This is a genomic window from Streptomyces sp. NPDC051064 (assembly GCF_044455985.1).
Taxonomy (GTDB): Bacteria; Actinomycetota; Actinomycetes; order Streptomycetales; family Streptomycetaceae; genus Streptomyces.
This window is the reverse complement of sequence record NZ_JBITFK010000002.1, coordinates 479,173-534,607: the sequence shown is the minus strand read 5'-3', so window position 1 is coordinate 534,607 and position 55,435 is coordinate 479,173. Positions and strand designations below refer to the sequence as shown.

Annotated in this window: 53 protein-coding genes and 1 pseudogene (1 of these 54 cut by a window edge); 22 read left to right on the top strand and 32 right to left on the bottom strand. The window is 71.0% G+C overall.

Annotation, left to right across the window (positions count from 1 at the left end):
* Positions 1–350, top strand: partial view of a helix-turn-helix domain-containing protein gene (locus ACIBCU_RS09295; protein WP_399230329.1) — the 3' portion only. The gene continues 502 nt to the left of window position 1, outside the view; the window shows 350 of its 852 coding nt (coding positions 503–852); the start codon falls outside the window, past its left edge; its stop codon occupies positions 348–350.
* A gap of 9 nt (positions 351–359) precedes the next feature.
* Positions 360–551 (top strand): hypothetical protein, encoded by a 192-nt coding sequence (locus ACIBCU_RS09290; protein WP_399230328.1) that lies wholly within the window; start codon positions 360–362, stop codon positions 549–551.
* Here the strand turns inward: ACIBCU_RS09290 and ACIBCU_RS09285 are convergent.
* From ACIBCU_RS09285 to ACIBCU_RS09215, 15 genes and pseudogenes are all read right to left on the bottom strand, one after another.
* Complete coding sequence (locus ACIBCU_RS09285) at positions 539–1,828, bottom strand: hypothetical protein (protein WP_399230326.1); 1,290 nt, start codon at positions 1,826–1,828, stop codon at positions 539–541. The two genes, ACIBCU_RS09290 and ACIBCU_RS09285, sit on opposite strands and share 13 nt — an antisense overlap.
* A 43-nt stretch (positions 1,829–1,871) precedes the next feature.
* The gene (locus ACIBCU_RS09280) at positions 1,872–2,522 is read right to left on the bottom strand and encodes an OmpA family protein (RefSeq protein ID WP_399230882.1); all 651 of its coding nucleotides are present in this window, start codon (positions 2,520–2,522) and stop codon (positions 1,872–1,874) included.
* An 8-nt stretch (positions 2,523–2,530) separates the two neighbouring features.
* Positions 2,531–3,145, bottom strand: coding sequence for a hypothetical protein (locus tag ACIBCU_RS09275; protein WP_399230324.1), 615 nt, complete (start codon positions 3,143–3,145; stop codon positions 2,531–2,533).
* Positions 3,145–3,756, bottom strand: a pseudogene (locus ACIBCU_RS09270) (pilus assembly protein TadG-related protein); the annotation flags it as partial. The gene ACIBCU_RS09275 and the pseudogene ACIBCU_RS09270, both read right to left, overlap by 1 nt.
* Positions 3,757–3,791: 35 nt before the next feature.
* Positions 3,792–4,022, bottom strand: a complete 231-nt coding sequence (locus ACIBCU_RS09265; RefSeq protein WP_362938144.1) for a hypothetical protein — start codon at positions 4,020–4,022, stop codon at positions 3,792–3,794.
* Positions 4,023–4,246: 224 nt separating this feature from the next.
* Complete coding sequence (locus ACIBCU_RS09260; protein ID WP_399230322.1) at positions 4,247–5,389, bottom strand: response regulator; 1,143 nt, start codon at positions 5,387–5,389, stop codon at positions 4,247–4,249.
* A 62-nt stretch (positions 5,390–5,451) separates the two neighbouring features.
* A complete protein-coding gene (locus ACIBCU_RS09255; protein WP_362940020.1) occupies positions 5,452–6,786 on the bottom strand; it encodes a histidine kinase in 1,335 nt (444 codons plus the stop codon).
* Between the two features lie 11 nt (positions 6,787–6,797).
* Positions 6,798–7,685: a DUF5936 domain-containing protein gene (locus tag ACIBCU_RS09250; RefSeq protein WP_399230319.1), complete on the bottom strand. Its 888-nt coding sequence runs from the start codon at positions 7,683–7,685 to the stop codon at positions 6,798–6,800.
* A gap of 13 nt (positions 7,686–7,698) precedes the next feature.
* Positions 7,699–8,634, bottom strand: a complete 936-nt coding sequence (locus tag ACIBCU_RS09245; protein WP_362940026.1) for a type II secretion system F family protein — start codon at positions 8,632–8,634, stop codon at positions 7,699–7,701.
* Positions 8,635–8,644: 10 nt separating this feature from the next.
* On the bottom strand, positions 8,645–9,982 hold the full coding sequence (locus tag ACIBCU_RS09240) for a CpaF family protein (protein WP_362940029.1): 1,338 nt from the start codon (positions 9,980–9,982) through the stop codon (positions 8,645–8,647).
* Positions 9,983–10,012: 30 nt separating this feature from the next.
* A complete protein-coding gene (locus tag ACIBCU_RS09235) occupies positions 10,013–10,414 on the bottom strand; it encodes a TadE/TadG family type IV pilus assembly protein (RefSeq protein WP_362940032.1) in 402 nt (133 codons plus the stop codon).
* 6 nt (positions 10,415–10,420) lie between these two features.
* Positions 10,421–10,831, bottom strand: coding sequence for a TadE/TadG family type IV pilus assembly protein (locus ACIBCU_RS09230; protein WP_399230314.1), 411 nt, complete (start codon positions 10,829–10,831; stop codon positions 10,421–10,423).
* Entirely contained in the window at positions 10,828–12,102 is a 1,275-nt protein-coding gene (locus ACIBCU_RS09225; RefSeq protein ID WP_362940038.1) for an AAA family ATPase, read from the bottom strand. The genes ACIBCU_RS09230 and ACIBCU_RS09225 overlap by 4 nt, the downstream gene beginning before the upstream one ends.
* Positions 12,103–12,109: 7 nt before the next feature.
* Entirely contained in the window at positions 12,110–12,814 is a 705-nt protein-coding gene (cpaB, locus tag ACIBCU_RS09220) for a Flp pilus assembly protein CpaB (RefSeq protein WP_399230312.1), read from the bottom strand.
* Between the two features lie 84 nt (positions 12,815–12,898).
* Positions 12,899–13,747 carry a hypothetical protein gene (locus ACIBCU_RS09215; protein WP_399230310.1) on the bottom strand — a complete coding sequence of 283 codons (849 nt, stop codon included), beginning with the start codon at positions 13,745–13,747 and terminating at the stop codon, positions 12,899–12,901.
* Between the two features lie 577 nt (positions 13,748–14,324).
* On the opposite strand from ACIBCU_RS09215, the gene ACIBCU_RS09210 reads away from it, so the two are divergent.
* Positions 14,325–16,058 carry a chitinase gene (locus tag ACIBCU_RS09210; protein WP_399230308.1) on the top strand — a complete coding sequence of 578 codons (1,734 nt, stop codon included), beginning with the start codon at positions 14,325–14,327 and terminating at the stop codon, positions 16,056–16,058.
* Between the two features lie 65 nt (positions 16,059–16,123).
* On the opposite strand, the gene ACIBCU_RS09205 is transcribed toward ACIBCU_RS09210, so the two are convergent.
* Entirely contained in the window at positions 16,124–17,428 is a 1,305-nt protein-coding gene (locus ACIBCU_RS09205) for an Nramp family divalent metal transporter (protein WP_362940050.1), read from the bottom strand.
* A 112-nt stretch (positions 17,429–17,540) separates the two neighbouring features.
* Positions 17,541–18,149: a TetR/AcrR family transcriptional regulator gene (locus ACIBCU_RS09200; RefSeq protein WP_362940053.1), complete on the bottom strand. Its 609-nt coding sequence runs from the start codon at positions 18,147–18,149 to the stop codon at positions 17,541–17,543.
* A gap of 105 nt (positions 18,150–18,254) precedes the next feature.
* On the opposite strand from ACIBCU_RS09200, the gene ACIBCU_RS09195 reads away from it, so the two are divergent.
* Positions 18,255–19,451 carry an MFS transporter gene (locus tag ACIBCU_RS09195; RefSeq protein WP_399230305.1) on the top strand — a complete coding sequence of 399 codons (1,197 nt, stop codon included), beginning with the start codon at positions 18,255–18,257 and terminating at the stop codon, positions 19,449–19,451.
* A 62-nt stretch (positions 19,452–19,513) separates the two neighbouring features.
* On the opposite strand, the gene ACIBCU_RS09190 is transcribed toward ACIBCU_RS09195, so the two are convergent.
* From ACIBCU_RS09190 to ACIBCU_RS09175, 4 genes are all read right to left on the bottom strand, one after another.
* Positions 19,514–20,986, bottom strand: a complete 1,473-nt coding sequence (locus tag ACIBCU_RS09190) for a GntP family permease (protein WP_104788634.1) — start codon at positions 20,984–20,986, stop codon at positions 19,514–19,516.
* A gap of 155 nt (positions 20,987–21,141) precedes the next feature.
* Complete coding sequence (locus tag ACIBCU_RS09185; RefSeq protein ID WP_104788630.1) at positions 21,142–21,552, bottom strand: RidA family protein; 411 nt, start codon at positions 21,550–21,552, stop codon at positions 21,142–21,144.
* 6 nt (positions 21,553–21,558) lie between these two features.
* Entirely contained in the window at positions 21,559–22,317 is a 759-nt protein-coding gene (locus ACIBCU_RS09180; RefSeq protein ID WP_399230302.1) for an IclR family transcriptional regulator, read from the bottom strand.
* Positions 22,314–23,366: a sugar kinase gene (locus ACIBCU_RS09175; RefSeq protein WP_362940063.1), complete on the bottom strand. Its 1,053-nt coding sequence runs from the start codon at positions 23,364–23,366 to the stop codon at positions 22,314–22,316. Before ACIBCU_RS09175 ends, ACIBCU_RS09180 begins: the two co-directional genes overlap by 4 nt.
* A 140-nt stretch (positions 23,367–23,506) precedes the next feature.
* Here ACIBCU_RS09175 and ACIBCU_RS09170 point away from each other — a divergent pair, with 140 nt between their 5' ends.
* Both ACIBCU_RS09170 and ACIBCU_RS09165 read left to right on the top strand, forming a co-directional pair.
* Positions 23,507–24,808 carry an alanine racemase gene (locus ACIBCU_RS09170; RefSeq protein ID WP_362940066.1) on the top strand — a complete coding sequence of 434 codons (1,302 nt, stop codon included), beginning with the start codon at positions 23,507–23,509 and terminating at the stop codon, positions 24,806–24,808.
* A 40-nt stretch (positions 24,809–24,848) separates the two neighbouring features.
* Positions 24,849–26,474 (top strand): amidohydrolase family protein, encoded by a 1,626-nt coding sequence (locus ACIBCU_RS09165; protein ID WP_399230299.1) that lies wholly within the window; start codon positions 24,849–24,851, stop codon positions 26,472–26,474.
* Positions 26,475–26,537: 63 nt separating this feature from the next.
* Here ACIBCU_RS09165 and ACIBCU_RS09160 read toward each other — a convergent pair whose 3' ends face one another.
* Positions 26,538–27,506 (bottom strand): helix-turn-helix domain-containing protein, encoded by a 969-nt coding sequence (locus ACIBCU_RS09160; RefSeq protein ID WP_399230297.1) that lies wholly within the window; start codon positions 27,504–27,506, stop codon positions 26,538–26,540.
* A 404-nt stretch (positions 27,507–27,910) separates the two neighbouring features.
* On the opposite strand from ACIBCU_RS09160, the gene ACIBCU_RS09155 reads away from it, so the two are divergent.
* The 5 genes from ACIBCU_RS09155 to ACIBCU_RS09135 all read left to right on the top strand — a co-directional run bounded on the left by ACIBCU_RS09155 (position 27,911) and on the right by ACIBCU_RS09135 (position 32,318).
* Complete coding sequence (locus ACIBCU_RS09155; RefSeq protein WP_399230296.1) at positions 27,911–28,840, top strand: hypothetical protein; 930 nt, start codon at positions 27,911–27,913, stop codon at positions 28,838–28,840.
* 71 nt (positions 28,841–28,911) lie between these two features.
* The gene (locus ACIBCU_RS09150; RefSeq protein ID WP_399230294.1) at positions 28,912–29,355 is read left to right on the top strand and encodes a hypothetical protein; all 444 of its coding nucleotides are present in this window, start codon (positions 28,912–28,914) and stop codon (positions 29,353–29,355) included.
* Between the two features lie 256 nt (positions 29,356–29,611).
* Positions 29,612–30,424, top strand: coding sequence for an arylamine N-acetyltransferase (locus ACIBCU_RS09145; protein ID WP_362940081.1), 813 nt, complete (start codon positions 29,612–29,614; stop codon positions 30,422–30,424).
* A gap of 201 nt (positions 30,425–30,625) precedes the next feature.
* The gene (locus tag ACIBCU_RS09140) at positions 30,626–31,837 is read left to right on the top strand and encodes a pyridoxal phosphate-dependent aminotransferase (protein ID WP_362940084.1); all 1,212 of its coding nucleotides are present in this window, start codon (positions 30,626–30,628) and stop codon (positions 31,835–31,837) included.
* Between the two features lie 82 nt (positions 31,838–31,919).
* Positions 31,920–32,318 (top strand): hypothetical protein, encoded by a 399-nt coding sequence (locus ACIBCU_RS09135; protein ID WP_393764779.1) that lies wholly within the window; start codon positions 31,920–31,922, stop codon positions 32,316–32,318.
* A gap of 184 nt (positions 32,319–32,502) precedes the next feature.
* Here ACIBCU_RS09135 and ACIBCU_RS09130 read toward each other — a convergent pair whose 3' ends face one another.
* A complete protein-coding gene (locus ACIBCU_RS09130) occupies positions 32,503–34,329 on the bottom strand; it encodes a phosphoenolpyruvate carboxykinase (GTP) (RefSeq protein ID WP_399230291.1) in 1,827 nt (608 codons plus the stop codon).
* Between the two features lie 207 nt (positions 34,330–34,536).
* Here ACIBCU_RS09130 and ACIBCU_RS09125 point away from each other — a divergent pair, with 207 nt between their 5' ends.
* A complete protein-coding gene (locus tag ACIBCU_RS09125; RefSeq protein WP_362940093.1) occupies positions 34,537–35,220 on the top strand; it encodes a hemolysin III family protein in 684 nt (227 codons plus the stop codon).
* 59 nt (positions 35,221–35,279) lie between these two features.
* Here the strand turns inward: ACIBCU_RS09125 and ACIBCU_RS09120 are convergent, their stop codons facing one another.
* Positions 35,280–37,304 (bottom strand): thioredoxin domain-containing protein, encoded by a 2,025-nt coding sequence (locus tag ACIBCU_RS09120; RefSeq protein ID WP_399230289.1) that lies wholly within the window; start codon positions 37,302–37,304, stop codon positions 35,280–35,282.
* Between the two features lie 293 nt (positions 37,305–37,597).
* Here ACIBCU_RS09120 and ACIBCU_RS09115 point away from each other — a divergent pair, with 293 nt between their 5' ends.
* A complete protein-coding gene (locus tag ACIBCU_RS09115) occupies positions 37,598–40,816 on the top strand; it encodes a tetratricopeptide repeat protein (protein ID WP_399230287.1) in 3,219 nt (1,072 codons plus the stop codon).
* 63 nt (positions 40,817–40,879) lie between these two features.
* On the opposite strand, the gene ACIBCU_RS09110 is transcribed toward ACIBCU_RS09115, so the two are convergent.
* Positions 40,880–41,152: a hypothetical protein gene (locus ACIBCU_RS09110; protein WP_399230285.1), complete on the bottom strand. Its 273-nt coding sequence runs from the start codon at positions 41,150–41,152 to the stop codon at positions 40,880–40,882.
* A 1-nt stretch (position 41,153) separates the two neighbouring features.
* Positions 41,154–42,035, bottom strand: a complete 882-nt coding sequence (mca, locus tag ACIBCU_RS09105) for a mycothiol conjugate amidase Mca (RefSeq protein ID WP_362940105.1) — start codon at positions 42,033–42,035, stop codon at positions 41,154–41,156.
* A 97-nt stretch (positions 42,036–42,132) separates the two neighbouring features.
* On the opposite strand from mca, the gene ACIBCU_RS09100 reads away from it, so the two are divergent.
* Both ACIBCU_RS09100 and greA read left to right on the top strand, forming a co-directional pair.
* The gene (locus ACIBCU_RS09100; RefSeq protein WP_362940108.1) at positions 42,133–42,534 is read left to right on the top strand and encodes a DUF4307 domain-containing protein; all 402 of its coding nucleotides are present in this window, start codon (positions 42,133–42,135) and stop codon (positions 42,532–42,534) included.
* A 192-nt stretch (positions 42,535–42,726) separates the two neighbouring features.
* Entirely contained in the window at positions 42,727–43,224 is a 498-nt protein-coding gene (gene greA, locus ACIBCU_RS09095; RefSeq protein WP_033297886.1) for a transcription elongation factor GreA, read from the top strand.
* A 78-nt stretch (positions 43,225–43,302) separates the two neighbouring features.
* Here the strand turns inward: greA and ACIBCU_RS09090 are convergent, their stop codons facing one another.
* Positions 43,303–44,181: an alpha/beta hydrolase gene (locus tag ACIBCU_RS09090; RefSeq protein ID WP_362940712.1), complete on the bottom strand. Its 879-nt coding sequence runs from the start codon at positions 44,179–44,181 to the stop codon at positions 43,303–43,305.
* A 111-nt stretch (positions 44,182–44,292) separates the two neighbouring features.
* On the opposite strand from ACIBCU_RS09090, the gene ACIBCU_RS09085 reads away from it, so the two are divergent.
* The gene (locus ACIBCU_RS09085; protein WP_399230282.1) at positions 44,293–46,224 is read left to right on the top strand and encodes a BTAD domain-containing putative transcriptional regulator; all 1,932 of its coding nucleotides are present in this window, start codon (positions 44,293–44,295) and stop codon (positions 46,222–46,224) included.
* A 10-nt stretch (positions 46,225–46,234) separates the two neighbouring features.
* Here the strand turns inward: ACIBCU_RS09085 and ACIBCU_RS09080 are convergent, their stop codons facing one another.
* From ACIBCU_RS09080 to ilvA, 3 genes are all read right to left on the bottom strand, one after another.
* Positions 46,235–47,086, bottom strand: a complete 852-nt coding sequence (locus tag ACIBCU_RS09080; RefSeq protein WP_362940706.1) for an ABC transporter permease — start codon at positions 47,084–47,086, stop codon at positions 46,235–46,237.
* Entirely contained in the window at positions 47,083–48,087 is a 1,005-nt protein-coding gene (locus ACIBCU_RS09075; protein WP_362940703.1) for an ATP-binding cassette domain-containing protein, read from the bottom strand. The genes ACIBCU_RS09080 and ACIBCU_RS09075 overlap by 4 nt, the downstream gene beginning before the upstream one ends.
* Before the next feature lie 149 nt (positions 48,088–48,236).
* Positions 48,237–49,466, bottom strand: coding sequence for a threonine ammonia-lyase (gene ilvA, locus ACIBCU_RS09070; protein ID WP_362940700.1), 1,230 nt, complete (start codon positions 49,464–49,466; stop codon positions 48,237–48,239).
* Between the two features lie 158 nt (positions 49,467–49,624).
* On the opposite strand from ilvA, the gene ACIBCU_RS09065 reads away from it, so the two are divergent.
* Both ACIBCU_RS09065 and ACIBCU_RS09060 read left to right on the top strand, forming a co-directional pair.
* Positions 49,625–50,155 carry a MarR family transcriptional regulator gene (locus ACIBCU_RS09065; RefSeq protein WP_362940697.1) on the top strand — a complete coding sequence of 177 codons (531 nt, stop codon included), beginning with the start codon at positions 49,625–49,627 and terminating at the stop codon, positions 50,153–50,155.
* 80 nt (positions 50,156–50,235) lie between these two features.
* On the top strand, positions 50,236–50,427 hold the full coding sequence (locus tag ACIBCU_RS09060) for a DUF1059 domain-containing protein (RefSeq protein WP_362940694.1): 192 nt from the start codon (positions 50,236–50,238) through the stop codon (positions 50,425–50,427).
* Positions 50,428–50,483: 56 nt separating this feature from the next.
* On the opposite strand, the gene ACIBCU_RS09055 is transcribed toward ACIBCU_RS09060, so the two are convergent.
* The gene (locus ACIBCU_RS09055; RefSeq protein ID WP_362940691.1) at positions 50,484–51,629 is read right to left on the bottom strand and encodes a cystathionine gamma-synthase; all 1,146 of its coding nucleotides are present in this window, start codon (positions 51,627–51,629) and stop codon (positions 50,484–50,486) included.
* A gap of 79 nt (positions 51,630–51,708) precedes the next feature.
* Between ACIBCU_RS09055 and ACIBCU_RS09050 the strand changes: the two genes are divergently transcribed.
* The 4 genes from ACIBCU_RS09050 (at position 51,709) to ACIBCU_RS09035 (ending at position 54,710) form a co-directional block, all read left to right on the top strand.
* Complete coding sequence (locus ACIBCU_RS09050; protein WP_362940688.1) at positions 51,709–52,812, top strand: hypothetical protein; 1,104 nt, start codon at positions 51,709–51,711, stop codon at positions 52,810–52,812.
* A 40-nt stretch (positions 52,813–52,852) separates the two neighbouring features.
* Positions 52,853–53,011, top strand: coding sequence for a hypothetical protein (locus ACIBCU_RS09045; RefSeq protein WP_362940685.1), 159 nt, complete (start codon positions 52,853–52,855; stop codon positions 53,009–53,011).
* A 69-nt stretch (positions 53,012–53,080) separates the two neighbouring features.
* Entirely contained in the window at positions 53,081–53,785 is a 705-nt protein-coding gene (gene msrA / locus ACIBCU_RS09040) for a peptide-methionine (S)-S-oxide reductase MsrA (RefSeq protein WP_399230276.1), read from the top strand.
* Between the two features lie 139 nt (positions 53,786–53,924).
* Complete coding sequence (locus tag ACIBCU_RS09035; RefSeq protein ID WP_399230274.1) at positions 53,925–54,710, top strand: hypothetical protein; 786 nt, start codon at positions 53,925–53,927, stop codon at positions 54,708–54,710.
* Between the two features lie 20 nt (positions 54,711–54,730).
* On the opposite strand, the gene ACIBCU_RS09030 is transcribed toward ACIBCU_RS09035, so the two are convergent.
* Positions 54,731–55,093 carry a helix-turn-helix domain-containing protein gene (locus ACIBCU_RS09030; protein ID WP_399230272.1) on the bottom strand — a complete coding sequence of 121 codons (363 nt, stop codon included), beginning with the start codon at positions 55,091–55,093 and terminating at the stop codon, positions 54,731–54,733.
* Between the last annotated feature and the right edge of the window lie 342 nt (positions 55,094–55,435).

Below are 55,435 nucleotides of genomic sequence, written 5' to 3'. Positions count from 1 at the left end.
ACGTCGGGGTTGTGCACGAGGCTGCCCTCCGTATGCAGTTCGGCGGCCGGAACGTCGCACGTAAACAGTTGGACCACCTCGTCACCATGTCCGAGCGCGTCCACATCACGCTGCGCGTCATTCCGTTCGAGGCCGGCGCCTTTCCCGGGGCAGGGCAGACGGTGAACTACTCCGAGGGCCCGGTACCGCAATTGGACACCGTGCAGGTGGACAGCACGCATGGGCCCGAGTTCCTGCACGGGGAATCGCAACTGGCCAAGTACCGTTCGCACCTTGACTGGATGGAGCGGATCGCTCTGTCCCCTGCGGATTCACGAGATCTCATTCACACCGTCGCACGCAACCTCTGAGGGGCCACTATGCCGGACATCACCTGGGAAGACCCATTCTGCGGTGAGGGAGCCAGCTGCTACAGGCTCGGAACGGACGCCCAAGGCAACAGCTACATATCCCTGGCCGGAGCCGAGGATCGTTACCTCACCGACAGCCGCGAGGCCCTCCAGCAGATGATCCGGGACATCAAGGCCGGCAAGGCCGATCACCTGCTGTAGACGACGCCCGCGCCCCCGTCGGCCGGGCGCCTGCGGCGGCTCAGGAGCTGCCAGGCGCCCAGGCCCAGGACCAGCACGGTCCCGGCGCCGATCCCGGCGAACCCGATCGCTCGCATCGTGAGGTCCTCACCGCTGCCGGGGCCCGTGTCGCCGATCCCGAAGCCGGCCGCTTCCGGATCGCCGTCGTACGCCGGGCCCGGCTGCGCCGCTCCCTTGAGGCCGACGTTCAACGTCATGGGGACACTGCTCGGGACCTTCGGGTCGAGCGTCACCTGGACGTAGTACCAGCCCTGGAACCTCATCGCCGATTCCGCGGTCGACTCTCCCTCGAACCGGTTCGCGTAGGCGGCCGGGGCCGTACCGAGATCGACTCCGACGGGGGCGCCCCGGTAACCGATGCTCTTGTCGGAGACCGGGCCACGTGCCGTGTTGTACAGCGCGAGGCGCAGCCCGTTGACGGAGAACGAGCCGTCCGTGGTGCCATTGGCCAGCTGGGCCCGCAGGAAGAGCTGCTGGCCCCAGGCGACCGGCACCTTGTAGAAGCGACTGTCTCCCGGCTGGAGGTCGTCCCGCCAGATGCCGTCGTCGACGGCCGCCGCGTCGTTGAACCCCGTGCCGCCGCTCACCTTCTGCGGGGTGCCGTCGGCCGGGGACGGCGCTTCCGAGCTCCAGGAGGTGGGCGCCTGGGGCTCGGCCGCACCGGGCTTGAGCCCCGGTTCCGCCATGTAGGTCAGCTCGATCGGCCACTCGGCTCCGCCGCCGGTCTTCGTACCCACCCGTGTCACGGTGTAGAGGTAGTCCCCGGCCTGTTGGCAGGCACCGGTGTCGTCCTTGATGCGACGCGACGCGTAGCTCGCGATCGGCCGTGTGGTGTCGCCCCCGAAGTACGCGGCCGGGCTCGAACCGCACGGTGTGCCGCCGGCCGAGAGCAGTTGGACCTGGATCCCGTCGAGGATGCCGCTCGTGGTGCCGCGAGGCGGGGCGAGAACCGTGGAGACGAATGCGTTGGACGTGTCGTCCAGCCGGACCCGGTAGTACTTCTTCTGGCCCGGCCCGATGGTGTCCGAGTAAATCTTCGCCCGCTCCAGCCGGGGGCCGTCCGCGCTCGACTCCGTACCGGTGACAGGCACGGAGCCTTGCGCAGGCCGGTAGGAGGCGGCACCGCCTCCCGGGGCATCGTCCGCGCGCGGGCCCGCCGCCGCGGTGCCCGTCAGCAGCAGCACGCAGAGTGCTGCCGCCGCCCCGGCGGCAGCACCGCCCACGGGCCTCGACTTCATTTCGCTCCTGCCGTTCGGCGCTGGGAACCTGTGCGTGCCGTGCCTACGAGGCGCCGGCGCGCTGGAAGGTGACCTCCACGCGCCGATTCTTCTTACGGCCCTCTTCGGTCTCGTTGTCGGCGATAGGGTAATCCTCCCCGTAGCCACGGATCTCGAAGGTGACGTTCGGCAGCCCGGGGGCGAGAACTCCTGACACCGCGTCGGCACGCTGTTTGGAGAGGACGTCACCGTGCGCGGCGGAGCCGAGGTTGTCGGTGAATCCGAAGACGCGGACCTTGGTCGCCTTCTGGTTCTTGATCTCCTGGGCGATCGCAGTGATGCGGGCGTTGGCCTCACCACTCAGCTTCGCGCTGTCCTTGCCGAAGAGGACCTCGGCCTGGAGGGCGAAGGTGATGTCCACGTTGGTGTCCTCGCGGCGTTCCTCACCGCCCAGGTCCTCGACGACGGACTTGATGTCCAGCACGCGGACATCACCGAGGGTCGCGCCGTCCCCGAGCATCAGTCCGGGCGAGTTCGCGTCGACCTCTACGGGTGGCGAGGCGGAGGGGACGGCCGTGGGGTTGTCGTCAGCCGTCGCAGAGGCGGCTCCCCACAGGGTCGAGGTACCGAGGACCACGGTGGCGGCGGCGCAGAGAGCGACGCGGCGGCGCAGGGCGCCTCGTGAGGCGTGTGGTGTGGGGGCGGGTGGCTGCATGGTGGCCATCACCCGGAGATCTTGATCGTCGCGGTGGGCATGGTCGGGATCTGGAAGTCGACCTCAGCCGTGCCCTGCGGCGGGGCGGGGAACTGCGCGAAGAACGGTGCCTCGCCATCCGGCTGGATTGCTTCGAACTTCGTGCACAGGCACCGGCCGTCGGTGTCACGCAGAATCAGGTAACGCTTCTTGCCTGCCTGGTCCACCAGAGTCGCGCCGGCCATGGATGCGCCGTTGTTCACGAGCTCCTGCTCAAGCCCTTGCCATCCGGGGGCGAACCAGATCTGATCCGATCCGTTCTTCACCTGCCCCTTGACCGTGATGAATCCGCCGGACTCACGCTCGGCCGAGCTGACAGTGACCTCTACGCCGTCCTTGCCCTTGATCGTGGCCAGCACCTGGTCCTCGTCCGCCGCTTCGGGCTCCGGGGCCTCACTCTTCTGGCTGTCGGAAGAAGCGGAGGATTCCTTGGGCTTGCCCTCCGACTTGTCTGATCCCTCGTCGCCGCCACATGCCGTCAGCACGACAGCCATGGCTACAGAGGCAGCCGCCACAGCGGCCCCCTTGAAGCGAATCCGGGTCATGGCTGCACGCATCGGCGTGGTCCTCTCGATGTCGTTCATCACTTGTCGGCCAGGTGGACGGAGAAGAGGTCTGCCAGGTCCGGCAGGAGCTCGATGTTCTTGGGGTCGATGTCGAAGTCCAAGTCTTCGTCATCGCAGACGGCTTTGTACGCCTTCTGCTCCTCGGACTCGTCCGTGTCGCCGTCGTCGTCATCCGCCGGGACGCTCGGGGCGGGACGCATGTCCTCTTCGATCCGGCAGCGCGGCTCGATGACCGCTCGCGCGGTAGCTGTGGCCTTCCTCGTCGTCGTACTGGCGATCACCGAGTCGCCGACGGACTTGTTCGTCTCGACCGTGACGATGTACGAGACCTCTGGCCAGTCCTCCGCGTAGCACCCGGCCCCGCTCAGGTGGGCATCGTTCTCGGCAGCCAGCCAGCCGGCTGCATCACAGGACCCCGAGAGAGCTCCGCGCCCGCTCAGCAGGTCGTCCCACTCGTCCAGGTCGAAGGCGCCGGGCCAGCTCAGTTGGTCGCGCGCGTCCGTCGCCGCCGCGAGCGCGGCGGCATCTGCGGCGGTCTGCGCCTCGTTCTTCTTCATCGACGCCTGACCGACGGCGAAGTACGCGAACGCAAGAAAGAGCAGGCCCGCCACCACCATGATGTAGATGGGGAAAGCCTGCCCTGCCTCGCGTGTCTGCCTGGCTACTACTTTCCGCCGGTGATCTTGGCGATCTGCGCGGTGATGGCGCCACCGATCGCCGTCCCGATGTTCGTCAGCATCAGCGCCGCGATGATCGCCACGACCACCACGATGATGCCCAGGTACTCCACCGAGCCCTGCCCCCGGTCCCGGTCTGCCCGGGCCTTCATGCGCTCCACCGAGGTGTTCGCCCAGACCTTGGCGTTGACGGAAGCCTTCAGCATCAGCTTGCTCATGGTGTTCCCCTCCGGGTCCGGCCGACCGGAGGCCGGCCGACGCGTATGTCTCTGCGGTGCCGCGTCCGGAACCGGCTTCCTCCTGGCCGGTGCCGTCGGCGACATGAGAAAGGTACGACGGAACCGCCGGCCCCACGGAGGGCCCCAGGGCCCAAACCCGGGCCCAAAGCGGCCGTTGGGCCCGTTGTCCTGCGCGTGTCCCCCTACCGGGGCTTCTCCCCCGTTCAGCCATGGCTGCCTGTCCCCCTCGCTCCAGGTCCCGAACCCGGCGCCGTGCCGAGCCAGCGGGCTATGGCCTCACTGCGGCTGCCGCTGTGCAGCTTGGTGAAGATCCTGTTGATGTGGTTCTTGACGGTCTTTTCGCTGATGAAGCACGTGGCGGCGATCTGCTGGTTGCTCATGCCCGAGGAGATGAGCTCCATGACCTCCGCCTCCCTCGAACTCAGGTCGTACTGCTGCCGGTTGGGCGCATGGGGCCGAATGCGTTCACTGTCTGTCGAAGACTGTGCCACAACGGGTTGCAGTTGCGAAAGGGCTTCCGGATTTCCCGCCGGCCGCGCCGCCGGCGGCGAAGTCGCCCGCCCGGCGTGGGGGCTGCCGCCCGGGGGCTGCGCCTCGGAGCCCGGGCCCGGGGCGCTGTGCGGCACGCCGGCCGTCAGTGCCGTTCCGAGCCCCTCCGGCAGCTGCCTCGGCTGATGGTCCGCCCCTTGGCGCATATGGGCGAGAAGCGCCTTGGCCGCGGTCGCGGTGAAGGGGGCGCGGCCGCTCTTCGTGTCGCGTACGGACTGCACGAGTTCATCGGCCGTGAACTCGCCGTGCACCAGATAGCCGCCCGCGCCGAGGCGCAGTGCCTCGTGCACGATGTCGCTCTCGCGGCTGTACGTCAGCATCATCACGGGTGCAACCTGCACCAGGTGCGGCAGGGCGGAGAGGCCGTCCACCCCGGGCATCCGTACGTCGAGCAGGATGACGTCCGGCCGGTGGCGTACAGCGGCCTCGTAGGCCGCGCGCCCGTCCGCGGCCTCGGCCACGACCTCGATGTCCGCCCGGCCGCTGAGCAGGACCCCGAGCCCCGCCCGTACGACGGGGTTGTCGTCCGCGACGACGACCCGGAGGGGCCCGGGTGCCGGCCCGTCGGGAGCGGCGGGGAACGCGGGCATCTGCCCGGGCGCGTGGGGCCCGCCGGCGGGTGTCGCGGAGGCTTCGGCCGCCGGGGGCCGCTGGGGAGTCGGCGGGAGCTGGGTGGCCGGGAATGCGGGGGAGCTGACTTCCGTGCTGAGCGGGGAGCCGTGCGAGGACGTGTGCTGGGAGGCGTGGTTCTGTGCCGCCCGGTCCTGGCCCGACGCACGCGAGACGTCGTCCGGCATTCTGCGACCTCCTCTCAGGAGTTGTGGGGACGAAGGTGCGGGGAGCGGTGGAGCGCGAGCGGTTACGGGTTCGGAGCGGGGGCCCGGGCTGCCGGGTCCGTCGCACCGGTCGGGATGAGGGCGGCCGTCGGGAGTTCCACGCGGACCTCCGTGCCCTTGGCCGCCCGTCCCTTGCCGATGCGGATGCGCGCGCCGATGGAGGCCGCGCGTTCGACCATGCCGACGAGCCCGAAGTGGCCGGCCCGCCTCAGGTCGTCGAGTGTGGTGCCCGGGGGCAGGCCCTGGCCGTCGTCGTACACGCTGACGCGCAGGACGTCGCCCTTGATGCCGGCCAGGACGACGAGGTACGTGGGGTGGGCGTGCCGGTTCGCGTTCTCCATCGCTTCGGAGGCGACGGTGAGCAGCTGCCGGGCGACGACGTGCGGGACGCGGGGTACGGGTGTGTCGCCGAGGGTGCGGAACACGGTGTTCATCCCGTGGCGCCGGGTGAAGTCCTCAGCCCTGGAGCGGAGTTCCGCGACGAGGTCGACACCGCCGTCGAGCCCGGATTCGCGGCGCAGGTCGGACAGGAGTTCGCGGGATTCGGCGGCGGCCCGGCGGGCGGATCTGGCCACCAGTTCCGCCTGGTGCCGGACGGTGAGCGGGTCCATCCGTTCGGAGGAGCGGGCGAGTCCGTCGGCAGCCAGAGCGAGGCCGTGCAGGGTCTTGGCGACGGAGTCGTGCATCTCCCGTGCCAGCCGGGCGCGTTCGTCCTCGACGGCCACGCTGACGGCGAGACGGGCCCGGGTCTCGGTCAGCGCCTGGCTGGCCGCGCCGACGCGGAGCATCAGATTGCGCAGGGCGACGCCGACGGCTCCCGCGAGGACGCAGAAGCCGGGGAGGAGGAGGACGTCGGCCACGCTCGACTGGGGGCGGTTGTCGACGCTGAAGGCGGCGGCCAGGATCAGGCTCTGCACGACGGCGAAGATGCCGGCGACGCGCCAGCCGTAGAGCAGCCCGGCGAGCAGCGGGGTGCAGACGACCGCGTAGCCGAGGGTCGACTCGGGGGTGGCGGTGAACAGGAGCAGCGCGCCGAAGACCGTGTCCACCCCGAGGAGCAGCGGGTGGCGCACGAGGAGCGGCCCGAAGCGTTCCCAGTCGCGGTAGAGGGCGTACGAGCCGACGAACGTCACCAGGACGGCCGATCCCACGAGCCAGCCGGCGAGCCCGGGGGCGCTGTTGTCGACCGCTTGGGGGGTGCCGATGGCGATCATGGCGAGCCGGAAGAGGAACACCTGGCGGGCCAGCGCCTGGAGGGCGTTGACCTGGATGGAGACCGTGGGTGCGGGGCCCACCGGGGTGGACAGGGTGTGGCGGGGGTCCGCGGACTCCGGTCCGGGCTGCAGGGAGATCGTCATCGGCCCGTCGCTCACTCCCCCGTCAGGGATCCGAAGTTGGTGCCGGATCCGAGGAGCATGGCGGCGCCCATGAGGATCACGGTCGCGGGGATCATGAACGTGGTCACCATCAGGGTGGCCCTGGGGACCGCCTTGGCCGCCTTCCGCCGGGCGTTCTGCGCGTCGGTGCGGCGCATGTCGTTGGCGATGGCGATGAGGGTGTCGACGATGGGCGCGCCGAGTTCCTCACCCTGCTGGAGCGCCGTGACGAACATGGCGACCTGTTCGGAGTCGTTGCGTCGGCGCAGCTCGTCGAAGGCCTGGCGGCGGCTGACGCCCATGTCCATCTGACGCAGGGTGATGCGCAGTTCGTCGGCCCACGGGCCCTTGTACTTGTCCGACACCCGGTCCAGTGCCTGCCGGAAGCCGAGCCCGGCGGAGACGACGACGGCGAGGACGTCCAGGAAGTCGGGGAGGGTGCGGTCGATGTCGTCCCGGCGTTTGCGGACGGCGGCCCAGATGCCGACCTCGCCCCAGAAGATCCCGAAGGCGACCATGAGGAGCGCCACGAAGAACTGGCCGCTGGTGAGCATGACGAAGGCGGCGGTGCCGCCGAGGATGCTGTAGACGGCCCGCCGGGCGGCGTAGCGGTCGATGGTGAGTCCGCCGGGGTTGCCCGCCATGTCGATCTTGCGGCGCTTGTCGTTGACCTTCTTGGGTCCCATCAGGCGGAGCACGAGGGGCGCCCAGCGCATTCCGAGACGGTCGATGCCGGAGCCCACCGCGGTGGTACGGGTCGAGCCCACCTCCAGGGCGAGCGCGAGGTCGCCGGGGAGGGTGGCCTCGGCGCGGTACATCCGTACGCCCTTGAAGACGCCGAACACACTGAGGCCGACGACGAGAGCGAGCAGCAGTTCCATATCGGTCCCCTCCTCAGATATCGATCTTGGAAATGCGGCGGATGGCGACGAAGCCGACGGTGTAGAGGCCGAGCGAGACGATGACGGCGACCTGGCCGGCGAACGATCCCGTCATACGGTCGAGTGCTCCCGGGAGCATCGTGTTGACGAGGAGCATCGCGCCGACGCCGATGGCGGGGACGGCGTACGCGGTGGCGTTGATCTGCGAGAGCTGGGTGCGGACCTCGCGCCGGGTCTCCTTGCGCTCCTCCAGGGTGACGGTGAGGTTGCGCAGCGAGGAGACGACCTGGCCGCCGGCCCGGTTGGAGAGGATGAGGGTGGCGACGAGGACGACCAGTTCGCGGGAGGGCAGGCGGGTGGCGAGCTCGTCCAGCGCGTCGTCGAGCGTGCGGCCCACACCCAGCTGGTCGGCGACGATGCGGAGTTCGTCGCCCGCGGGCGCTTCGAGTTCATCGGCGGCCATGGCGATGGAGGTGCGCAGGGAGAGCCCGGCCTGGGTGGCGTTGGCCAGCACCCTGGAGATCTCCGGCAGCTGGCTGATGAAGGCCTCGGTGCGCTTGGTGCGGTGCCAGTTCAGGAAGGTGTTGGCGGCCCAGATCCCGGCGAGGCCGGCGAGCGGGCCGAAGAACGAGGCCAGGGCGGAGGCCGCGATCAGCCACATGGCCACCACCCCGGCCACGACGTAGAGGAAGTACTCGCCCGGAGTGACGTCGAGGCCGGTGGCCGCGAGCTTCAGCTCGATCCTCTTGCCCAGTTTCGTACGGCGCAGCCGGCGGTCGAACCCCCGGAAGCGGCGCTGCGGGCCCATGTCGATCTGGCCGGTCGAGGAGAGCCGGTCGACGAGGGCTTCGCGCTGGGCCTTGCCCGAGGTGTAGGCGTGCAGGCCCAGGACGCCGAGTACGCAGCACAGCAGCGTGACGCCGAGGGTGAGCGGTGCGAGGTTGTCCATGGCGGGGTACCTATCTGGCCTCTCGGGTGGCGAGGTATTCGTCTGACGGGGCGACCCCGAAGGCCTGGGGGATCGGCTGTCCGGCCATGTAGAGCCGGTCGGCGATGCGACGCGGGAGCGGGAGGGCCTGGAAGTCACCGTGGATCAGGCCGTCGGTGTCCATCGGCCGGGCGTCGAACCGGGCGACGGTGACGATCTTGTACGGGTCACGGCCGTGCGAGTCGAGCACCGCGATCTCGGTGACCCTCCTGCTGCCGTCGGCGTGCCGGGTCAGCTGGACGATCACGTCCACGGCGCTGTTGATCTGGTCGTGCAGGGCCTCGAAAGGGATCTTGATCTCGGACATCGACGCGAGGGTCTGGAGCCGCATCAGCGCGTCCTCGGCGCTGTTGGCGTGGACGGTGGCCAGCGAACCGTCGTGGCCGGTCGACATCGCCTGGAGCATGTCGAGCGATTCGCCGCCTCGGACCTCACCGACGACGATCCGGTCGGGGCGCATACGCAGGGAGTTGCGGACCAGGTCGCGGATGGTGATCTGGCCCTTGCCCTCCACGTTCGCGGGACGCGACTCCAGCCGGATCACGTGCTTCTGCTGGAGCTGGAGTTCGGCGGAGTCCTCGATGGTGACGATCCGCTCGCCCTCGGGGATGAGCCCGGAGAGCGCGTTGAGCAGCGTGGTCTTCCCGGTGCCGGTGGCCCCGGAGACGATCACGTTGAACTTGGCCTGGACGAGCCCGGCGAGCAGCAGCAGCATGTGCTGGTCCAGGGAGCCGAAGCCGATCATCTCCTGGAGCGAGAAGGACCTGGGGAAGCGCCGGATGGTGAGCGTCGCGCCGGTGAGCGAGAGCGGCGGGATGATGACGTTGACGCGCTCACCGCTGGGGAGGCGGGCGTCGACCATCGGATTGGCCTCGTCCACGCGCCGGTTGACGGTGGAGACGATGCGCTCGATGGTCTGCATCAGCTGCTCGTGGCTGGCGAAGCGCAGGGGGAGCTGCTCGACCCTCCCCGCCCGTTCGACGTAGATCTGGTCGGGTCCGTTGACCATGATCTCCGTGATGGAGGCGTCCTCCAGGAGCGGTTCGAGGACGCCGAGCCCGAGCGCCTCGTCGACGACGCGCCGGATGAGCTGGGAGCGTTCGACGGTGGAGAGGACCGGGCCCTCACGGCTGATGATGTGGCCCAGCACGCGTTCGAGCCGGGCGCGGCGGTCCGCGGTGGCCAGCGAGGACATCTCCGCGAGGTCGATCTCCTCGAGGAGCTTCGCGCGGTACGTCGCGACCAGGTGGCCGTCCTCCCGTCCCCCTCCGCGCTCCTCGGGGGCGGTGATGCGTGCCCGCAGGCTCATGGGCGGTACTCCTCGGATGGGATGGGGTGCCTAGTCGCGGGGCATGGTGGCGGACTTCTCGACGGTCCGGTCACCGAGCAGGCCGAGCAGGATGTCCGGGATCTCGACGGTGACCGTGACCGTGACCGCGTCGCCCCCCGCGGGCGGCGAGATCTGGGACCGCTCGGCGACCCAGCCGGTCATGGACGCCCTTCCGACCTGCGCGTAGGACCCGGACACGTCCTCCTGCGCGGCGGTACGCGCGGCGGCCCTGGCCGCGGTGCCCGCCTGCTGGGCGGTGTAGGCGATCAGGCCGAGCTGGATGCCCGCGAGGCCGATGAGGATGAGGACGGGGAGGAAGCCGAGGTACTCGATGGCGGTCGAGCCTCGGTCCCCGCGCCTGGCCCTTCCCCGTCTCCGTCCGGCCGCGCAGGGGATGCGTACGGGTGCCATGACGTGTCACTTCCCTTCCGCGGCCGCGCCGGCCGTTGCCGTGACGGGGATGGGGAGGCTGGCGAAGCCGGGGAACAGCACGGGTGTTTCCAGCCTGACGGTGGCCTTGAACACGTCACTTCCGGGCTCGCACCTGATGTCCGCGGAGCCCTCCCAGGCGCCGGGGAGCCGTTCGTGCACGGCCTCCTGGCATCTGCTCTGCATGTCCCACGCCCCCGCGGCGACGGCCTTGCGTACGCCCTCGTCCGCCGCTCCGCTCGCCAGCGTGAACGTGTAGCCCACCAGGACCGCCTGCCAGAGCAGCACCAAGGTCACCAGGATGATGGGCACCATCCCGGTGAACTCGATGCTCAGCTGCCCGCGGTCGCGTCTCAGCCCTGTCCGTATCCGGCCCGGTTCTCCCGCGTCCCTCGTCACTGCCGGCCTCCCCCGCTGGTCGTGCCGCCCTTGCGCTTGCGGCCCCCGATCGAGCCCCTGTCGCCGCGCAGCATGCCGCCGCGCGACTCCGCTCCCTGCGAAGGCTTCACGAGTCCGAGCTCTCCCGCCAGGGCCCAGAGGGCCTGTTTCACGGTGGAGCGTGGGTCCAGCTCGTGCATCCGGCCCGAGTCCACGGCGCCCTGGAGCTCCTTGAAGTTCGCCGGGACCGCCGTGCCCGCCATCCGGGTCCCGGTGATCCGCTGGATCAGGGCGGGCTGGATCTCCGTGTTGCGGTTGAAGCGGTTGACGAGGATCACCGTCTCCTCGGCCTTGCGGACCTGGAGCCGGTCCCACATCCGCACGATGCGTTTGGCGCCCCGCACGGCGACGACGTCGGGTGTCGTCACCAGCACGGCGGTGTCGGCCATCTCGATCGCCGCGGCGTTGGCGCCGTTCATCTGGCTTCCGCAGTCGATGACGACGATCTCGTAGCGCGAGCGCAGCGCGCTGACGATCTGGCGGGCGGACCGGTCGCTGACCTCTTCGCCGCGTTCGCCCTCCCCCGGCGCCAGCAGCAGCGCCAGCCCGGTGGTGTGGGAGAACACGGCGTCGGAGAGGACGCGCGGTGATATGTCGGCGATGGCCGCGAGGTCGACGACGGAACGCCGGAACTGCACGTCGAGGTAGGCGGCGATGTCCCCGGTCTGGAGGTCCAGGTCGACGAGCGCGGCCGTGCGTCCGGATGCCTGCGCGGCCAGGGCCAGCTGTACGGCGGTGAGGGTCGTCCCGACCCCGCCCTTGGCCCCGGTGACCGTGACGACCGTCCCGCCCGGGCCGGTGAACACATCGCCGCCCGCCCCGAGGTGGCGTCGTACGCCCGTGGACCACTGCGCGGCGGCCTGCACCCGGTTGGCGAGCTCCTCGTAGCTCAGGGGGAGGGTGACCAGGCCCCGTGCTCCCGCGTCCATGGCCGCGGCGAAGAGGCCGGGGCTCGCGTCGGCGGTGATCAGCACGACCCCCACGGCGGGGAAGCGCAGGGACACCTCCCGGATCAGCTCCAGGGCGGGCACCGGGCCGATCCCCTCATGGACCAGCACGACCTCGGGCAGTTCCTCGATGGACTCGCCGGCGAGGCGGGCGAGGGTGTCGATGAGCTGCGTCGAGTCGCCGACCGGAGCGGCCGGCTCCGCGTCGGGGAGCTGGCTGAGCAGGGTGGTGACGGACCTGGCCGCGTCGGGGTCACCGACCGCCGGGAGGATTCTGGTGGTCATCCGATCCTCACTTGTCCTTGTCGAGCGTGTAGGTCCGGTCGCCCGGACGGATGGTGCCGTCGCTGCCGGGGGCGATCAGTGCGAGACGCACGTGCTGGGCGAAGGACTCCGCGTACGCGACGCGCTGGGTGTCGAGGGTGTTGAGCGCGAAGGTGATCGGCACGGCCTCGGTCGCCTGGTTCCTGTCGTCCTTCTTCGGCTCCAGGGCGGTCAGTTCGCCGACGTCGAGCACCTTGGCGTTGGAGACGATGACCTTGGACTGGGAGACCTCGCCGTCCCGCTCGCCCGCGAACGTGGCGTAGATGTTCACCTTGTCGTTCGGCCGGATCTTGCCCGCGACGCCCGTCGCGGCGTCGATCATGATGGCGATCTCCTGCTCGCCCGGCCTCAGCTCCGGGCTCCTCACCATCATGTCGGACTGCATCAGGGAGCCCTCCTGCAGCTCGGTGACGGCGATCTTGCCGTCGACCTCGTCGATGTCCGTGACGGCGTTGTCCGACAGCCAGCGTTTGGGCATGGAGACCTTCTCGAACTGCCTGGCGGAGAGGTCCGTGTACGGGGCCACGTCGGTCTTGAGGCGGTAGGCGTCGACCTCGGGCCCGACCTTGGAGTTGACGTCGCTGATCACCGAGAGCACCCCGGCGAAGGCGCCGAAGGCGCACAGGACCGACAGGAGCAGGAGTATCACGCCGCGGCGCTGGCGGGAGTTCATGGGCCGGACAACCTCGTTCGATTCGGATGCGTGGAGCAGCGGACAGAAAGGGATGCGCGGTGTCTGCGGAGAGCCCCGGGCACGCTAGGTGCTCGGTGGCGCGGCCGCGCCAGGACTCAGGACACCCGGGGAGTGCATTCGGTTCTCCGGCGGTGCCAGCGGGGAGGAACAGAACCCGCAGCGGTCGCCGATGAGCTCCATTCCGCACCAGTGGCAGCTTTCCCGGCGTACGGAGGAAACGAGCTGGTAGATCACGGAGATGTCCGGAAGGAAGGAGGCGAATTCCACCAGCTTCCCGGTGCCCCACCAGCGCGGCGAACCGGAAGGCAGCGCACACTCCTGAATGGCCTGTACCCCCCATGCCGGGGCGAGGGTCTGATGGACCCATTCCGATGTCAACTGGCCTTTGGCAACCAGCAGTTGTGTAGCGAACGGCGGTCCGGCCGGCGGTTCGGCCGTCGGGCCGATCCTGACCAGCTGCGGGCTGGGGCCGGCGAGCACGGCGAACTGGGACCCCGGCAGCCAGGACTTGGCGTGGGTCTTGAGGCTGACGGGGACCATGTCGAGCCTGGCCACCGAGTTCAGCAGGGCTCCGGCGTGGATGTAGTGGGCGAGCAGCCGGGCCGCCGAGGCCACCACCCCCGGGCTGAAATCGCAGATGGAGAGCTGGCGCAACTGCCGCACGAGGACGGCCACGCCGAGCGGTGGCAGGTCCGTCTTCAGCAGGGCGATGCGGTCGCTCTCCAGGACCGAGCGGATGGCGTGCAGTCTGCGTTCATGTGCGGGGCTGATGCCCGTGGGATAGACGGCGATCACATAGCCGTGCTGCTCCAGGAGCAGGTGCATGTCACCGATCGCGAGATCGAGGGGCTGGGCTTCGGGTGCCTGGAGCAGCGCCGCTGTGGGTGTCTGCTGATCGGTCGGCGGTAACACGAGATCAGCACTGGTCACTGCTATTGCGGTCGGCACGCTCTTCCCCGTTCCGGCTCCGGCCGTCGTCGGGGGGACTCCGGCCGCAATCGCTCCTGCTCCGTGCTTCTTCCCCAGCACTTTAGCCACGTCAGACCAGGCAGAGAACAGATATCGGAACCCAGTACGAAGACGGTACGGCACAGGCGTTCGCTACGCCTCCGTACGAAATCGGACGAAAAGCAATGTGGTTAACTCCTGCACCACTGCGCAGAGTTACCCCGGCGGACCGGGTTTGAAATCCGCGGGAATTCATCCGCCCACGTCAGAACGGATTGCGGCCGCTTTCCCCAGCCCTCCGCGATATCCACTCCGTCACACTCGATGCGTTCCGGCCGAACCACCCGTGCGAGTGGAACCGCGCGACCGGGGACGGTCACTCGAAGGTGAGCACATCCCCTCTCCGGCCCCCGGGGCACACCTCCCGCGCGCATCGGGACCGCCAGAGGTCTTGACAACTTGATTGGTCTGGACCAGTTTATCGGCCAACGGTGGCCACCGTTCCCGCCAGCACCCCCAACTCCCCCACCGGAGGCAGCAAGTGGAACGCTCCGCAGGCAGCAGCAGGCACAGAAGACGCCGGGTCCGGCCGCTCCTCGGCGGGGCCGTCGCCGTGATCGCAGCGGGGGCGCTGGGCGTCACCGGGCTCGTCAGCACCGCGCAGGCGGCCGATGTCAACGTGGCCAGGAACGCCGGCTTCGAGTCCGGGCTCGCCAACTGGACCTGTTCCGGGGGCAGCGGCGTCACCGTCTCCTCCCCCGTGCACAGCGGCTCCTCCGCGCTCAAGGCCACTCCGGCGGGCCAGGACAACGCCAAGTGCACCCAGAGCGTGGCCGTGAAGCCCAGCTCCACCTACACGCTGAGCTCCTGGGTGCAGGGGGGTTACGCGTATCTCGGTGCGAGCGGCACGGGCACGACGGACGTCTCCACCTGGTCGCCCGGATCCAGCAGCTGGACCCAGCTGCGGACCACCTTCACCACCGGCCCCTCCACCACCTCGGTGACCGTCTACACCCACGGCTGGTACGGCCAGGCCGCCTACGTCGCGGACGACATCCAGGTGAGCGGGCCCGACGGCGGCGGTGGCACGGACCCGGGGCCCGCGATCCCCGGGGCCCCCGCCGGACTGGCCGTCGCCACGACGACCACCTCCTCCGTCACCCTGAACTGGAACGCCGTCTCCGGCGCCACCGGCTACACCGTCTACCGGAACGGCGCGAAGGCGACCACCTCCACCGGCACCTCCGCGACGGTGACCGGTCTCGCCGCGGACACCGCGTACCAGTTCTCCGTCAGCGCGACGAACGCCGCCGGTGAGTCCGGCAGGTCGGCGACCGTCAGCGGACGTACGGCGAAGGCCACCGACCCGGGCCCCGGCCCGACGACGTCGGTCCCCAAGCACGCGGTGACCGGCTACTGGCAGAACTTCAACAACGGCGCCACCGTCCAGAAGCTCAGCGACGTCCCCGCCGACTACGACATCATCGCCGTCTCCTTCGCGGACGCCACGGCCACGCCCGGCGCCGTCACCTTCAACCTGGACTCGGCGGGGCTGAACGGTTACACCGTCGACCAGTTCAAGGCCGACATCAAGGCCAAGCAGGCCGCCGGCAAGAACGTCATCATCTCCGTCGGCGGAGAGAAGGGGGCCGTCGCCGTCAACAGCGACGCCTCCGCCACCGCCTTCGCGGACTCGGTGTACGCGCTCATCCAGGAGTACGGCTTCAACGGCGTCGACATCGACCTGGAGAACGGCCTCAACTCCACCTACATGACGAAGGCCCTGCGCTCCCTGTCGTCGAAGGCGGGCTCCGGCCTCGTCATCACGATGGCCCCGCAGACCATCGACATGCAGTCCACGTCCGGTGAGTACTTCAAGACGGCGCTCAACGTCAAGGACATCCTGACCGTCGTCAACATGCAGTACTACAACAGCGGTTCGATGCTGGGCTGCGACGGCAAGGTCTACTCGCAGGGTTCGGTGGACTTCCTCACCGCGCTCGCCTGCATCCAGCTGGAGGGCGGCCTCGCCCCGTCCCAGGTCGGCCTCGGCGTCCCCGCGTCCACCCGCGGCGCGGGCAGCGGCTACGTCGCCCCGTCCGTCGTGAACGCGGCCCTGGACTGCCTGGCCAAGGGCACGGGCTGCGGCTCCTTCAAGCCGTCCAGGACCTACCCGGACCTGCGCGGCGCGATGACCTGGTCCACGAACTGGGACGCCACGGCGGGCAACGCCTGGTCCAAGGCGGTCGGCCCGCACGTCCACGGCCTCCCGTAACGCGAAGGCCCCTTCGGTCCAGCAGCGCCGCCGCTCCCCCGGCGGCGCTGCTGCGTGCGCCGACGTCACCAGGGCAGGTCGATCACCTGCTTGACGCACAGCACGATGAACAGCAGTCCCGCGGCGCCCAGCATTCCGTTGCTCAGCCAGCCGTTGCGCCATTCCCTCGGCGTGCGGGACGAGTTGAGCAGCCACAGCAGGGTCAGAGCCAGGAACGGCATGAAGAAGGCGCCCAGGACGCCGTAGCCGATGACGAGCCCGAAGGGTTCGTCCAGCCACAGCAGCGTCATCGGCGGGAAGGTCAGCCAGAGCAGATACGCCCGGAAGGGCACGGACCGCTCCTGCCGGCTGACCGTCTCGCCGGTCGCCTTCTCCTCGCCCGTGGCACCGCGGGCGGCCTGGATCCGCTCCACGAAGTCGGCGAACATCAGGCTCACGCCGTGCCACACGCCGATGAGTGACGAGAACGAGGCGGCGAAGAACCCGACCAGGAAGAGCTTGGCGGTGCCGGCCCCGAAGCGGTCCTCCAGGATCCCGCCGAGGTCGATCAGTCCCTGGTCGCCCTTCGTCAGCGCGATCTGCGAGGAATGCAGCAGCTCCGCGCCGACGATGAGCATCGCGACGACGAAGATGCCGGTCGTGATGTAGGCGACCCGGTTGTCGATCCGCATCACCTTCATCCAGGAGGTGTCGGACCACCCCTTGGCGTTGACCCAGTACCCGTACGCCGCCATGGTGATGGTGCCGCCGACACCGCCGATCAGCCCGAGCGTGTAGATCAGCGAGCCGTCCGGGAGGACGGGCAGCAGCCCCGCGAAGGAGGCGCCGATGTCCGGCGACACCCTGATCGCGACGTAGACCACGACGACGAACATCACGCCGATCAGGACGGTCATGACCTTCTCGAAGACGGCGTACTGGTTGAACCAGACGAAGACCAGGCCGATCAGCCCGGTGACGATCGCCCAGGTCTTCAGGCCGGGTCCGTCGGGGAAGAGCGCCACGATGGGCAGGGCGCTGGAGGACATGGCCGTGGCGCCGTAGACGAAGCCCCAGATGACGACGTAGACGGCGAAGTAGCCCGTGGTCCACCCGCCGAGCGTGCGCCAGCCGTCGAAGAGGGTGCGGCCCGTCGCGAGGTGCCAGCGGCCCACGGCCTCCGCGAGGGAGATCTTGACCAGGCAGCCGATCACGGCCGCCCACATGAGGGTGTAGCCGAATTTGCTGCCCGCGATGAGCGTCGCGACCAGGTCCCCCGCTCCGACGCCGGTGGCCGCGACGACGATGCCGGGCCCGATGTAACGCCAACTGGATGTACGCGGCTGGGAGCTCAGCTCCCCCGCCCCTGTGGTCTCGCTTGTCTCCGCCATGTCGATCAACGAAGCGCATCACGCCGGATCGCACAAGGGGGCGCGTCATGCCGGATCGCACAAGGGGGTGCGCCGCCCCCTCCGGATCCGGGCCGCCGGCGGTGTGCGGGCGTCAGTGTCCCTTGCCGTCCCAGTGCGCGAGGACGGCGTCCGCCCCGGCGTGCAGGACCTGGGCGGGCGTGCCGTCACACACCTGCGTGGAGACGCCGAGCAGGAAGCCGTGGATCATCGATGTCACGCCGTCCACGTCGGTGTCCTCGGCGAGTTCGCCGGAGGCGACGCCGCGTACGACGCACTCCCTGATGTGCGCCCGGTCGGTCGCACGGCGCGCCGCCACGACCCTGCGCGTCCCGGCTTCGTCCGCCATGGGTGGGTGAACCGTCCCCGACAGGGCGATGAGGCACCCCGGCGGGTGGGACGGGTCGGTCTGCATGTCGATCGACCCGTGCAGGAGCCGGGCGACGGCCGCGCGGGGGCTCACCGCCTCGTCGGCCGCGGCATCGGTCACGCTGCCCGGCCCGGCGATGTAGTGCTCGACGGCCCTCTCGAACAGCCCCTCCTTCGAGCCGAAGGCGCCGTACAGGCTGGCCGAGGACAGCCCTGTGGAGTCACGGAGCTGGGCGAGCGAGGTCGCTTCGTAGCCCTGTTCCCAGAACAGGAGCATCGCCGCCTCCAGGACCGCCTCCATGTCGAAGGCGCGGGGACGACCGGCGGGGGACACGACGAACCACCTCCATTACAGACTGTGCGATCCAGTTTGACACCCATGGGCCACCCGGTCAATATCGGATCGATCGATCCGCAATCAATCGAGGGAGTCCGGCCCATGACCACCACGTGCCCCACGCCGCCCGTGCACGAACGAGCACGCGTCGCGGTTCCCGTTCCGGCGCTGCTGGTGATGGCGTGTACCGGATTCATCGTGATCATGACCGAGACGCTGCCTGCGGGGTTGCTCCCGCAGCTCTCCGCCGGGCTCGGCGTCTCCGAGGGCGGCGCCGGGCAGCTGGTGAGCGCCTATGCCGTCGGGACGGTCCTCGCCGCGATCCCCGCGATCACGCTGACACGCGGGGCACGGCGGAAGCCGCTGCTCCTCGCCGGCCTGCTCGGATTCCTCATCGCCAACGGCGTCACGGCGCTGTCGCCGTCCTTCCCCGTCGCTCTTGTCGCCCGGTTCGTCGGGGGAGCCTTCTCCGGCCTGCTCTGGGGCATGCTCGCCGGCTACGCCCGCCGGATCGCCGCGCCCGAGCACGCCGGGCGCGCCCTCGCCATCGCGATGACCGGGACCCCGGTCGCGCTCGCCGTCGGGACTCCGCTCGGCGCCTGGCTGGGCTCGACGGTCGGCTGGCGCTGGTCCTTCGCCGCGATGTCGCTGCTCAGCATCGTCGTCATGGTGTTCGCGAAGTACCTGGTGCCCGACGCCCCGGGGCAGCCGGCACGGACCCGCGCCCCGCTCGGCCGGGTGCTGACCGTCCCCGGTGTGGCGACCGTCCTCGCCGTCGTCTTCATCTGGATGCTCGCGCACAACCTGCTCTACACCTACATCGCGTCCTACCTGCGGCAGACGGGGCTCGCGCTCCGGCCCGACATCACGCTGCTCGTCTTCGGCGTCGCCGCGCTCGGAGGAATCTGGATCACAGGCGTGTTCATCGACCGCGCCCTTCGCGGCCTCACCCTGGCCGGCGTGGCCCTCTTCGCCGTCGCCGGGGCGCTTCTCGCCGTGGCGCAGCACTCCACCGTGCTCGCGCTGCTCGCGGTCGTCCTGTGGGGCCTCGCGTTCGGCGGCTCGGCGACGCAGCTGCAGACGGCCATGGGCGAGGCCGCGAGGGAGAACGCGGACGCGGCGAACGCGATGCTGACGACCTCCTTCAACCTGGCGATCTTCGCGGGCGGGGCCGTGGGGGCCCTCGTCGTCGACGGTGTGGGCGCGCGCATGCTGCCCGCCTGGATGACCGCCCTGGCCCTCGTGGCACTCGTCGCGGTCGGCTTCGGCCGGCGGGCCGCTTTTCCCACGGGGCGGTGACCGGGCGCCGGGGGCTCGGCGCGGACGACCGAGCCCCCGGCGGAGGGATGTGGACGACGGCCTCAGATCACCAGACTGAGCGCCGCGGCGACCACGAAGCCCGCGACCGAGAGGACCGTCTCCAGGACCGTCCAGGTCTTCAGGGTGTCGCGCTCGGAGATGCCGAAGTACTTCGAGACCATCCAGAATCCGCCGTCGTTGACGTGCGAGGCGAAGATGGAGCCCGCCGAGATCGCCATGATGATCAGTGCGAGGTGGGCCTGCGACATGTCCTGGCCCTCGACGAGCGGGACGACGATGCCGGCGGTGGTGACGATCGCGACCGTCGCCGAGCCCTGCGCGACCCGCAGGACGACGGAGATCAGCCAGGCGAGCAGGATGACCGGCAGGCCCACGTCGTTGAAGGTGTCGGCGAGCGCGTCGGCGATGCCGCTGCCCTTCAGGACGGCTCCGAAGATGCCGCCCGCGCCGACGACCAGCAGGATGTTGCCGACGGGCTTCAGCGAGGACGTGGAGACCGACTCGAGGGACTTGCGGGACCAGCCCCGGCGGATGCCCAGCAGGTAGTAGGCGAGCAGCAGGGCGATCGTCAGCGCGACGAAGGGGTTGCCGAAGAACTCGATGACGGAGCGCGGGGTCGACGGGTCGAGCGCGATGGAGGAGAACGTCGCGGCCAGGATGAGGATCAGCGGCGTACCGATGATCGCGAGCACCGTGCCGAGCGGGACGGGCTTCTCGTGGGGGGTGACACCGGCGGCGCGCTGCTCGGCGACGACCGCGGCCTTGGCCTCGGCGGCCGCCTCGACCATGTCCTGCGGCACCTCGACGAAGATGCGCTTGCCGATCCATGCGGCGTAGCCCCAGGCGGCGAGGACGGACGGGATGCCGACCACGGCGCCCATCAGGATGACCCAGCCGAGGGAGACGTTGAACAGGCCCGCCGCGGCGACCGGACCGGGGTGCGGGGGCAGGAACGCGTGGGTCATCGAGAGGCCGGCCAGCAGTGGCATCGCGTACAGGATGACCGACTTGCCGGAGCGCTTGGCGGCGGCGTAGACGATGGGCGCGAGGACGAAGATGCCGACGTCGAAGAAGACCGGGATGCCGAAGATGAGGCCGGTGAGGCCCATGGCGAGCGGGGCGCGCTTCTCACCGAAGAGGTTCAGCAGGCGGGCACTGAGGACCTCCGCGCCGCCGGACACCTCCAGGATGGCGCCGAGCATCGTGCCGAGGCCGATGATGATCGCGACGTGCCCGAGGATGCCGCCCATGCCGGATTCGATGACCGAGACGGCGGCCGACTTCTGGACCGTGCCGAAGAGTTCGGTGACGGAGAGTCCGGCACCCAGGCCGACGGCTATGGACACGGCGAGCAGCGCGACGAACGGCTGCAGCCTGACCTTGATGATCAGGAAGAGCAGGAGTGCGATCCCGAGGGCGGCGACGGTCAGCAGACCGGGCGTACCGCCGATCAGGAGGAGCAGTCCACCGGTGTGGGGTGGCGCCTCGGGGGCGGGGGCGGCGGCGAGCAGCATGAGCGGTCAACTCCGTTGGTGACGGGGTCCTTCGGGGCAGGGGAGAGCGCGGCACGGCGCCCCTCGGGGGAAGGGGTGGGGCGCCGTGCCGTGAGGTGGCGGTTCAGGGGTGCCGGCTCTCCGGGGGCGGATCGCCGGGCCGGCGGATCAGGTGATCAGCCGAGGACCGCGAGCGCGTCGATCTCGATGAGCAGGCCCTTGGGCAGGCCGACGTACACCGTCGTACGTGCGGCGGCGGGGGCCTTGAGGCCCTGCTCCTCGAAGTACTCGTTGTAGATGGCGTTCATCTCGGCGAAGTGGTCGACGTCCGTGAGGTAGACGCGCATCATCATCACGTCGTCCCAGCTCGCGCCGCCCTCCTCCAGGATCGCCTTGACGTTGGCGAAGGTCTGCAGGGTCTGCTCGCGCAGCGTCGGGCCGGCCGGGGTGGGGGCCTGGCCCTCGACGGCGGGGAGGAAGCCCACCTGACCGGCGACCTGGAGGATGTTCCCCTTCTTCACGCCGTGCGAGAACTTGGCGGGCGGGGCGGTGTGGGTGCTGGGGGTGAGGGCGGTCTTCTCGGTCATGGCGGTTCAGGCTTTCTTGGTGGGGGCGGTGCCGGAGTACTCCCGGCTGATGGTCTCCGCGGTGCGGCGCACCAGGGGGAGCAGGGTGAGGAGTTCCTCGGCCGTGACGACCACGTTCGGCGCGGACACCGACATGGCCGCGACGACGCGACCGTCCGCGCCCCGGACGGGGGCGCCGACGCAGTTGATGGACTCCTCGTGGCCGCCGAGGTCGGTGGCCCAGCCCTGTTCGCGTACGACGGCGAGTTCCTTGAGGAAGGCGCTGGCGTTCGGGAGCGAACGGGACGTGTACATGGGGTAGTCGAGCCGTTCGGCGATGGCGCGCCGTTCGGGCTCGGGGAGGTCGGCGAGGAGCAGCTTGGCGACCGCGGCGACGGTGATCGCGACGGGTTTGCCGATCCGTGAGTACATCCGCACGGGGTAGCGGCTCTCCACCTTGTCGATGTAGAGGACCTCGTTCTCCTCGTACACCGCGAGGTGGACGGTGTGCCCGCACTGCTCGTTCAGTGCGACGAGGTGACTGTGGGCGATCTCGCGTACGTCGAGGTTCTCGACGGCCTCCTGCGCGAGCGCGAAGAGCCGGGCGCCGAGGCGGTAGCGCTGGTCCTCCTGGCGGTAGACGAGTCCGTGCTCGTGGAGCGTACGGAGCAGGCGCAGCGCCGTGGACTTGTGGACGCCGAGCTCTGTCGAGACCTGGCCGAGGTCGGCGGGGCCCTGGGCGAGCAGCGGCAGGATGCTCAGCGCGCGGTCGACGGTCTGGCTCATGTGACTCGTACCTCCTCGTTCGCCCCGGCGGCGGCTGTCCAGCCGGGGCCGAGACGAAGTGTGCCCCAGGCCTCGTCGTCCAGGGCGGCGAGCCGGTCGGCGTACGCCCGGGGCGGGGGGCCGGTGAGGTCGCCGGGGACGGTGAGGACGGCGGCGGCCATGAGGTGGCCGTGCCGGGCACGGTCGCGTACGGGCAGGTCGCGCAGGGTGGCGGAGAGGAAGCCCGCGGCGAAGGCGTCGCCCGCGCCGACGGCGGCGACGACGTCGACGCGCAGGGAGGGGACGGTGGTGACGGTGTCCGAGCCGCTTCCGGTCCTGGAGAAGACCGTGGCACCGTCCGAGCCCCGCTTGACGACGAGGACGTCCGGTTCCGGGAGGGCGGCGCGCACGGCTTCGGTGCCGTGGACGCCCCAGGCATCCTCCGCCTCGTCCTCGCCGACGAAGACGAGGTCGCTGCGGCGGGCGAGGTCGAGCAGGACCTCCGGGCCGGCCTCGCCCTCGCGCCACAGGCCGGGGCGGTGGTTGACGTCGAAGGAGATCAGGGGGCGGCCGTCGCGGGGGGCGGTGAGGTCGTGGAGGAGGGCCAGGCAGTCGGCGGAGAGCGCGGCGGTGATGCCGGACAGGTGCAGGACGCGGGTGTCGAGGAGGTCCTCGTACGGCACGTTGTGCGGGGACATCGCGGAGGCGGCGGAGCCGGCCCGGTAGTAGGCGACCTCGTGGGTGTCGGTGGCCCGGTCCGTCGCCGTGCGGAAGTAGACGCCGGTGGGGCGGCCCGGGTCGCGGCGGACGGCGGAGGTGTCGACGCCGTAGCCGGTGATCGTGTCGACGAGGTGGTCACCGAAGCCGTCGGCGCCGACCCGGCCGACCCATTTCGCCCGGTGGCCCGCCGCGGCGAGCGCGCAGGCGACGTTGGATTCGGCACCACCGATGCCCCGGCCGAAGGAGGGGACGTCGGCGAGGCGGCCCGGCTGCGAGGGCAGGAACGTCACCATGGACTCGCCGAGGCAGACGACGTCCGCGGAGGCTGTCCTGGCTGCGGATCCGGGCACTCTGGGCTCCTCGTGGTCGGTCGTCGGGCGCCGGTGGTCACCATTGACCCGGCATCGGCTCGGATGTTAGACAGCCCTGAGCGATATACGCAACGCCCGTTGCACACGATGCAACGACCACTTCCCCCGAGGAGATCCCCTTGGCCGCCGAGCAGTCCCCCGAACAGTCCGTGACGTCACTCGCCGGCGAACGGGTCGACCACCGCTTCAAGGCGCTGCCGCCGGACGCGGAGGGCCTCACGGTGGGCGCGCTGGCGGCCGAGCGCCGCAATCTGTTCACGGGTGGCTTCACCACCCCGGTGCTGGCCCTGTCCGCCGAGTCGGTCGAGGCCAACCTCGCGCTGCTGGAGACGTACGCGGAGCGGCACGGCCTGGCCTTCGCACCGCACGGCAAGACGTCGATGTCCCCGCAGCTCTTCGCCCGTCAGCTGGAGTACGGCGCGTGGGGCATCACCGCCGCCGTCCCCCACCAGGCACGGGTGTACCGGGCCTACGGCATCGCGCGGATCTTCCTGGCCAACGAGCTCGTCGACGCGGTGGCCCTGCGCTGGCTGGCCGGTGAGCTGGACTCCGATCCGGACTTCACGTTCGCCTGTTACGTCGACTCCGTGCGCGGCGTCGAACTGATGGACGAGGCCCTGCGCGCGGCGGGTGCCGTGCGCCCCGTGGACGTCGTGGTGGAGCTGGGCGCGGGCGAGGGCGCCCGCACCGGCGCCCGCACGGAGGCCGACTGCGCGGCGGTCGCCGACGCGGTGGCGGCCACGTCCACCCTGCGGCTGGTGGGCGTCGCGGGTTACGAGGGCGAGGTGCCGGACGCCTCCCCCGAGCGCGTACGGGAGTGGCTGCGCCGACTCGTCGCGCTGGCAGCGGACTTCGACTCCGCCGGCCGCTTCGCCGCGCTCGCCGACGGCGAGGAGATCCTGGTCAGCGCGGGCGGCAGCGCGTGGTTCGACGCGGTCGCCGACGTCTTCGCCGGGATCCCCGCGCTGAGCCGGCCCGTCCTCAAGCTGCTGCGCTCCGGGGCGTACGTCAGTCACGACGACGGCCACTACCGCCACCTCACCCCCTTCAACCGGATCCCCGAGGAGGGCACGCTGCAGCCCGCCTTCCGCCTCTGGGCCCAGGTCGTCTCCCGCCCCGCCCCCGGGCAGGCGTTCGTCAACGCCGGCAAGCGCGACGCGGCCTACGACCTGGACCTCCCCGAGGCCCAGGTCGTCCGCTCCGCGCGCGACGGCTCGGTGCGGCCGGCCACCGGAATCACCGTCAGCGGGCTGTCCGACCAGCACGGCTGGGTGCGTACGGAGGAGGGCGCCGAGCTGGAGGTCGGCGACTGGATCGGCATGGGCCTCTCGCATCCCTGCACGTCGTTCGACAAGTGGCAGCTGATCCCGCTGGTCGGGGCAGACGGCACGGTCACGGATTACATCCGCACGTTCTTCTGATCCCCGCGCCCCCTCCCCCACCCCTCGAAAGGCGACTCCCATGGACCTGGTCATCCGCGACGCCCGCGTCGTCGACGGCACCGGCGCCCCCTCCTACCGCGCCGACGTAGGCATCACGGACGGCCGGATCACCGAGATCCGCGGGGAGGGTGACGGCCCCCGCCCCACCGCCGCCCGCACCCTGGACGCCGACGGCCTCGCGCTCTCGCCGGGCTTCATCGACATGCACGCCCACAGCGACCTCGCGCTGCTGCGCGACCCCGACCACAGCGCGAAGGCAGCCCAGGGCGTCACCCTGGAGGTGCTCGGCCAGGACGGTCTGTCGTACGCCCCCGCCGACGACCGCACCCTCGCCGAGGTCCGCCGCTCCATCGCCGGCTGGAACGGCGACGGAAGCGACATCGACTTCGACTGGCGCACCGTCGGCGGCTATCTGGACCGCCTCGACCGCAACTTCGACGGCGAGGGCATCGCCGTCAACGCCGCCTACCTCATCCCGCAGGGCACCGTCCGGATGCTCGCCGTCGGCTGGGACGACCGCCCCGCCACCGACGCCGAGCTGGACCGCATGAAGGAGCTCGTCGCCCAGGGCATGGCCGAGGGCGCGGTCGGCATGTCCTCGGGCCTGACGTACACCCCCGGGATGTACGCGAAGGACGCCGAACTCACCGAGCTGTGCCGGGTGGTGGCGGCGCACGACGGCTACTACTGCCCGCATCACCGCTCGTACGGGGCGGGAGCGCTCCAGGCGTACGAGGAGATGGTGCGGCTCACCCGCGACGCCGGCTGCGCACTCCATCTCGCCCACGCCACGATGAACTTCGGCGTGAACAAGGGCAAGGCCCCCGAGCTCCTCTCCCTCCTGGACGAGGCACTCGCGGCGGGCGCGGACATCTCGCTCGACACCTATCCGTACACGCCCGGCTGCACGACCCTCGTGGCGATGCTGCCGAGCTGGGCGAACGAGGGCGGGCCGGAGTCGGTCCTGACCCGGCTCGCCGACGGGGAGACGGCCGAGCGGATCCGTCACGTCGTCGAGGTAGTGGGGTCCGACGGCTGCCACGGCGTCCCGATCGAATGGGACAGGATCGAGATCTCCGGCGTCGGCTCACCGGCCCTGTCCGGATACGTCGGCCGTACGGTGGCCGAGTCCGCCCGGCTGCGCGGCGAGGAGCCCTGGGTGACGGCCCGTCGGCTGCTCGTGGAGGACCGGCTGGGCACGACGATCCTCCAGCACGTCGGCCACGAGGAGAACGTCCAGCAGATCATGCGCCACCGGGTGCACACCGGGGGCAGCGACGGCATCCTCCAGGGCGACAAGCCGCACCCCCGCGCGTACGGCACGTTCCCCCAGTACCTCGGCCGGTACGTACGGGAGCTGGGCATCCTCACGCTGGAGGAGTGCGTCGCCCACCTCACGTCCCGGCCGGCCGCCCGCCTGCGCCTGCCGGACCGTGGGTACGTCCGTGAGGGCTACCGCGCGGACCTGGTCCTCTTCGACCCGGCCACGGTGGCCGCAGGCTCGACCTTCGACGAGCCGCGCACCCTCCCGGTGGGCGTCCCGCACGTCCTGATCGACGGACGCTTCGTCATCGAGGACGGCAAGCGGACCTCCACCCTGGCGGGCCGTTCAGTGCGGGGCGGCGGACGTGCCGCGAGGGGCTGACGACCTGGTGCGGGCCGGATGCGCGTCAGCCGGTTCGGGGTGCGCGCGGCCGCGCGGCGGCCGTCACGCGCGGGAGCGGGGGTGGTTCTCGTCGCGCCAGGCCCGAGGCGAGATTCCGAACGTCCGTTTGAACACCTTGCTGAAGTGGGTCGCGTCCACGAAGCCCCAACTCCGGCCTATCGCCGCGATGGTCCGCAGCCGCCCGTTCGGGCCGGCCAGCTCCCGCCTGCATTCGGCCAGGCGTCGTGTACGGATCCAGTCTCCGAGGCTGATTCCCGACCGCGACAGCACCACGTAGAGATGACGTACGGAGATGCCGTGCGCGGCCGCGATCTGTGCCGCCCAAAGACCGGGATCAGCCAGGTGGGACCGGATGTACTGGGTGATCCTCAGGCTGAGTGTGGCTTCCAGCGGGCCCTTGGCCAGGCCGGAGTCGCCGTACTGGGACGTCAGGACGGCGCGGAGGAGTTCGACGCTGGGGTCCACGACGGTGTCGGCGTGCACACCCTCGTGCAGTTCGTCGCTGACGGCCAGTTGGGAGAAGTAGGTGAAGGCGAGGCGCGCGATGGGGTTGGCGGATCCCAGGGGCACCGCGGTGATGTCTCGTAATAACCGGTCGGGGAGCGCGAGCACCGCGCGGGGAAACCGGATGAAGCGGTGGTCGACTCCCTCGTCGAAGAGAAGTGTGTAGGGAGCGATCGATTCGTAGACGACACAGTCTCCCGGCCCCAGCAGGCACTCGCGACCGTTCTGCACCACCATGCTGCTGCCCGTCATCTGAACACCGAGAGAGACGGCCGGCTCCTCGTCCTCGCGGGCGAGCCGCTCCGTCCGACGCATCCTGACCGCGGTCGCCCGCGCCGAACAGATCTTGATGGGCCCCACGGTACCGAGACCCAAGCGGACGTTGATGTCCTCGGCCGCAGGACCGTGCTCGATATCGATGGCCACCATGGACTTCCACACCGCGTTCCGGACCACTTCCTCCCGGTCCCGCGACGGTATGAACGCGGTGTCCAGAGCCGGGCTCATGCGGCAGACCTCCGTCTGCTCCGGTCACAGAGCCGGCCTGACAGTACTTCGGCCCGTTGCCCCATCCGTTCCCCCTCGGCGCGTCGGTTCCTGACGTCAGTGTGTCGGGAGTTACTCGCGCCGTGCAACGGCTTCGACGACGACACGCGGGGCCGGTCCTCCCTGATGCGGCGCCATTTCAAGGCCCTGCACCACTGACAAAGTTCCCTGCACGGACGACACATTCCGGATCGCAGGACGCCCCTAAGGTCCATGGGGGCCGGAGAACGGGGCGTCACACACCCGCTTCCCAGGCCTTGTCCCACGCCGCACTCCGTCCGCATCACGCCAGATCGGGCCGAGGACGGAAAAGGCTCGTCGAACGTGGCCCGGACGCCGCATCAGCCGTAGGGAGCGCGCATCACATGAGGCGGAAGTTCTCCATACCCGTTGCCTTCGTGGCAGCCGCCTGCATCACGGCCGGCTGCGGTTCGGGGACGGACGGCGCGACGAACTCGGCACAGCGGCCGGAGGGCGACACGGTCGCGATTTCGGACAGCGACCTCAGGGATCTGACCGTCCCTGAGGAGATGAAAATCGAGTACGCCGAGTACACGCTCGTCAAGAAGTGCATGGAGAACAAGGGGTTCAAGTTCTGGACGGGTCCGGTGGCGAGTGCCGATGCCCGCAGAGCGGGCCGTTACGTGATCGACGACATCGCATGGGCGAAGAAGTACGGCTACGGCCGCGCCTTCGACGAAGCGGCCGAGAAGGACCGTCGCGACCACCCCAACGTCCGGTACCCCAACGCGCTCCCGCGGAAGGACCGCATCCGCTACAACACGGCTCTCAACGGCGACTACGACGACGTTCTGCGCGTGGACCTGCCCGCCGGCGGCACCATCGAGACCCCCCGGGAAGGCTGCTGGGCAGGGGCCCGGACCCAGCTCTACGGAGACCTGGAAGCCTGGTTCAAAGCGAAGAAGACCATCACGAGCCTGACGCCGCTCTATGTACCGGACATTCTCGCGGACGAGCGGATGAAGAAGACGGTCGGTGCCTGGTCGCACTGCATGAAGGACGCCGGCCGGCCCTTCTCCTCACCGGATGAGATCCGCGAGAAGCGCATCACGAACACCGAGAAAATGAGCTCCGAAGAGGCTCGGGCGTACGAAGCCGAGTTGGCGGTGGCCGAGGCCACGTGCGCCGTGAAGACCAATCTCGGGAAGACCGCGCGCCGGCTCGAGCGGGAATACCGGTCCCCCGTGCTGAAGAAGTACGGCAAGGAGAATTCCGCCTACCAGCGTATGGGACTGGCCGCTCTCTCCCGTGCCAGGAAACTCGCCAGCGAGTGACTCACAGCTTTCCGCGGCACACCGCTCGCGGATGGATCCACATCACCCGACACATGAAGGAGCACCACCTCATGCGCAAGGCTTTCACCGTCCTGACGACCGCCGCCGTGGCCTCCCTCGGAGCCCTCGTCCCCGCCACCTCCGCCCAGGCGGCGGACTGCTCCGACGCCATGGCCGGCGCCCTGTCCGGCTACATGTACGCGTACGACAGCACCAACTGCAGCGGACACCTCGGCCACGCGTCCGGCGACGACTCCAACTGGGGTGACTCCGCTCTGAGCTTCCAGGGCGGCGACACCAACTCGGCGTCATCGGTCCTGAACAACGGCAACAGCTACGAGGTCAAGTTCTACAACGGCACCGGCGGCACCGGCGGGCACATCTGCCTCAGCCGGTCCGAGGGCTGGGCTTCCAGCCTCCTGGGCGACTCCTTCACCACCGGCGTTGCGGCGAACAACAGCATCAGCGGCCACGCGTGGGCCAGCGCTTCCAACTGCTCCAAGTGGGCGGTGTGACGATACCCGTGCAGGGAGACGAACCGCGCCTCCCGCACGCCTGAGCCACCTCGGCCCGTCGGCCTGTTCCCGGCGGGCCGAGGTGCGTCCCGGCCGGGTCACCGGAGCCGGGCGCACACGGCGGCCTGGTGGTGCAGCGTCCCGGCCGGACGAAGGCCGGCACCCGCCGCATGGCACACGCGAGCCGTATTCCCCGTATCTCCTGTGCCGTCATCGGACTTGAGAAACCTCTGAGGTGTCTGCGTAGTGTCGGGGTATGACACTCGACCTCGACGCCTACTTCGCCCGCATCGGCTGGTCCGGGGAGCGCCGCCCCACCGTGGAGGTGCTGCGGTCCGTGCACCGCGCCCACATGCTGGGCATCCCGTTCGAGAATCTGGAGCCCCTCCTCGGCAGCGCCCCGTCCCTCGCGCTCCCGGACCTGGAGAGGAAGCTCGTCCGCAGTGAGCGCGGCGGGTACTGCTACGAGCACAACACCCTCCTCACCGCCGCCCTGACCCAGCTCGGGTTCCAGGTGACGCTGCTGACCGCACGGGTGGTGGTGGGCGCCGCGCCCGGTGACGTCCGGCCCCGTACGCACATGCTGATGCAGGTGGACGTGGAGGGTGAGCCCACCCCCTGGCTGGCCGACGTCGGCTTCGGCTCGCACGGCGCGCTGCTGGAGCCGATCCCGCTGGTGGTGGACACCGAGCTGCTCGACACCCCGCGGCGCCACCGGCTCGTGCACGCCCCGCACGACGGCCCGCTGGAGATGTGGGAGCTGCAGGCGGACAAGGGCGGCTACTGGGAGCCGCAGTACGAATTCACCCTGGAGCCGTTCGAGGCCCCGGACTACGAGGTCATCAACTGGCACATCGCGACGAACCCGCGCTCGCCGTTCCGGCAGGCGGTGTACGCCCAGCGCACCCTGCCGGGCCTGCACATCGCCCTGTCCGGGCGGACGCTGGTGGAGACCGCCGACGACGGCACGGTCGCGGAGCGGGAGCTGAGCGACGACGCCGAGGTGCTGCGGGTGCTGGCCGAGGACTTCGGCGTACGCCTTCCGGACGGGACCGTCCTGCCCGGTTGACCAGGGTGGCGCATCTCACCCGGTGCCGCCGCCCACGCCCGCATTCCAAGCCGCGGCCCCGCCCGGACCGGTCGTTCCCACGGTCCGCGGCCGGGGCGGCATGGCGATGGAAGACCCGGCGGACCGTGGCACACCCCCGGAGGGAGCAACCACCGGGCGAACCGGGCGCAGCGCTCGAAACACGGTCGTAAGCTCGCAGACATGCAGGTCATCCAGTCCACGAAGCTCGCCGGCGTCTGTTACGAAATCCGCGGCCCTGTGCTCGAGGAAGCGATGCGGCTCGAAGCCGCGGGTCATCGCATCCTCAAGCTCAACACCGGCAATCCCGCGGCGTTCGGCTTCGAGTGTCCGCCGGAGATCCTCGAGGACATCCTGCGCAACCTCTCGGGCGCGCACGGCTACGGCGACGCGAAGGGCCTGCTGTCCGCGCGCCGCGCGGTGATGCAGCACTACCAGACCAAGGGGATCGACCTCGACGTCGAGGACGTCTACCTGGGCAACGGCGTCTCCGAGCTGATCCAGATGTCGATGCAGGCGCTGCTCGACGACGGCGACGAGGTTCTCGTCCCCGCTCCGGACTACCCGCTGTGGACGGCCTCGGTCTCCCTGGCCGGCGGTACGGCCGTGCACTACCGGTGCGACGAGCAGGCCGACTGGATGCCCGACCTCGCGGACATCGAGCGGAAGATCACCGACCGCACCAAGGCGCTCGTGATCATCAACCCGAACAACCCGACCGGCGCGGTCTACGACGACGAGATGCTGCGCGGGCTGACGGAGATCGCCCGCCGCCACAACCTGGTCGTCTGCTCGGACGAGATCTACGACCGGATCCTCTACGACGGCGCGACGCACACCCCGACCGCCGCCATCGCCCCCGACCTGATGGTGCTCACCTTCAACGGGCTCTCCAAGAACTACCGGATCGCGGGGTACCGCTCCGGCTGGATGGCGGTCTGCGGCCCGAAGGCGCACGCCTCCTCGTACATCGAGGGGCTGACGGTCCTGGCCAACATGCGCCTCTGTGCCAACATGCCCGCGCAGCACGCGGTGGCGACCGCGCTCGGCGGGCGGCAGTCCATCAACGAGCTGGTGCTGCCGGGCGGGCGGATCCTGGAGCAGCGGGACGTGGCGTACGACCTGCTGACGCAGATCCCCGGCGTGACCTGCGTGAAGCCGAAGGGGGCGCTGTATCTCTTCCCGAGGCTCGACCCCAAGGTCTTCAAGATCAAGGACGACCGTCAGATGGTCCTCGATCTGCTGCGGGCCGAGAAGATCATGGTGGTGCAGGGCACGGGCTTCAACTGGCCGGAGCCCGATCACTTCCGGGTGGTCACGCTGCCGCCGGCCAAGGACCTCACCGACGCGGTGACGCGCATCGGGAACTTCCTGGACGGCTACAGCCAGCCCTGAGCGAGCCCGATCTCCGGATCGGACACAACTTTAGACTGAATCCAAGATAGGATGGCTTTACTGCACGATCAGGAGGCCACCCATGTACGAGCCGATCCGCACCAAGTCGGTCCACACATCGGCCGACAACGCCGATTTCCCGCACCGCAGCCGTGAGGACGAGCTGGACATCCAGCTCGCCGGACATCTCGCGGCCCTGCTCGCCGTCACCGATGAGCTGGGCCTCGCCGCCATGGGCGACCGCATCGCCGGGCAGGTCGCCCGGCTGCGCTCCGCGCCGCCCGCCCGGCACGCCGGCCGGAGCGACGCCTCCCCGGCCGCTCTGCACCGCCGCGCCCACGCCCTGGCCGGGCGGGCCCTGGTGGTGGCCGCGTCCCGCGCGGACACGGCCGTGGCGATCCTCGCGGCCGAGGCCATGGACGCGCACGCCGAGGCGCTGTCCGCCACCGCCGCGCCGACCGTCCTGGTCGGCGCCCCCTGACGGCCCCGGTCCACGGGTCGCGAAGACGCGTGGACCGGGTGCCACACACCTGCCGGGTGCGCCTGGACGTAGAGCGGCACCCGGAGCCATGAGGGGGCTCCGGGTGCCGTGCCGCGGCGGGCCCGTGGACCCCACAGGTCAGGGCGGATGCCGGAAGGGCCCGGCCGCGGGGATCGGAAGCGGGTCAGCCCAGGCGCTGGACCAGCGCGCGGTACTCGTCCCACAGCTCCTTCGGGGTGTGGTCGCCGAAGGTGTTGAGGTGCTCGGGGATCAGGGCGGCCTCCTCGCGCCAGGCCTCCTTGTCCACCGTCAGCAGGAAGTCGAGCTCGGACTCGGAGAGCTCCAGGCCCTCGGTGTCCAATGAGCCCTTGGCCGGCAGGATGCCGATCGGGGTCTCGACGCCCTCCGCCTTGCCCTCCAGCCGCTCGACGATCCACTTGAGGACACGGCTGTTCTCGCCGAATCCGGGCCACACGAACTTGCCCGCCTCGTTCTTGCGGAACCAGTTCACGTAGTAGATCTTCGGGAGCTTCGACTGGTCCGCCTTGTCGGCGCCGACCTCGACCCAGTGCTTCATGTAGTCGCCCATGTTGTAGCCGCAGAACGGCAGCATGGCGAACGGGTCGCGGCGCAGCTCGCCGACCTTGCCCTCGGCGGCGGCGGTCTTCTCGGAAGCGACGTTCGCCCCGAGGAAGACGCCGTGCTGCCAGGTGAAGGACTCGGTGACCAGCGGGACCGCGGAGGCGCGGCGGCCGCCGAAGAGGATCGCCGAGATCGGCACACCCTTCGGGTCCTCCCACTCCGGGGCGATGATCGGGCACTGGCCGGCCGGGACGGTGAAGCGGGCGTTGGGGTGGGCGGCGGGCGTGCCGGACTCCGGGGTCCAGTCGTTGCCCTTCCAGTCCGTGAGGTGCGCGGGGAGCTCCTCGGTCATGCCCTCCCACCAGACGTCGCCGTCGTCGGTGAGCGCGACGTTGGTGAAGACGGAGTTGCCCCACATGGTCTTCATGGCGTTGGCGTTGGTGTGCTCACCGGTGCCGGGCGCGACACCGAAGAAGCCGGCCTCGGGGTTGATCGCGTACAGCTGGCCGTCCTCGCCGAACCGCATCCAGGCGATGTCGTCGCCGATGGTCTCGACGGTCCAGCCGGAGATCGTGGGCTCCAGCATGGCGAGGTTGGTCTTGCCGCAGGCGCTCGGGAAGGCGGCCGCGACGTACTTCGACTCACCACGCGGCGGCGTGAGCTTGAGGATCAGCATGTGCTCGGCGAGCCAGCCCTCGTCCCGCGCCATCACGGAGGCGATGCGCAGGGCGTAGCACTTCTTGCCGAGCAGGGCGTTGCCGCCGTAGCCGGATCCGTACGACCAGATCTCGCGGTCCTCGGGGAAGTGTGAGATGTACTTGGTGGAGTTGCACGGCCACGGAACGTCCTGCTGGCCCATTTCCAGCGGCGCGCCGAGCGTGTGGACGGCCTTGACGAAGAAGCCGTCGGTGCCGAGCTCGTCCAGGACGTCCTGACCCATGCGCGTCATGGTGCGCATCGAGACGGCGACGTACGCGGAGTCGGTGATCTCGACACCGATCGCGGAGAGTGGCGAGCCGACGGGGCCCATGCAGAACGGGACGACGTACATCGTGCGGCCGCGCATGGAGCCGCGGAAGACGCCGTTCTCCCCGCTGAAGATCTCCCGCATCTCGGCGGGGGCCTTCCAGTGGTTGGTCGGGCCCGCGTCCTCCTCCTTCTCGGAGCAGATGAAGGTGCGGTCCTCGACGCGGGCGACATCGCTCGGGTCGGAGGCGGCGTAGTACGAGTTGGGTCGCTTGACCGGGTCGAGTTTCGTGAAGGTGCCCTTGGCGACGAGCTCCTCGCACAGGCGCTCGTACTCGGCCTCGGAGCCGTCGCACCAGACCACGCGGTCCGGCTGGGTGAGGGCCGCGATCTCGTCCACCCAGGAGACGAGCTCCTGGTGCCGAGTGGGAACAGTGAGGGGAGCCGCGAAGTCTCGCGCCACGATCGCTCCTTGTAGAGAGGGTGTGTTGTCAGGCCCCGTGGGGGCTGCGACCCGGATGCTGACCCCTTCGAATTCCCCAGGCGCTCATCCGGTGCCGACCGCACTCATTTGATCATCCGACTGAATCGCCCATCTGTCCATAGGGCCGCACACGTGAGCAGCGCCACTGATATGAGTTACCTACGGGAGCGTAGGTAGCATGCCGATATGACTTCTGCCGTCTCCGGGTCCGGACCCGTCGAGCTCACGGACCCCGTACCGGTCAAACCACGGATGCGCGGCTGGCTGCACGCCGGAATGTTCCCCGCGGTGGTCATCGCCGGAATCACGCTGATCACCCTGGCCGACAGCACGCGCGCGCGGGTCGCCTGCGCCGTCTACGTCATCAGCGCCTGCCTGCTGTTCGGTGTGAGCGGGGTCTACCACCGGGGCACGTGGGGCCCGCGCGGCGAAGCGGTGCTGCGCAGGCTGGACCACGCGAACATCTTCCTGATCATCGCGGGCACCTACACGCCGCTGGCCCTCCTGCTGCTGCCCGAGTCCACGAGCGGGCCGCTCCTGTGGGCGATCTGGGGTGCCGCGGCGGCCGGCATAGCCTTCCGCGTGTTCTGGGTCGGCGCCCCACGATGGCTCTACACCCCCTGCTACATCGCCATGGGCTGGGCCGCGGTGTTCTTCCTGCCGGACTTCATGCGCGCCGGCGGTGTCGCGGTGCTGGTCCTGGTGCTCGTCGGCGGGCTGCTCTACAGCGCGGGGGGCATCATCTACGGCCTCAAGCGCCCGAACCCGTCACCTCGCTGGTTCGGATTCCACGAGGTCTTCCACTCGCTGACGCTGGCGGCGTTCATCGCGCACTACGTCGGCATCTCCCTGGTCGCCTACCAGAAGTAACGCCTCCCCGTACGGCGAAGGGCCCGGCCACCAGGGCCGGGCCCTTCGCCGTGCCCGCGTCAGCCGCCCAGCTTCCCGGCCAGCTCCTCCGCGTCCGTCGTGGGCGCGTCGCACACGAAGTGCCGGCAGACGTACGCGGTCGGCTCGCCGCCCACCATCGGCCGGTCCACCAGCAGCGGGAACTCGGGGCCCGCGTCCGCCACCTCGCCCGCCGCGACGACGGCGCCCGGCGCCCGTCCCAGCAGCGCCGTCCGGTGCAGCTCCCCGGCGACCGGTCCGGCCACCGCGACCTCGCGCGGGCCGTCCAGCAGCGCTTCGGCGACCGCCAGCCCCCAGCCGATGAAGCGGGGGGCCTTCGGGCCGAGCGCCCCGACGATCCCGAGGGCGCCCTCGGCCGCCGTGCGGTGCGCCCCGGAGCCGGTGTGGGCCGCGTAGGAGAGCAGCGCGCCCGCGGCGGCGGTCCAGCCGGCCGGGGTGGCGCTGTCGGTGGGGTCCTGGGGGCGGCGGATCAGCCGCTCCGCGTCGTCGGCGGTATCGAACAGCTGCCCGCCCTCGCCCGTGAAGCGCTCCAGCACGATGTCCAGCAAAAAGCCCGCGAAGTCGAGCCAGGCGCCCTCACCCGTGACGGAGGCCAGGGCGAGGAATCCTTCGGCGACATCGCCGTAGTCCTCCAGGACACCGGAGTTCTCCCCCGCGCGGCCGTCCTTCGACGTGCGGCAGAGCCGGGCCGCGTCGCCCATGTGCACCCGTACGAGCAGGTCGGCGGCCTCGGTGGCCCGCTCGACCAGGTCCGGGCGGTCGAAGTACGCCCCGGTCTCGGCGAGCGCGGCGATCGCGAGGCCGTTCCAGGCGGCGACGATCTTGTCGTCGCGCTCGGGGCGCGCCCGCAGCTCGCGCGCCGCGAGCAGCCGGGCCCGCACGTCGGCGACCCGGGCGGCGTCGGTCTCCTCCTCCCCGGTCCGCACGAGCCGCAGGACGGAGGAGCCCTCCTCGAAGGTGCCCTCCTCGGTCACCCCGAAGTGGTCGGCGGCGAAGGCGGCGTCCTCCTCGCCCAGGACCTCGCGCAGCTGCGCGGGCGTCCACACGTAGAAGGCGCCCTCGACGTGACGCCCCTGCGCGTCCTCGCTGTCGGCGTCCAGCGCGGAGGCGAAGCCTCCCTCGGTGGTCCGCAGCTCGCGGACCATGAAGTCCGCCGTCTCCAGGGCGACCCGGCGGGCCAGGTCCGAGCCGGTGGCCCGCCACAGATGGGCGTACACACGGCACAGCAGCGCGTTGTCGTAGAGCATCTTCTCGAAGTGCGGGACGATCCACTCCCCGTCGACCGCATAGCGGGCGAAGCCACCGCCGAGCTGGTCGTAGATCCCGCCGCGCGCCATGGCCGCGCAGCTGTCGGCGGCCATCTGCAGGGCGCCCTCGGCCCCCGTACGGGCGTGGTGGCGCAGCAGGAACTCGATGACCATGGCCGGCGGGAACTTGGGCGCGCCGCCGAAACCGCCGTGCTTCTCGTCGTAGTCCCGGGTCAGCCGCAGCAGGGCCTGCGCCAGCTCCGGTTCGCCGGGCAGGCCGCCCTCACCGGCGGCCAGGGAGCGGCCGGCGAGGTCGCGGACGATGCGCCCGGCCACCTCGGCGACCTCCTCGCGCCGGTCGGTCCAGGCGGCCACGACGCCTTCGAGGACCTGCTGGAAGGAGGGCATGCCGTGGCGGGGCTCGGGCGGGAAGTACGTGCCGAAGTAGAAGGGCTCGGCCTCGTCGGTCAGGAAGACGGTCATCGGCCAGCCGCCCTGGCCGGTCGCGGCCTGGACGGCCTCCATGTACACGGCGTCGACGTCGGGCCGCTCCTCGCGGTCGACCTTCACCGGCACGAAGTGCGCGTTGAGGTAGTCGGCGACGGCCGGGTCCTCGAACGACTCGTGGGCCATCACATGACACCAGTGGCAGCTGGCGTACCCCACGCTGAGCAGCACGGGGACGCCGCGGCGGCGGGCCTCCTCGAACGCCTCGGGCGACCACGGCCACCAGGCGACGGGGTTGTCGGCGTGCTGGAGGAGGTACGGGGAAGTGGTCTGCGCAAGTCGGTTGGCCATACCCCAATCCTTGCGCACCGAGGGTGCGGGCGGGGGGACGGGCTCACCGGGGGCCGGAGTTTCCGCCCGCCGGCGCGCGCGCCCGAGCCGTTGCGGCCCGAGCCCGCGCACCTCGCCGCTCGACGGACCGGCCTGTTCGCGCGGTGCGTCGGCGGCCGGCCGCGCGCCGAACCCGGGGGCGCAGTCTCGCGGACTCCCTGTCGCCGGGGCGCCGGACCGAGGACACTGGATGGTCAACGCAGCGGATCCGGCCGCGACCTGGCCAGGGTCGGGAACGAGGGGGATGCATGGGGATGCGGGACAGCCATCGGGCCGAAGCCGAACGGCTGTTGGCACGTGCCGTGGAGGAAGAGGCGCGGCGGACGGGTGGCCGGACGGACTCCGGCGCGCTGCTGGCCCGTGCGCGGGGCGCGCTCGACACCATGGCGGCGGGCGCGGCCGAGGAGTACGCCGCCTACACCCGGGCGCTGGACGACGCGGGGGCCGGCCAGCAGCCGCTGTCCGCGCGGTTCAGCAGAGCGACGCTGGGAACGCCGATGCTGGTGACGGGAGTTGCCGCTGCGGCCGCCTTCGGCGCGGATCTGGCCCTGGGCACCGCGACCGGTCTCGCCCTGGGCGCGGGCGCGGTCGTCGCCGCCGCGGGGACGACGGTCACGGTGGCGCGGGCGACCGCATCGCACTGGCCGGCCGCCCACCGCAGGGCGGGCGAACGGAACCAGCCCGGCGGCCCCGAGCAGCTGCGCCTGGAGTGGCTGACGGCCCTGGAGGTACGGGGCATCCGCCCGTTCCTCGACCAGCAGCGCATGCTGACCGCGTCCACCCGTCCGCCGAAGAAGACGGGCACCTCCGTGGTGGCGCAGCTGCGCGGCGGTGACCGCAGTGCCGCCGCGCGCGCCCGGTCGGTCCTGGAACAGTCCTTCGGCCATCTGCCCGCCGTGGAGGGCCCGTTCGCGGGGCGCCGCGAGGAACTGGCGCAGATCGCCCGGTGGGTGCACGCGGCCCGCGCCGCGACCGAGACCAGGCCGACCGTCGTGGTCCTGCACGGCACCCCGGGCTCCGGGCGCACCACACTCGCCGTACGGGCCGCGCACGCGCTCAAGGACCAGTTCCGCGGGGCATGCGTGGTCGATCTGCGGGGCGATGTCTCCGGCGAGACCCCGCTGCCGACCCGGGACGCCCTGCTGCACCTGCTCAACCGGCTGGGAGCACCGCGCGAACAGCTGCTCTTCCGCGAGAGGTCCTCCGCCGAGCAGCACGTCCGGCGCCTGAGCGAGCTCTACCACCAGCATCTGACGGGAACACCGGTCACGATCGTCCTGGACGACGCCACCGACGCAGGCCAGGTCCGCACGCTCGTCCCCGAGCGCTCGGACAGCCTGGTCCTCGTCACGGCCCGCGAGCCGCTCGCCCTGCCCGACGACATCCCGGCCCGGGTGTACCACCTGCCCGTCGGCGGTCTGGAGGCGGCGGGCGCCGAGGAGTTGCTGCGGGAGTCGGCGACCGACGAGGAGGCCGGTCCGTACGACTACCCGTCGACCGACACCGTCGTCGAACTGTGCGGCGGGCTGCCGCTCGCCCTCCGCGTGGTGGGCTCCGCACTCGGCGCGCGGTCCCGGGCCGAGCTGGCGTCGGCCCTCGGGGCGTACGGTCCGGTCGCGCCCGTCGAACGGGCCCTGTGGCTGCGCTACACCGACCAGTCCGAGGCGGCCCGCCGGCTGCTGCGGCGGCTCGCCCTCGCCGGGCGGGCCAGCCTCGGGGCCGCCGCGGCCGCGTCGCTGCTGTCCTCGGACGAGCAGGAGGCCGGCCGTCTGCTGGAGACGCTGGCCCGGGCCGGGCTGCTGGTGCATGTGCGGGGCGCGCGCTACCGGCTGCACGACCTCGTCCGGGACTTCGCCCTGGCCAGGCTGCTCGACGAGGAGCCGGCGGCCGACCGTACGGCCGCGCAGGAGCGCCTCATCCAGAACTACGCGGAGCTCGCCGACGCGGTGATCCGCATGGTCGACGGCAAGATGTCCACCCGTGCCGGGCAGTTCGGCTCGCACGGCTTCAGCTCGCTGGACGCCGCCCTGCGCTGGCTGGACGACGAGTCGAGCTTCATCACCTCGGCGCTGCGGCACGCCGAGGGCGTCGACCAGGCGGCGGTGCTCCATCTGCTGGGCGCCCTGTGCGACTACTGCCTGCTGCGCGGCGACCTCTACCGGCTCGGTGAGATCAGCGAGCTGACACAGGCCGTCGACCAGGGGCTCCTGGAGCGGTCGGTGCAGTGGCGTACGGGTATCGCGGCCCGGCAGCTCGGTGAGCTCGACAAGGCCCGCACGACGCTGTCCTCCGTCGTCGGCCTCTACCGCGAGGCGCAGAACGACGCGGGCGCCGCCCTCGCCCTCTGCTCGCTCGGCATCACCCTGCACCACCAGGGCAATCTGGCCGAGGCGTCGGCCCGGCTGCGGGAGGCCCTCGCCCTGCAGGCCTCTCCGGAGCAGGCCGAGGACCGGGCCTGGTCCCTGCACGCCCTGGCAGCCGTCGAACGCGACCGGGCGAATCTGCCCGAGGCCCTGACCCTGCTGGACACCGCGCTTGCCCTGCACCGCGAGGGCGAGTCCCTGCACGGCGAGGCATGGTCGCACTTCCAGCTCGGCCAGGTCTGTCTGCGCCTCGGCGAGGTGGCCCGGGCCGAGGAGGAACTGTCCGCCGCGCTGGACCTGTACGGCCGCACCCGGGACGAGCGCGGGGAGGCCTGGGCCCTGACCCAGCTGGCCCGCGCCCGGCTGCTCGACGGCGACCCGGCACCGGCGGTGGAACAGCTGCGCGACGCCCTCTCCCGGCACCGGGGAAACGAGGACGCGCGGGGCGAGGCGTGGACGCGGTACTACCTCGGGCAGGCGCTGGAGGAGGACGGCGACACCGACCAGGCGGTACGGGAGCTGGAGCGGGCGCGCACGATGTTCTCCCGGATGCGGGACGTGTACGGGCTGGCGTGCGCCCGCCACCATTCGGGGCGCGTCACCCGTGACCAGCGGGCCGCGCAGACGGGCAACCTGCGCAACTCCGGATTCGCCCGGCAGCTCCTGGTGGACGCCCGGGCGGACTTCCGGCGGATCGGGGTGGCCCACGGCGAGGCCTGGACCTGCCTGGAGCTTGCGCTGGTCGACGGCGGGAACAACCGGGCGGCGCAGGCGCTGGAGCTCTGCGGCGAGGCGATCACGCTGTTCGCCTCGTACGGCGATGCCCGCGGCGGTGACTGGGCGGCGTTCCTGCGGTGCACGCTGCTGCCGTACGCCTCACCGGGCGGCAGCGAGGTGGGCACGGCGGTCGCCCAGCAGGAACTCGCGGACCTGCTGGAAGCCCCGCACCCGCTCCGGGACGCCAAGCTGGAGGACTGCGCGGAGGCCTTCCGCGTCGTCCTGAACCGCGGGGTGGACCTGGACGACGGCTGGCAGGCCTGGCGCCTCGGCCTGACGCCGTCCCGGCACGCCCGCGAGGTGATGGGGGTCGCGGTGGGCGTACGGCCCTGAGGCAGGCCGCGAAAGGCCGGGCGGCCGGGCCTGCGCTCGGTCCGGCCGCCCGGCCGGGCCGCGTCAGCCCTTGCCCGAGGCGTTCACCTTCGTCCCGCTGCCGGAGGCGGCCGTCTCCGCCCCGCCGTCGGTGCCCGCGGGCTCCGCCGCCGGGTCGGGGGCCTCCTCGAAGTCGACCTTGCCCATGTGGCGGTTCATCGACTTCATCAGGAGCCACACCCCGACGGCGAGCGCCGCGAAGACGAGGAAGCCGAGGACGCCGGGAGTCACCTTGTTCTTGTCGAGCTCATCGGCGGCGAGCGGAACGAGCTGCGTCAGTGCCTGGGTCGCGTACATATCAGGCATTGTCGCGGATGCCCGCGAAGAGGTCGCTCTCGGGGAGGGAGGTATCGACCAGAGACTTGGCCAGCTCGTACTCCTCGGTCGGCCAGACCTCCCGCTGGACGTCCATCGGCACCCGGAACCAGCCGCCGTCCGGATCGATCTGCGTCGCGTGCGCGATCAGCGCCTTGTCGCGGATCTCGAAGAAGTCGTCGCACGGGATGTGCGTGGTCAGCGTGCGTTCGGCGCGCTCGAACTCCTTCCAGCGCTCCAGCCAGTCGCCGTACGGGGACTCCAGCCCGCGGGCGAGCAGCGCCTCGTGCAGGGCGAGCGTGCGCGGCTTGTTGAATCCCTGGTTGTAGTAGAGCTTCTGCGGCTGCCAGGCCGGGCCGAACTCCGCCTCGGGGAACCTCTCGGTGTCCCCCGCCGCCTCGAACGCGATCATCGAGATCGTGTGGGTCTTGATGTGGTCGGGGTGCGGATACCCGCCGTTCTCGTCGTAGGTGGTGATCACCTGCGGCCGGAACGCGCGGATCTTCGCGACGAGACGCCCCGCCGCCGTCTCGTCGTCCTCCAGTGCGAAGCAGCCCTCGGGCAGCGGGGGCAGCGGGTCGCCCTCGGGCAGACCCGAGTCGACGAAGCCGAGCCACTCCTGCTTGACGCCCAGGATCTCCCGGGCCTCGTCCATCTCCTTCTTGCGCACCTCGTGGATGTTCGCCTCGATGTACGCGTCCCCCTGGAGCTTCGGGTTGAGGATGGATCCCCGTTCGCCCCCTGTGCAGGTGACGACCAGGACGTCCACCCCCTCGGACACGTACTTGGCCATGGTGGCCGCGCCCTTGCTCGACTCGTCGTCGGGGTGGGCGTGCACGGCCATCAGTCTCAGCTGCTCGGTCAAGACTCGGTCCTCAGTGATTGGTCGCAGTGGTCGGCTTCTATAGTGACTGAACCGGGGGGTGGAAAATTCCTCGATCCCCGGTACGGGAGGAACGATCATGGCAGCGGTGCGCGAGGCCTTGCCCGAGGGGCGCTACGGCCGGTCGCAGGATCAGCGCGCGGACCGCAAGCTGAAGATCATCGGTTCGGTGCTGGGCGTGCTCTTCCTCGCGATGCTCGGCTGGTTCGGCTACGACTACATGGCCGGTCAGGACGTCAGCGCCGAGCTCATCAAGTCCAGGATCGTCTCGGACAGCCGTGCCGAGGTCCACCTGGAGGTCCGCAAGGACCGGGACGCCGACGGGCACTGCACGCTCCGCGCCCTGAGCGAGGACGGCGGCGAGGTCGGCCGGGCGGACTTCCGGTTCGACGAGCGCTCCGAGCGGATCGACGAGGTCGTCTCCCTGCGCACCACCTCCAGGGCGACGGCGGTGGAGCTGATGGGGTGCGCCGCCGGCTGACCGCACCCCGGGGGCGCGCGCCGTGCCTGACACCCGCACTCCGGTGCTGACCTGCACGGATGTGCGTGTGACGATTTACCTTCTCCCCCTTTTCGCGCGGAATTGTTAGGCTCGTTGTTTCGCCCACCCGTGGCAGCGCATGCTTGGGGTAGGGCGTTGCTTTGTATTCCCAGCACCGACGAGGAGCACCCTGTGACCCAGACCAGCGATAACGTCACCTGGCTCACGCCGGAGGCGTACAACCAGCTGAAGGCGGAGCTGGAGTACCTGTCTGGTCCCGCGCGCACGGAGATCTCCGTCAAGATCGCGGCGGCCCGCGAGGAGGGTGACCTCCGCGAGAACGGCGGGTACCACGCGGCCAAGGAGGAGCAGGGCAAGATGGAACTCCGCGTCCGTCAGCTGACCCAGCTCCTGGAGCACGCGAAGGTCGGCGAAGCCCCTGCCGACGACGGCGTGGTCGAGCCCGGCATGGTCGTGACCATCGCCTTCGACGGCGACCCCGACGACACGGTCACCTTCCTGCTCGCCTCCCGCGAGTACGCGAGCACCGACATCGAGACCTACTCCCCGCAGTCCCCGCTCGGCACCGGCGTGAACGGCAAGCGGGTGGGCGACGACGCGGAGTACGAGCTCCCGAACGGCAAGAAGGCCACGGTGAAGATCGTCTCGGCGAAGCCCTACCAGGGCTGACCCCCCACACACGTACGGAGCCCCGGCCGCGAATGCGGCCGGGGCTCCGTCGTGCTCGATACACCCACGGGACAGCCCTTAGCGGGCCAGCAGGTCCTGGATCGCCGCCGCGGTCTCGTCGGGCGCCTCCTCGGCCATGAAGTGCCCCGCCCGGGTCAGCCGGTGGTCCAGGTCCGGCGCCCACGCCTTCCACACCCCGGCGGCGTCGTAGCCCAGCTGCGCGCCCCAGTCCTGCTGGAGGACCGTCACGGGCATGGCCAGCTGCGACCCGGCGTCCAGGTCCGCCTGGTCGTGCGTGACGTCGATGCCCGCCGAGGCCCGGTAGTCGGCGACGATCGACGTCACCGCCGCGGCGCTCGCCCGCAGGTACTCGGCCCGCACCTCCTCCGGCAGGGCGGCCGGGTCGGCGGCCCAGTCGTCGAGGAACGAACCGAAGAACGCGTCCGCGCTGTTGGCGATCATCGTCTCCGGCAGGCCGGGCGGCTGCGCCATGAGGAAGAGGTGGTAGCCGACGGCCGCCGGGGCGCCGTGCAGGACGTTCCACATGTCGAGGGTCGGCACGATGTCGAGGATGCCCAGGTGCGTGATGGTCTCGGGGTGGTCCAGCCCCGCCCTGAAGGCGACCAGGGCGCCCCGGTCGTGGCCGACGAGGGCGAAGCGCTCGTGGCCGAGCGCCGCCGCCAGGGCGACGACGTCGGCGGCCATGGTGCGCTTGGCGTAGACGTCGGGGCCGGTGGCCTCCGGCTTGTCGCTGGCGCCGTAGCCCCGCAGGTCGGGGCAGATCACCGTGTGCTCGCCGGCGAGCCGCTCGGCGACGTGCCGCCACATCAGGTGGGTCTGGGGGAAGCCGTGCAGCAGCACCACCGGGGTGCCGCTGCCGCCGACAGCGGCAGCCAGCTCCACCCCGTCCGCACCGGGGAGGCGGATGTGGTCGAATCCGGGGAGGGTGAGCGTCATGAGGGACCGTCCTGTCGGGTCGGGGGCTGACCGGGCCAGCGTGGGCGACGGCGATCAGCAGCCGATCAGTACGGTTGGGCGCGGCCGCCCCCGGCACGGAGGATGGGTGCCATGCGAATCGACGCGCTCGGTGCCGTGCGGGCCTTCCACGACGACGGGAGCCCGGTCGTCCTGGGCGGGCCCCGCCATCGTGAGGTGCTCGCCCGGCTCGTGGCCGCCGAGGGGCGGATGGTCACCACCGACACGCTGGTCGACGACCTGTGGACCGATCCGCCGGCCCGCGCCGTGGGCGCTCTGCGTACGTTCGTCGCCGCGCTGCGCCGCGCCGTCGAACCCGGTCGGCCGCCCCGCGATCCCCCACGGGTACTCGTCACCGAGGGCCCCGGCTACGCGCTGCGCCTGCCGCGCGAGGATGTGGACGTCCACCGGTTCGAGGACACCCTGGCCCGCGCCCGGCACAGCCCCGACGCGTTGACCGCCCTCGGCGCGGCACTCGCGGCCTGGCGTGGCCCCGCCTACGCCGATGTGACCGGCTCCGCATGGGCACAGCGCGAACGGGCCCGGCTGGAGGAGCTGAGGCTGGAGGGGGTGGAGCTGCGTGCCCGCATCCTCCTCGACTCCGGGGAGGGGGCCGCTCTCGTCGCCGAACTGGGCGCCCATGTCGCCGGACATCCGTGGCGGGAGCCGGCCTGGGGGCTGCTCGCCCGGGCGCTCCACCGCGCGGGCCGCCAGGCCGACGCGCTCGCCACCCTCCGTCGCGCCCGCGCCATGCTCGTCGGTCAGTTGGGGCTCGACCCCGGCGCCGGCCTCCGGCGGCTGGAGGCGGACATCCTCAACGGGTACGAGCCCCTGGAAGCCGCGCCTGCCTCGTGGACCGGCCACGGGGTCCGGCTCGGCCCACGCACCACCGTGGAACTGGCCCGCACCCTCGCACTGGCGGGCGGCGAGGCCCTCGTCCACTCGCGGCGCGACCGTCTCGCCGCCGTCAGGGCGGCGGAACGCACCGGAGACCTCGCCCTGACCGCCCGGATCATCGGCGCCTACGACGTGCCCGCCCTCTGGAGCCGGGCCGACGACCCCGAGCAGTCCCGCGCCGTCGTCGCGGCTGCAGAGCGCACGCTCGCCGCGCTCGGCCCCGAAGGCCCCGCCGAACTGGTCGCCCGCCTCCTGGCCACGGTCGCCGTCGAGAGCCGCAGCGCCGATCTGTCCCGGCCCGAGCTGGAGCGCGCTCAGCAGGCGGCACGGCGGGCCGAGACGCTGGCACGGGAGCAGGCCGACCCCGTCCTGCTGGCGTTCGCCCTCAACGGAGTGTTCCTGCAGTCCTTCGCCCGCCCCGGGCTCGCCCCCGTACGGGACAGGACCGGCGACGAGATCCTCGGCCTGGCCACCCGCCACGGGCTGCCGGACTTCGCCGTGCTCGGCCGGCTCGTCCGCCTGCAGTCCGCCTCGGCCCTCGGCGACCTCGAAGCCGCGGCCTCGCACGCCGACGCGGCCGAACAGCTCGCCGCCGCGACCGAGGCGCCCCTCGTCCCCGTCCTCACCAGGTGGTTCCGGGCGCGGGTCACGGCCACCCGCAGTGCCGAACCCGGCGGACCGACCGCCGCCGAGGCCGCGGCGCACTACCGCGCTGCGGAGGACGCCCTCCGGACGGCCGGTATGCCGGGGCTGCACCGCGGTCTGTTCCCGCTCGCCCTCCTGGGGCTGCGCCTGCTGCACGACCGGCCACCGCCCACCGGCCCGCACCTCGACTGGGGCCCGTACGGACCCTGGGTGCGCCCTCTCGTGCTGCTCGCCCAGGACCGGGCCGAGGAGGCCCGTGCGGCCCTCGCCGCGGTGCCCGAACCCCCGCGTGACCACATGCAGGAAGCGCTGTGGTGCCTGACCGCCCACGCCGCCGCGCGCCTCGGCGAGCGCGGGACCGCCGCACGCGCGGCGGCCGCCCTGCGCGACGCCCGTGCGGAACACGCCGGCGCCGCGAGCGGGATGCTGACCCTGGGCCCGGTGGCGCGCTACCTGGCGGAGGCGGAGGCCTGCGCCGGATAGCGCGCGGCCGTCAGATGGCCGCCTGGCGGTACTTGCGTACGGCCAGCGTGCGGAACACGGCGATGATCACCACCGACCAGATGACCGAGGCCCATACGGGATGCTCCATCGGCCAGGCGTCCGACGGGGAGACACCGGGGTTCCCGAACAGCTCGCGGCACGCCTGGACGGTCGCGCTGAACGGGTTCCACTCGGCGATGGGCTGGAGCCAGCCCGCCATGTTCTCGGTGGGCACGAAGGCGTTCGAGATGAAGGTGACCGGGAACAGCCAGATGAGACCGCCCGAGGTGGCCGCTTCCGGGGTGCGTACGGACAGGCCGATCAGTGCGCCGATCCAGGAGAACGCGTAGCCGAGGAGGAGCAGCAGGGCGAAGGCCCCCAGAGCCTTCGGGATGCCCTCGTGTACGCGCCAGCCGACGAGCAGGGCGACGATCGTGAGCACGATGACGGTGAGCGTGGTCTGGACGAGGTCGGCGAGCGTACGTCCGGTGAGCACCGCACCGCGTGCCATGGGCAGCGAACGGAACCGGTCGATCAGCCCCTTGTGCATGTCGTCCGCGATCCCGGCGCCCGCGCCGGCCGTGGCGAAGGTGACCGTCTGCGCGAAGATGCCCGCCATGAGGAACTCGCGGTAGCCGGCGGCGCTGGTCGATCCGCCGACGACGAGTGACCCGCCGAAGACGTAGCTGAAGAGCACGACGAACATGACCGGCTGGATGAGCCCGAAGAGGACCATCTCCGGGATCCGGCTCATACGGATCAGGTTCCGACGGGCGATGACGAGGGAGTCGGCCACCGACCGGCCGATCGCCCCGCGGGACGTGAACGGTGTCGGGTTCGGCGTGTCCGTGACGGCGGTCACCGCGCGTCCTCCTTCCGGCCCTCTGCGGCCTCGGTCGATGCGTTCTCGCCGTTCCTCTCCAGCTCGGCCGCGTGGCCGGTGAGCGAGATGAAGACGTCGTCGAGGGTGGGGCGGCGCAGGCCGATGTCGTCGATCTCCACGCCGTGGGTGTCGAGGTCGCGGATGACCTCCGCGAGCAGCTTGGCCCCGCCCGTGACCGGGACGGTCAGCTTGCGGGTGTGCTCGGCGACGGAGATCTCGCCCTTGCCGTACGTGGCGAGCACCGAGCGGGCGGGCCCGATCTGGTCGGGCTGGTGCACGACGACCTCCACGCGCTCACCGCCGGTACGGGCCTTGAGCTGGTCGGATGTGCCGCGGGCGATGACCTTGCCGTGGTCGATGACACAGATGTCGTGGGCGAGGTGGTCGGCCTCCTCCAGGTACTGCGTGGTCAGCAGCAGCGTCGTACCGCCCGCGACGAGTTCCTCGATGACCTCCCACAGCTGCTGGCGGTTCCGCGGGTCGAGCCCGGTGGTGGGCTCGTCCATGAACATGACCGGCGGCGAGACGACGAGCGCCGCCGCCAGGTCGAGGCGCCGGCGCATGCCTCCGGAGTACGTCTTCGCGGTGCGGTCGGCCGCGTCGGCGAGGTTGAACTTCTCCAGGAGCTCCCCGGCCCGCTTCTTCGCGTCACGCGCGCTCATCTGGTAGAGCTGCCCGACCATCTGGAGGTTCTCGCGGCCCGTGAGGTACTCGTCGACGGCCGCGAACTGGCCGGAGAGGCCGATCGACCGGCGGACCGCGTCGGGATTCCGCAGGACGTCGATGCCCGCCACGACCGCCCGCCCGCTGTCCGGCTGGAGCAGGGTGGTCAGGACACGTACGGCGGTGGTCTTACCCGCGCCGTTGGGTCCCAGCAGGCCGAGGACGGTGCCTTCGGGTACGTCGAGGTCGACGCCGTCCAGTGCTCGTACATCGCCGAAGGACTTCACCAGGCCTTCGGCGTAAATGGCGCCTGGCATACGAGGTTCCCCCAGTTGCTTTCGCGTGGATTCCTGAGCGGATCGTAGAGTTCCCGCCCCCTCGGGGCCGGGAACACCGGAATGTTCGGCGATGCACGGTAACGCGATACATCGCGACCCACAACAGGTTTTGTGAAGGATGCCGCCGCTCAGGTCCTCACCAGGTAACCCGCGGCGCGCAGCGCGGAGGCGACCTCCTCGCAGTGCTCCGGGCCCTTCGTCTCCAGGTGGAGTTCCACTTCCGCCTCGGTGAGTCCGAGCCGGGGATCGGTCCGTACGTGACTGATGTCGAGCACGTTGGCGTCGGCGGCGGACAGCGTGGCGAGCATCGCGGCCAGCGCCCCCGGGCGGTCGGTGAGCCGCAGCCGCAGGCTGAGGTAGCGGCCCGCCGCGACCATGCCGTGCGTCAGGACGCGCTGCATCAGCAGGGGGTCCATGTTGCCGCCCGACAGCACGGCGACGACGGGCCCGCGGAACGACTCCGGATCGCTCAGCAGCGCCGCGACGGGGCTCGCGCCGGCGGGCTCGACGACCATCTTGGCCCGCTCCAGGCACAGCAGCAGCGCGCTGGAGAGCTCGTCCTCGGAGACGGTGCGGACCTCGTCCACCAGCTCCTGGACCAGCGGGAACGTGAGGTCGCCGGGCCGTCCCACCTTGATCCCGTCGGCCATGGTCTGCACCGAGCCGAGCGCCACCGGATGCCCGGCGGAGAGCGAGGGCGGGAAGGCGGCCGCGCCCTCGGCCTGGACACCGACGACACGGACGTCGGGGCGCAGCGCCTTCACCGCGACCGCGATCCCCGCGGCGAGCCCGCCTCCGCCGATACCGACGACGATCGTGCGGACCTCTGGACACTGTTCGAGGATCTCCAGGCCCACGGTGCCCTGCCCCGCGATGATGTCCGGGTGGTCGAAGGGGTGGATGAAGACGGCCCCGGTCTCCTCGGCGTACTCCTGGGCGGCGGCGAGAGTCTCGTCGACGACATGGCCGTGCAGCCGGACCTCGGCGCCGTACTCCCGGGTCGCCGCGACCTTCGGCAGGGGCGCGCCGACCGGCATGAAGACCGTGGAGCGTACGCCGAGCAGCGAAGAGGCGAGTGCGACACCCTGCGCATGGTTTCCGGCACTCGCGGCCACCACCCCGGCCGCCCGTTCGACGGGGCTGAGCCCGGCGATCCGTACGTACGCGCCACGCAGTTTGAACGACCCGGTGCGCTGCAGGTTCTCGCACTTGAAGTGGACGGGCGCTCCGACGAGGGAGCTGAGATGGCGGCTGCCCTCCATCCCGGTCGTTCTGGCCACCCCGGACAGCATCTTCTGCGCCCCTCGGATGTCGTCGAGGATCAGCGGAGGAAAGGGGCCAGACGTACGGAAGGTCATGACAGCAAGTCTTGCAGCTCGGAGCGGTCGGGGGCGTCGCATCTCATGGCGGCCTGCGGTGGTGTCCACAGGTTTGTGCAGCGCTGGTACACGTTGCCCCGTGGCCGCGTACTCTGTCCCCCACCCATCCGACACTCGCACGAAGAGAGCCCCCGGCCATGCCCCCTCAGGACATGACGACTGCTGCGTCTCCTTCCGGGGGCGCGGCCCCCGGACATCCGGGAACGGACCACCTGCTCGACTCTCTCCAGCACCAGGTGGCGGTCTTCGCCCGCCGTGCCGAGCAGACCCGCCTGGGCGGTGTCGGCCAGGTCCGCAACTCGATGGACCGGGCGGCCTATCTGCTGCTCAACCGGCTCGACGTGGAAGGCCCCATGGGCGTCAAGGCGCTGGCCGCGGGCATGGGGATCGACTCCTCGACCGTGACCCGGCAGGTCGCGCCGCTCGTCGACACCGGACTGGTCAAGCGCACCTCGCACCCGGAGGACGGGCGCGCCGTCGTGCTGCAGCTGTCGCCGCGCGGCCAGGCCCGTCTGGAGGAGGTCCGCGCCTCACGGCGTGAGCTGATGTCCCAGGTGACCGGTGAATGGACCGAGGAGGAGCGCGACACCTTCTGCGCCCTGCTGACCCGGTTCAACGCGTCGCTGGCGGCCAGGCAGGCGGCGAGCCAGCCGGCGCAGGAGGGCTGACCGGGCTCTCCCGGTCTGTAGGTCCGCGTCATCGGATCTACGCTGGAAGTGCCTGCACTCGCGAGTCGAGGAGGTCCGTCATGACACGCAAGGTCGCCGACTGCCGTAAGTATCCGAGCGTCTCGAACTGCACACTCACCATTTCCGGTGAGGAGGACGAAGTCGTCCGCGCCGCCGTCGAGCACGCCGTCTCGGTCCACGAGCACACGGACAGCCCGGAGATGCGCGAGCAGATCCGTGCCTCCCTGGAGGACGAGAAGGTCGCAGTCTGACCGCGGAAGCCGTCCGTCGGCCGGGACGATCCCGTCCCGGCCGACGGTCCCGGCTGTCAGCCGAGGGCCTGCGTCAGGTCGGCCAGCAGGTCGTCGGCGTTCTCGATGCCGACGGACAGCCGGACCAGGTCGGCCGGGACCTCCAGCAGGGAACCGGCGGTGGACGCGTGCGTCATCCGGCCGGGGTGCTCGATCAGCGACTCCACACCACCGAGCGACTCACCGAGTGTGAAGAGCTTCGCGCGGTTGCAGACCTCGACCGCCGCCTCCTCGCCGCCCGCGACACGGAACGACACCATCCCGCCGAACGCCTTCATCTGCTTGGCGGCGACCTCGTGGCCCGGGTGCCCCGGCAGCCCCGGGTAGAGGACCTGGGTCACCTTCGGGTGCCGGGTCAGCAGGTCCGCGACCTTGGTGGCGTTCTCGTCGTGACGGTCCATGCGGACCGCGAGCGTCTTGATGCCCCGCAGCACCAGCCACGCGTCGAACGGCCCGGCGACCGCGCCCATCGCGTTCTGGTGGTACGCCAGCTCCTCGGCGAGCTCCGGGTCGCTGACGACGAGCGCGCCGCCGACGACGTCCGAGTGGCCGCCCATGTACTTCGTGGTGGAGTGCACCACGACGTCGGCGCCGAGCGAGAGCGGCTGCTGGAGGTACGGGCTCGCGAAGGTGTTGTCGACGACCAGGCGCACGCCGGCCTGCCGGGCCACCCCGGCGACGGCCGCGATGTCGGTGATGCCGAGCAGCGGGTTCGAGGGCGTCTCCACCCAGATCGCCTTGGTCCGCGGGGTGAGCGCCGCCCGCACCGCGCTCACGTCCGAGGTGTCGGCGACCGAGAACTCCACGCCCCAGCGCGAGGCGACCTTCGCGAACAGCCGGAACGTGCCGCCGTAGGCGTCGTTCGGGATGACCACGTGGTCACCGGGGGTCAGCAGCGTACGCAGGAGGCAGTCCTCCGCGGCGAGGCCCGACGCGAAGGCGAGGCCGCGGCGGCCGCCCTCCAGCGCCGCCAGGTTCTCCTCCAGTGCGGTGCGGGTGGGGTTGGCGCTGCGGCTGTACTCGTAACCGCCGCGCAGTCCGCCGACGCCGTCCTGCTTGTACGTGGACACCTGGTAGATCGGCGGGACCACGGCGCCGGTGAGGGGATCCGCCGTGTTGCCGGCGTGGATCGCAAGGGTCTCGAAGCTGTGCTGGTCGCTCATGGGGCCCGAGCGTAGTTCGTCAGGAGGGGAGTTACAGGCCACTCGCCGCCCGGATACCCGTCCGGGGACAATGGACCGCATGGAGATTCTCTGGTTCCTGCTCGCCCTGTGCATGCTCGTAGCCGTCGTCGGCCCGGTCATGCTGCGGCGCCGTGGCGGTATCCGCCAGGTCGCGCCCGGTTCGCCCGACGCCGCAGACCCGGACACGTACGGCTTCGCACGCCAGGAGGAGCTGGACATCCGGATGCCGGGGCCCGACCAGGACCTCCTGGACGTCCTCGATGTCGTCCAGGGCACCGGGAGCTGGCGAGCCGCCTCCCAACTGCTGGCGGGTACGCCCAAGGAGAGCGAGATCCGCTGGCAGCGGGTCCAGGCGTTCGCCGGTGCGGCCTCCCTGGAGCTGGCCCAGCGGCCCGGTGCCGGCGGGGCGTGGCTGAGGTCGTGGCGGGCCGAGGCCCCGAAGGACGCGGGCGCTGCGGCGGTGCACGCGGAGTTCCTGGTGCAGCAGGCGTGGCGCACCGGCACCGTGGGCACGGACGACTTCCGGATCATCCTGGAGGAGGCCCGTACCGTCTGCGGCGAGGCCGCCCTGCTCGCCCCGGGCGATCCCGTCCCGTACATCGTGGAACTGGCCGCCGCGCGTGGACTGGGCTACTCCCACGAGCAGTTCGACCAGCTCTGGTTGAAGATCATCGACCGTGCGCCCGCGCACATGGGCGCCCACATCGCGGCCCTGCACTTCTGGTGCGAGAAGTGGCACGGCTCCCGCGAGGAGGCCGACCGCTTCGCGACGACGGCCGCCGCCCGCGCCCCGCAGGGCTCGCTGCTCGCCGCACTGCCGCTGTTCGCGGTGTACGAGCACCTCCCCGAGGTCAATCTGGTGCAGGGGTTCTACCGCGGTGTCGTCGTGACGAAGGCGGTCGAGGGCGCGATGTTCGCGGTGCACTCGGCACGCGCGGACGACCCGATGCTCGCCCACGTCCGGCACCTGCTGGTCCTCTTCCTGGTCCGCATGGAACGCTGGTCGGAGGCGATGCACCAGCTCGTCCACATCGACGGCCACGTGGGCGCGCTGCCCTGGACCCAGAACCCGGACCCGGCCGCCGAGTACACGGTGTACCGGGCCCTGGCCGTCGCGGGGTACGAGGCGAACGGCGGCAGCCCCGCGACGCTGCTCCACTGACCCGGCACACCCGCCCCCTCCGGATTGGACCGGCACACCCATGGCACGACTGATCCCGCTGATCCTGATAGCCCTCGCCGTCTGGTTCTGGCTGCGGGCGCGCAGGAAGACCGCCGCCTACATGGCCTCCTACGAGTCGCGGGCGGGCGGGGTCCGCGAGGGTGACGAGCGTCGCGATCCCCCGGCCCCCGCGGCCTGAGACCCCGGAATCCACGGCGCCCCCGCGGCGTTGTACGGAGCGAACACCGACCCCCGGAGGAGCCCCCGCATGTTCCTGACCCACCGCACCCCGCAGCTCCCCACCCCGGAGGAGGCCCTGCGCGGTCGCCCCATCCCCGAATTCACGGTGCCGTCCCGCCACACGGTGCTCGGCAACCCGCTGGCCGGCCCGTACCCGCAGGGCCTGGAGGTCGCCGACTTCGCGCTGGGCTGTTTCTGGGGCGCCGAGCGCAAGTTCTGGCAGACGGAGGGCGTCTGGACGACGCTCGTCGGCTACCAGGGCGGCTACACGGAGAATCCCTCGTACGAGGAGACGTGCTCGGGTCTGACCGGCCACACGGAGGCCGTGCGCGTCGTCTTCGACCCGAAGGTCGTGAGCTACGCGGATCTGCTGAAGCTCTTCTGGGAGTCCCACAACCCGACCCAGGGCTTCCGCCAGGGCAACGACGTGGGTACGCAGTACCGCTCGGCCCTCTACACCCACTCCCCCGAGCAGGCGGAGGCCGCGGAGGCGTCACGCGAGGCCTATCAGCAGGTGCTGACGGGCGCCGGCTTCAAGCAGATCACCACGGAGATCCTCCCGGCGGAGGGCCGCACCTTCTGGCCCGCCGAGGCGTATCACCAGCAGTACCTCGACAAGAACCCCGACGGCTACTGCGGCATCGGCGGGACGGGCGCCACCCTGGAGTCCCCCTCGGAGACCAACTGGGGCCGCGCCTGCCCGACGGGCATCGCCCCGGCTCCTGGCGCGTGATCCGAGGCGTCACACGATGACCTGGGCCCCGCCATCGGCGAAATGACCGGCGACGGCAGGCGTCCGGTGCCGACTGTCCTTCCTGATCGCTACTCTGTTCCCCCGCCCGGCTGCGGGCGGGGGAACACAGGGGTGGGACATGCGCAGAGGAATCGCCGCACTCGCGGCAGTGGGGGTTGTGGGCGCCGTCATGGTGGCGGCGCCTGCCGCACATGCGGAGGGCCGGGGCGACATCCGGGTCGTCAAGACGGTCGTCAACGCGGGCGGCAGTGTGATCGTCGGCGTCAAGAACGTGAAGCGGTTCCCGATCACCATGACGATCAAGGACAACTCGGGGGTGAAGGGGGTCTCGCACGTGTCCGCCTTCAACGCGTCCAACGGATACGGGCCGGTGTCCTCCCTGGGCACGTCGTGCAGGAAAAGCAGCAGCACGACGTCCGTGTGCACGGCGACGATGGAGATCGACCCGTCGTGGATCGACTTCTACGGCAGCGGCAACGAGGGCTGGGACGCCAACGCGGTGGCCGGGACCTGGCAGGTCAACGCCACGGTGGAGGCCAACGACAAGGACTACTGGATCTCCGACCGCATCGCCACCTTCAGGGTGAAGCGCGCCGCGACCCTGACCACGGACGCGGCGCCCGAGCCGGTGAGGAAGGGCGGCACGCTCACCGTCACGGGCAAGCTGTCACGGGCCAACTGGACGGACCTCAAGTACCACGGGTACACCAAGCAGGTGGTGAAGCTGCAGTACAAGACGCCCGGCGGCGCCTACCACACGGTCAAGACGGCGACCACGGACAGCGCGGGCCGTCTCCGGACGACCGTGAAGGCCGCCGCGTCGGGCAGTTGGCGCTGGGCGTTCCTCGGTACGACCACGACCATGAAGGTCGTCTCCACCGGTGACGCGGTCACGGTGAAGTAGCCGGGTGCCGGCCGCCGCGGTCAGGCGGCTAGCCGCACCTCAACCGTCGAGGTCGGGGCGGGCACGCTCCGGCTCTGCCGGGCGGGCTGCTGCCCGGCCAGCTCCCGCTGGGCCAGGGACAGCACGTCGGTCAGCCCGAGCCCGAGCGAGCGGGCAGCCGCCGCGAGGACCTCGGACGACGCCTCCTTGCGGCCGCGCTCGATCTCGGAGAGGTACGGCACGGAGATCCGGGCGTCCTCGGCCACGTCCTTGAGCGTCCGCTCCTGGGCGGTGCGCTCGCGGCGCAGGACGTCACCGACGACGTCCCGCCAGAGAGGCTCCTTGGCGGCAGGAGCGGGACGCAGAGGAATGACGCGGGCGTGGTTCGGCGCGTTGCTGCTCATCGTCCAAGCGTAGGAACGAAGCGCCCGGCGCGGGAGGGGAAACCCTTCCGCGCCGGGCGGATCTGCTGTCGGCAGAACAGCGGTTGCCGCGACGCCGTCAGCCCTCCGATGTTGCTCTGCGGGCCGGCGTACTCCTGGAGCAGCGCGGGGACGTCGGCGGCCGGGTCGAGCGTGTAGCTGTAGTGGTCGGACGGCTTGAAGGTCGTCCCTCCTTCGGGGGTGGGGGGGGGGGGGCCCCCCCCCCCCCCCGGGGGCGGGGGGGGGGGGGCCCCCCGCCCCCCCCCCCCCCCCCCCCCCCCGGGGCCCCCCCCCCCCCGGGCCCCCCCCCCCCCAAGGCCGGGC

Excerpts from the sequence above, each read along its gene's own strand:
- ACIBCU_RS09290 (WP_399230328.1), top strand. The coding sequence starts at position 360 with ATGCCGGACATCACCTGGGAAGACCCATTCTGCGGTGAGGGAGCCAGC.
- ACIBCU_RS09285 (WP_399230326.1), bottom strand. The coding sequence starts at position 1,828 with ATGAAGTCGAGGCCCGTGGGCGGTGCTGCCGCCGGGGCGGCGGCAGCA.
- ACIBCU_RS09280 (WP_399230882.1), bottom strand. The coding sequence starts at position 2,522 with ATGCAGCCACCCGCCCCCACACCACACGCCTCACGAGGCGCCCTGCGC.
- ACIBCU_RS09275 (WP_399230324.1), bottom strand. The coding sequence starts at position 3,145 with ATGAACGACATCGAGAGGACCACGCCGATGCGTGCAGCCATGACCCGG.
- ACIBCU_RS09265 (WP_362938144.1), bottom strand. The coding sequence starts at position 4,022 with ATGAGCAAGCTGATGCTGAAGGCTTCCGTCAACGCCAAGGTCTGGGCG.
- ACIBCU_RS09260 (WP_399230322.1), bottom strand. The coding sequence starts at position 5,389 with ATGCCGGACGACGTCTCGCGTGCGTCGGGCCAGGACCGGGCGGCACAG.
- ACIBCU_RS09255 (WP_362940020.1), bottom strand. The coding sequence starts at position 6,786 with ATGACGATCTCCCTGCAGCCCGGACCGGAGTCCGCGGACCCCCGCCAC.
- ACIBCU_RS09250 (WP_399230319.1), bottom strand. The coding sequence starts at position 7,685 with ATGGAACTGCTGCTCGCTCTCGTCGTCGGCCTCAGTGTGTTCGGCGTC.
- ACIBCU_RS09245 (WP_362940026.1), bottom strand. The coding sequence starts at position 8,634 with ATGGACAACCTCGCACCGCTCACCCTCGGCGTCACGCTGCTGTGCTGC.
- ACIBCU_RS09240 (WP_362940029.1), bottom strand. The coding sequence starts at position 9,982 with ATGAGCCTGCGGGCACGCATCACCGCCCCCGAGGAGCGCGGAGGGGGA.
- ACIBCU_RS09235 (WP_362940032.1), bottom strand. The coding sequence starts at position 10,414 with ATGGCACCCGTACGCATCCCCTGCGCGGCCGGACGGAGACGGGGAAGG.
- ACIBCU_RS09225 (WP_362940038.1), bottom strand. The coding sequence starts at position 12,102 with ATGACCACCAGAATCCTCCCGGCGGTCGGTGACCCCGACGCGGCCAGG.
- cpaB (WP_399230312.1), bottom strand. The coding sequence starts at position 12,814 with ATGAACTCCCGCCAGCGCCGCGGCGTGATACTCCTGCTCCTGTCGGTC.
- ACIBCU_RS09205 (WP_362940050.1), bottom strand. The coding sequence starts at position 17,428 with ATGGCGGAGACAAGCGAGACCACAGGGGCGGGGGAGCTGAGCTCCCAG.
- ACIBCU_RS09195 (WP_399230305.1), top strand. The coding sequence starts at position 18,255 with ATGACCACCACGTGCCCCACGCCGCCCGTGCACGAACGAGCACGCGTC.
- ACIBCU_RS09190 (WP_104788634.1), bottom strand. The coding sequence starts at position 20,986 with ATGCTGCTCGCCGCCGCCCCCGCCCCCGAGGCGCCACCCCACACCGGT.
- ACIBCU_RS09185 (WP_104788630.1), bottom strand. The coding sequence starts at position 21,552 with ATGACCGAGAAGACCGCCCTCACCCCCAGCACCCACACCGCCCCGCCC.
- ACIBCU_RS09180 (WP_399230302.1), bottom strand. The coding sequence starts at position 22,317 with ATGAGCCAGACCGTCGACCGCGCGCTGAGCATCCTGCCGCTGCTCGCC.
- ACIBCU_RS09165 (WP_399230299.1), top strand. The coding sequence starts at position 24,849 with ATGGACCTGGTCATCCGCGACGCCCGCGTCGTCGACGGCACCGGCGCC.
- ACIBCU_RS09160 (WP_399230297.1), bottom strand. The coding sequence starts at position 27,506 with ATGAGCCCGGCTCTGGACACCGCGTTCATACCGTCGCGGGACCGGGAG.
- ACIBCU_RS09155 (WP_399230296.1), top strand. The coding sequence starts at position 27,911 with ATGAGGCGGAAGTTCTCCATACCCGTTGCCTTCGTGGCAGCCGCCTGC.
- ACIBCU_RS09150 (WP_399230294.1), top strand. The coding sequence starts at position 28,912 with ATGCGCAAGGCTTTCACCGTCCTGACGACCGCCGCCGTGGCCTCCCTC.
- ACIBCU_RS09145 (WP_362940081.1), top strand. The coding sequence starts at position 29,612 with ATGACACTCGACCTCGACGCCTACTTCGCCCGCATCGGCTGGTCCGGG.
- ACIBCU_RS09140 (WP_362940084.1), top strand. The coding sequence starts at position 30,626 with ATGCAGGTCATCCAGTCCACGAAGCTCGCCGGCGTCTGTTACGAAATC.
- ACIBCU_RS09135 (WP_393764779.1), top strand. The coding sequence starts at position 31,920 with ATGTACGAGCCGATCCGCACCAAGTCGGTCCACACATCGGCCGACAAC.
- ACIBCU_RS09125 (WP_362940093.1), top strand. The coding sequence starts at position 34,537 with ATGACTTCTGCCGTCTCCGGGTCCGGACCCGTCGAGCTCACGGACCCC.
- ACIBCU_RS09120 (WP_399230289.1), bottom strand. The coding sequence starts at position 37,304 with ATGGCCAACCGACTTGCGCAGACCACTTCCCCGTACCTCCTCCAGCAC.
- ACIBCU_RS09115 (WP_399230287.1), top strand. The coding sequence starts at position 37,598 with ATGCGGGACAGCCATCGGGCCGAAGCCGAACGGCTGTTGGCACGTGCC.
- ACIBCU_RS09110 (WP_399230285.1), bottom strand. The coding sequence starts at position 41,152 with ATGTACGCGACCCAGGCACTGACGCAGCTCGTTCCGCTCGCCGCCGAT.
- ACIBCU_RS09100 (WP_362940108.1), top strand. The coding sequence starts at position 42,133 with ATGGCAGCGGTGCGCGAGGCCTTGCCCGAGGGGCGCTACGGCCGGTCG.
- ACIBCU_RS09090 (WP_362940712.1), bottom strand. The coding sequence starts at position 44,181 with ATGACGCTCACCCTCCCCGGATTCGACCACATCCGCCTCCCCGGTGCG.
- ACIBCU_RS09085 (WP_399230282.1), top strand. The coding sequence starts at position 44,293 with ATGCGAATCGACGCGCTCGGTGCCGTGCGGGCCTTCCACGACGACGGG.
- ACIBCU_RS09075 (WP_362940703.1), bottom strand. The coding sequence starts at position 48,087 with ATGCCAGGCGCCATTTACGCCGAAGGCCTGGTGAAGTCCTTCGGCGAT.
- ilvA (WP_362940700.1), bottom strand. The coding sequence starts at position 49,466 with ATGACCTTCCGTACGTCTGGCCCCTTTCCTCCGCTGATCCTCGACGAC.
- ACIBCU_RS09065 (WP_362940697.1), top strand. The coding sequence starts at position 49,625 with ATGCCCCCTCAGGACATGACGACTGCTGCGTCTCCTTCCGGGGGCGCG.
- ACIBCU_RS09060 (WP_362940694.1), top strand. The coding sequence starts at position 50,236 with ATGACACGCAAGGTCGCCGACTGCCGTAAGTATCCGAGCGTCTCGAAC.
- ACIBCU_RS09055 (WP_362940691.1), bottom strand. The coding sequence starts at position 51,629 with ATGAGCGACCAGCACAGCTTCGAGACCCTTGCGATCCACGCCGGCAAC.
- ACIBCU_RS09050 (WP_362940688.1), top strand. The coding sequence starts at position 51,709 with ATGGAGATTCTCTGGTTCCTGCTCGCCCTGTGCATGCTCGTAGCCGTC.
- ACIBCU_RS09045 (WP_362940685.1), top strand. The coding sequence starts at position 52,853 with ATGGCACGACTGATCCCGCTGATCCTGATAGCCCTCGCCGTCTGGTTC.
- msrA (WP_399230276.1), top strand. The coding sequence starts at position 53,081 with ATGTTCCTGACCCACCGCACCCCGCAGCTCCCCACCCCGGAGGAGGCC.
- ACIBCU_RS09035 (WP_399230274.1), top strand. The coding sequence starts at position 53,925 with ATGCGCAGAGGAATCGCCGCACTCGCGGCAGTGGGGGTTGTGGGCGCC.
- ACIBCU_RS09030 (WP_399230272.1), bottom strand. The coding sequence starts at position 55,093 with ATGAGCAGCAACGCGCCGAACCACGCCCGCGTCATTCCTCTGCGTCCC.